Source organism: Gordonia sp. UBA7860, assembly GCF_002500165.1.
Lineage (GTDB): Bacteria > Actinomycetota > Actinomycetes > Mycobacteriales > Mycobacteriaceae > Gordonia > Gordonia sputi.
In genome coordinates this window covers 1-57,671 of the sequence record NZ_DLSO01000121.1, presented here as the reverse complement: position 1 = coordinate 57,671, position 57,671 = coordinate 1, and the positions used below count along the sequence as shown (strand labels likewise).

Genomic DNA, 57,671 nt, shown 5'->3' with positions numbered 1-57,671 from the left:
CGAGATCGACCTCGCGGCGTCGCGTGCCCTGTTGGTCAAGGCGTGCTACGAACTCGATCAGGGGCGTCACGCATCGTCGGAAACCTCGATCGCCAAGACCTTTGCCGCAGAGGCATATTCGCGAATCGTCGACCGATCGATCCAGATGTGCGGTGGACTCGGCGTCTCCGACGATCTGCCGCTCGCACGCCTTCAGCGTGAACTGCGTCCCTTCCGCATCTACGACGGTCCGTCCGAGGTGCACCGCTGGGCCCTTGCGCGCAGGGCCGTCGGGCGTGCACGCAAGAATCGCGCATCGACCCAGCAGGGAGAGAACGCATGAGCACCGCAGAGCTGGTACTCGAACCGCAAGCGCTGCAACGATTTCTGGTTGACAACGCGGTCGACGTCGCGGGACCGCTCGACGTCGAGTTGATCAGCGGCGGAAAGTCGAATCTCACGTTCATGGTCTCCGACGGCGTGCACCGCTGGGTTGCGCGCAGGCCTCCGACAGGTGGCCTCACGCCCTCGGCGCACGACATGGGTCGGGAATGGGCTGTCACGTCGGCGCTTTCGCGCACCGACGTCCCGGTTGCCACGCCGGTCGCCTTCGATACCGACGGCTCGGTGCTCGGCGCGCCGTGCACCGTCGTCGAATTCGTCGACGGGACGGTGATTCGAACCGGCGACGACCTCTCGGCACTCTCCGACGACGAGGTGACACGCAATGCCGAGGGGTTGATCTCGACCCTTGCCGCGCTGCACGCCGTCGACTTCGAGGCGGTCGGGCTCGGGGAGTTCGGTAGGCCAACGGGTTTCGCGGGTCGGCAGGTGAAGCTGTGGGCCAGGCAATGGTCGCACGTCCGGGGCACGGATCTACCCGACGTCGATCGGCTCGTCGACGCGCTCGGTGAACGGGTGCCGGAGCAGGCGCGTGCGACCGTCGTCCATGGCGACTACCGTGTCGACAACACGATTCTCGCGTCGGATGACCCGGGAACTGTTGCCGCAGTGGTCGATTGGGAGATGTCGACGCTCGGCGATCCGATCACCGACGTCGCCCTCATGTGCGTCTACCGCGCACCCGTCTTCGATCGGGTTCTGGGCTTCGACGGCGCGTGGACCAGTGACCGCTACCCGTCGGCCGACGAGATGGCCCAGCGGTACGCCACGTTGACCGGCAACGACCTCGGCGACTGGCCGTTCTACCTCGGGCTGGCCAACCTCAAGTTGGGTGTGATCGCGGAGGGCATCAGCCATCGCGCACGTGCAGGCGCGGCGTCAGAAGGCGCCGAGCACGCCGCCGCGGCGACGGGCGAATTCATCGCCGCTGGGCTGGCCGCGCTCGCCTCGTAGCGGGTGTTGCTCGGTCAGAACGGTGGTGGTGCGGCTGCGTCGTCGACGAGGCGCTTGTTCCCGTCGCGGGTGAGGCGGCGTTGGCGGTTGCGTCGGCGTTCGGCGCGGCGTCGGGTGTGTTTGTTTGCCACGCGTGTTGGTGAGCGCGGTAGATCGGGTGGTGTCCGGTGTCGGGGGCGCGGCGGGTCTGTGGTGTGTGGTGAGGTGAAGCGGATGCGGCGGAGTCCGAGGAAGGTGTCTTCAAAGGTTTCGGCGTCACCTGGGATGACGAAACCTTCGGGGGTGAGGTATTCGGTGACCAGCCGTCCGGTGGTGGGGTCGCGGTATTGGTCGTCGACCCAGTTGCCGAACGTTTTGGTGATGTGCCCGTACCGGCATTTGGTGTTCAGATTCTCGTAGCTCGTCTGTCCACCCGCGCGCGGGTCGTGGTGGTCGAATTCGGTGACGTGGTCGTTGTCGGCGGTCCAGGCCGAATGGCCGCAGCCGGGGTCGACGCAGTAGCCGTCACGGCAGCGGATTGCTTCATCCAATGCGGTGGATGGCCGGTAGGGGTCGGCGCCGTGTGCGGACAGCGTGTAGGTGCCGTCGGCGTAGTTGGGGGGGTGCCCTTCGGAATGACTCGGTGGATCACCGCATCGGGGCGCGCCGCGATGTCGCGGACATGCTCGGCGGAGATGATGCCGTAGCCGTCCATGAACCCCACCGGGACATTGTCGCCGGACACCTCGGCGCGGCGACGCTCGATCCGCGCAGTTCGGGTGGTACCTGGTCCGGTGTCGCTGTCTGGCTCACGACCACCGGCATCGTCGGCGAAGTCGCCGGACTCAACTCGATCTGCAGCGGGTACGTCGGGATCGGTGAAGCCGTCGGTGTTTTCGGCGGGCTCGGGCGCGGTGAGGGCGGCTTCGTTGCACACGACGTGGATGACGAATCGCGGATCGGCTGGTGGGACGGTGCCGGGCTCCGGGATCTGCGCGGTGCAATCGGTGCTGGCGCAGGTGCATTCGAATCGTGAATTGCTCAACAGCGCGAACATTGCATCGGAGGCGCGTTGCTGACGGGTCCGACCGTCACCGTTGCAGACCGCGTCGGCAAGGCGTCGTACCGCAGCGACCGCGATCTGCACGTTTTCTGCCGACATGACCGCGGTGATCTCGCCGACCCCGTCGCCACAGTTATCGACGAACACGCCCCGCTTGTCCAGAGCGCGCTCGCGGCGTTCACGTACCGCGTCGGGGTCTCGGCGGAACACGATCCGATCGACCATGTCGCGCAGGCGGGGCTGTTTCCACGACCCGCGCCGCGTCCGCAAAGTTGACGCGATCTGTTCATCGACGGCGGCCACCACCTCGGGCGGGGTGCCCGGCCCGCGCGGACCAGATCGGTGCGTGAGATGACCAGTCGGGCTTGCTCGACTGACACGATCCCGTCGCGTAGACAGCCGAATACCTGTGGCAGGTCATCGCGTAACACGATCGCGTCGTCGAGCATGCGTTCGGCCTGGGGGCGTGATACCGCGAAGATTCCGGAGATGCGTGCCGCCGCATCGGCGAAGCCATCCACGATCAGGCCATCCGATTTGGCGCGCTCGACGACCAAGCGGTCATAGAGCACCCCGATCGACTGATACCGAGCCCACCCCAAAAATGCTTCGCCGCAACGTAGTTGGGTCAGGCCTTCCATCACCGCGACCGTGTCGGCATCACCCGGCGATTCGGGATCAATCCCGCCTAATACCCCGAGCGGCAGGGCCGTCGACCAGTCCAGGGGATCGGTATGGGGTCTCGACTCATCGGTTTCCGACCCTTGGGTTTCCGACCCATCAGATGTGCTGTCGGCTTGTGACGCCCGGCCTGCTCGACGAAGAGTGCTGAGGGCGTCGTTGTCTGACTCCTCATCTCCCGCATCAGGGTTGGTCCACGGATTCACTGACTCGATCGACACTTCGCACCTCCCTCCTGCGACCTGATCGAACGTGTGATCCCATACTACGACTGACCACCGACAAGAATTCTGCTCGAGATCGCAGGTCGGGGAAACGTCGGATGCGTTGTGCGGTGAATACGAGTCGTTGCCGATGGACGACTTCCAGATGTGTGTCGAATTTGAGGATGTGTGTGCTGCAGCAACCACATTCATCGATTGGACCCACATTTACGGTTTCGCCGTCAGGCGCGGAGGACTCGCGGCGGCATGGCGTTCAGCGGAACGTCGCGATGCCGCCTTCGCGGTCGACGAGGTGGGCGTGCTCGTTGAGCGACATCACCGACGTCCCGCTGCGGCCGACGAGGAGTTTGGTCACCGAAGCGTTGACCATCGTGCGCGCCATCGCAGGCCAACGGTGCGGCGGCACCCCCCACAGTTCGGCGATCAGCTGTGTGATGGTGCCCGCCGAAGACACCACGAGAACGGTCTGTCCGCTGCCCGCCAACTCGGCAGCGCGCTCGCCCGCGCCGGTGACCCGTGAGCGGAATTCGGGATAGGTTTCGCCGGAACCGGGAGGGGTGGTCGCGCCCTCGGCCTCCGCCATGCTCGTCTGGTCGATCCAGTGCGCGAGGCCCGCGTCGAGGCGCTGCTGATACGACTTCTGATCGGCGAACTCGTCTGGGGTCGCTGCGCCGACGAGCGCGGGCAGTTCGTACTCGTTCCATGACGGGTCGACGATCGGTTCCGGCGCGGAGTCGAGGCGGGCGAGGACGCCTGCGAGTGTCTCGGTCTGCCGGGCGAGGTCGCCGCTGATCGCGGCGGTGACACCGCTGATCTGCGCGGACAGCAGGGTTCCGGTGAGGCCGGCCTGGACCCGACCCGTATCGGTGAGGCCGGGGCCGGGGTCGCTCCCGGCCGCGGCTGAGTCGTCGGCGGGCGCGTTTTCGGTGGGCGCACTGTCGGCGACCCCGTACGCGGACGGGTTGGCCTGGCCATGTCGTACGAGGTAGATGACTCCCATGCTCGTAGAGCCTATGCGGTCCACCAACGATGACTTCCGGGCGGCGTACGGGTCGGTCTGTGTATGGCGTCAACGTTGTTCATCACGCTGCCCGTCGACGACACCGCGCGCTCACGCCGGTTCTTCGAGAGCATCGGTTTCCGCACCGACGAATGGTTCTGTGACACCGGGACGGTGTGTCTCCCGATCAATGAGCGCACGATGCTGGTGCTGCTCGCTGCCCGGCGGTTCGCGGGGTACTCCGCGGCGGGTCGGGGTGGGCGGTGCTCTGCGGGGACGTCGCGCGAGGTGGTTTTCGCGTTCTCGGCGTCGTCTCGGCACGAAGTCGACGACGTGGCCGACGCCGCGCTGGCCAACGGTGCGAGTGCGTTGCGCGAACCCGACGACCACAGCTTCACCTACAGCCGCAGCTTCTGCGATCCCGACGGCCACGCCTGGGAGATCGTGTGGATGAACCCGGGCGCGATTCCCGAGGCGGGGTGATTTCGACTCGGCAGCTCGCTCCGCTCGCGGCCGGCTCAATCAGCGGGAAGGGTGCCCACCCGCCGATCAGCGGGGCGGGGGGGCGGGCAGGCCGAAGCGGGCGAAGTCGGTGGCCACGTCGTCGCCGAAGAACGCGACGACGTGCGTGACCGCGGGCGATGCGTCGGGGCCAGTCGTGCCGAGTTCGAGAACCTGGAGGTGAAACGGGCGGTGCACGCCGTCGGGTTCGCGCATGTAGAGCCCGAAGGCGGGTTGTCCGTTGGCGACAGTGGGCAGGAGGATCTGGTCGCCCTCCTTCTCCGCTGGGCAGTTGTGCCGGATGAGCGTGGCGATCGCTGCCGGACCCTGGTACCAACCGGTGAAGGGTGGCATCTCCCAGATCGCCTTGTCGGTGAACATGTCGGCGATGGCGTCGACGTCGTACCGCTCGAACGCCGAGACATACCGTGCAAGCAGTTCACGCTTGGCGTCGTCGGTGATCTCTTCCGTCGAATCATGCTGTGGCGCAGCATTCTTGAGTTGCTCGCGGGCGCGCTGCAGCAGGCTGTTGACCGTTGCGGTGGTGACACCGATGGTGTCGGCCACCTCGGCGGCCCGCCATTGCAGCACATCGCGCAGGATCAGTACGGCTCGCTGCCGCTCGGGTAGATGCTGTAGCGCCGCGATGAACGCGAGGCGGATCGACTCGCGTGCACCGACGACATAGGCGGGGTCGGCGTCGTCGCCGGGGGAGATCTCGTCGACGGCGCCCGCGTACGGCTCGAGCCAGGGGACCTCGCCGTCGGTCTCGAGTGTGTCGGTGGGGTCGAAGGCATCGCCGCCGAGTCCTGAGGGGAGCGGCCTGCGCTGTTTACTCTGCAGTGCGGTCAGGCAGGTGTTGGTCGCGATCTTGTGCAGCCAGGTCCGTACCGACGCACGACCGTCGAACTTGTCGTACGCGCGCCAGGCACGGAGGTAGGTGTCCTGGGTGAGGTCTTCGGCGTCGTGATGTGAACCCATCATTCGGTAGCAATGGGCCAGGATCTCACGGCGCAACGGCTCGGTCGCGGCGCGAAATTCGGTGTCGCTTGAAGTCGACGGCTCGGCGGAAAGATGCGCAGTGGAGGCGGTCTGCGGAGGCATGTGATCCAGGTTACGACAGGGTCCCGACAAGCTCTACGGTTGCGCACGCTCGATGGATGCGCAGGTCGGGTACTCGTGTAGGGCGACGGAGGACGGCAACTTTTGCGCGCGGTGCGTCTAACCCGCGACGCCGCGCCGTAGGCAGCCTATTCTCGCCGGTGGACGCCTCTGCCGGGTGCGCGAAGTGGTCTGTGACCTGCGGCAAGGGATGCGCAAGGGAGTTGCGGGCCGCTGCGATCAGTTGCTAGCTTCGTGCTCATGACGAGCGAGCACGACCGCGCCCTGGCGCAGATCTCAGAGGTGACCTACGTGATCACCGCTCTGGGTTGTCGTCTGCCGTTCGCCCGTGTGCTGTGTTGTCGCCGAATGCGTTGATCCGAGTTCTTCACTCTTCACCTTCCGCATTCCACGCGAATCCCCCGCGATCATCGTCGACCGCCCGCCATGAACTCCGGTTCTGGCCGCTGACGCCATCGCTCGCGGCGCCCACGATGCTGTGCGCCCCGGATTCGCTGCACCGACACCGCCGCTGCACCGACACCTAGGACACCCACTCATGACCGCCACCGTTGATCAGCCCATCCGCACAGCTACGCTTTCCTCACCGGTCCGACGGCCGGCCGCACGTCCGAACCCACGCAGGTCGACGCCGCGACCGACGCCTGTTCCCGGGCTCGAACCACGCAGTGCCAGGAGAGGGGGGCGGCCGATTCAGATCGCGACACCGCGCCTCGAGCTCTCCGACAAACCCGCAGCGCTCGTGTTGCGCACCGCTCGACTATCCGGCCCGATTTTCCGCGACGACGCCGCGGAGGCAACCGGACTGTCCATCTCGACGGTGAACCGCCAGGTCGGCGCGCTGTTGAAGGCGGGGCTCCTGCGTGAACGCGCCGACCTCGCGCCGGCCGGTGCCATCGGACGTCCGCGTCTGCCGTTCGAAATCAACGTGACCGACTTCCTGACCCTCGGTATCCATATCGGGTACAAGGTCACCTCGATCACCACCCACGATCTGTTGCATCGCGTCGTCGGCGCCATCCAGATCCCGACGCCGATCGCCGAGACCCCCGAGCAGACGCTGACCGCCATCGGCGACAGCGCACGACGCTTCATCGGACGCTGGTCGAATCGTCGAGTGCTGTGGGCAGGTGTCGCGATCGGTGGACGCGTCGCCGAAGGGGGCTTCGTCGACCATCCGCGTCTCGGCTGGACGGATGCCCCGGTGGGCAACATCATCGCCGAAGCCGTCGGGCTGCCCGTGTCGGTGGCGTCGCACGTCGAGGCGATGGCCGCCGCCGAGCTCGTGGTGAACCCCAGCGACAAGCGCTCGAGCTTCCTCTACTTCTACGCACGTGAGATGGTCGGCATCGCGTTCAGCGTCGACGGCGCCGTGCACACACCGACCGCGGGCCCGCCGGTGATCGGGCACTTCCCGACCGGGGCGACAACCCTGCTCGACCCGCAGCACACCGGTCGCCTCGAGCCGACCGCGAGCGACACCGGCGTTGTCGAGGCGGCGCTCGCACTAGGACTCGACGTCGTCGACATCGAGGGAGTGCACGCGCTCGCCCGTGGCGGTGACGCGACCGCTCGCGCACTCCTCGAAGAGCGCGCGACGGTCCTCGGGCGTGCGGTGGCGCTGATGGCCGACATCTTCAACCCCGACCACATCATCCTCGGCGGGCAGGCGTTCACCGACAACCCGTCGACGCTGCCGCTGGTTGCCGCAGCGATCCGCGAGACCTCGGTATCGCCCAAACGCGATGTCCGCGTGTCCCATTCGGGTGTGACGGTGCAGCAGCAGGCGGCCGGCGCGGTGTCGTTGGACGCGGTCTACACCGACCCACTCGAGGCGCTCGCTGCGACGGCGTGAGAACAACCGGACGCTGACCCGAAGAAACACGTGTTTCTGACCGATGCGCGCGAAGCTTCGCGCGCGGGTGTCAGAAACACGTGTATCTGCTCCGAATCCGGCGTCAGTCCGTGGTGCGGCGCGCGTAGTTGCGCAGCGCGAACGGCATGAACAACAGCGTGAGTACGACGGCCCAGATGAGCGTCGACAACTCCGGGTAGCGCAGTGGGAGTGCGGCGTCGGCTCCCGCTGCGGGTCCGTTGCCCCAGAGCACACGCATCGCCTGGATGAGTGACGAGATGGGGTTCCACTCGGCGATGGTCCGCAGCCACGGCTGCATCGCCTGGGTGGGTACGAACGCGTTGGAGACGAATGTCAGTGGGAACAGCACGGAGAACATGAACCCGTTGACCGCTTCGACCGACCGCAGCCACGAACCGATCATCACGCCGAACCAGATCATCGCGAATCCGAACACCAGCACCAGGATGAAGCCGAGCGTTCCTTCCCACACCGACGTGGTGATCCGCCAGCCGATGATGACGCCCGTCAGTGCCATCACGACGATGCCGATCGACGAGTGCAGCAGACTCGCGATGCTGCGTCCGATCAGCACTGCCGACCGTCGGATGGGGAGCGACCGGAAACGGTCGATGATGCCCTTCTCGATGTCGGCGGTGATACCGGTGGCGACGATGAACGCGGTGAACACGATCGTCTGACCCATGATGCCGGGCAGTAGGTACTGCTTGTAGTTGATCGCCGGGTTGCCCGCGCTGATCGCCGGTCCGAAGACGTAGGCGAACAGCACGACGAACATGATCGGCTGGATCGTCACGTCGGAGAGCATCTCCGGCATGCGTCGAGTGTGGATCATGTTGCGCTTCACCATGATCCACGCCTGTTGCCAGACGTTCGTCGGGTGGATCGGTGGGCGTTCGACCAGTTGCGATGTCATCGATGTGGTGCTCATCGGGTGTCTCCGCTCGAGGTGGGGGCGTTGTCGGTGCCGGCGTCGGCATCGTCGTCTGTGGTGGTCTCGGCGCGGTGGCCGGTGAGGGAGAGGAAGACGTCGTCGAGGCTCGGTCGGGCGAGTCCGATGTCGTCGACGGTGATCCCCGATTCGTCGAACCAGGCCGCGATGCGGGTGAGGTCGGCGAGGCCGGAAGCCGACGAGGTCAGTGTGCGGGCGGTCTCGTCGACGAACACATCTCCGCCGTTGCGGCGCAACAGTTCTTGCGCCGCGGGCAGTGACGCGGCGTCGGACACGGTGATGACCACGCTTGCCGCGCCCGCACGTTCTTTGAGTTGCAGCGGGGTGCCCTCGGCGATGACCCGACCCTTGTCGATGACGACGATGTTGTCGGCCAGTTGGTCGGCTTCCTCGAGATACTGCGTGGTCAGCACCAACGTGGTGCCGCCCGCGACCAGGCGTCGCAGGACATCCCACAGTTCGGCGCGGCTGCGCGGGTCGAGGCCGGTCGTCGGCTCGTCGAGGAACAGCACCGGGGGTGCGGCAAGCAGGCTGACGGCGAGGTCGAGACGTCGGCGCATGCCGCCGGAGTAGGCGCGGACCTGTTTGTCGGCGGCGTCGGTCAGCGAGAACTGTTCGAGGAGTTCGTCGGTGCGTGCGGCCAACGCCTTTCGGGTGATGCCGTACAGGCCGCCGACCATCCGCAGATTCTCGCGGCCGGTGAGGATCTCGTCGACCGTGGCGGCCTGACCGGTGAGCCCCATGTTGCGGCGCACCATTTCGGGGTCGGTCCGGACGTCGAATCCGGCGATGCGGGCGGTTCCGCTCGTCGGAAGCGAGAGTGTGGTCATCATCCGCACGATCGTCGTCTTGCCTGCCCCGTTGGGACCGAGCAGACCGAGAACCGAGCCCGTGGGCACGTTGAAGCTGACGTCGTCGACGGCGGTGAAGTCGTCGAAGCGTTTGACGAGGTTGGTGGCCTCGACGGCGAGGTCGAGGACGGTGTCGGGTGGGCCGGGTGTGTGGCCTGCGGTGGTGGGTGGCGCTGGCTGGCTCATGGTTCCTCACGGTATCGGGCGAGTCGGACATCGGCGACTGAGTTTCGGGGGCCGGGTGGTGTGAACGGGGTACAGGTGTCGACTCGTGACCGGCCGAGAATTCATCGGTGGACCCGCACATGCGTCGATCAACAGCCCACTTCTCCGCGACTGCGGTTAAACTCGCTCGGGTGACGGCGATCAAAGTACGCGATGCCGCGACGCTTCTCGGGGTCAGCGACGACACCGTTCGACGCTGGCTGGCCTCCGGCGAGCTCGAGCCGGGTGGCGGCGAAGCAGTCGCGACCGTCGACGGCGTCGGTCTCGCAGCGCTTGCGCGTCGCCGGTCGCGCGTCCCCGACGACGACGGCACCGGGGTGCTGCGATCGGCGCGTAACAGGTTCACCGGACTGGTGACGGACCTGGTCGTCGACACCGTGATGGCTCAGGTGACTCTGCAGTGCGGGCCGTTCGAGGTCACATCGCTGATGAGTGCCGAAGCCGCGCGAGAACTCCGACTCGAACCCGGCGTCGTCGCGACCGCGGTGGTCAAGGCGACGACGGTGATCGTCGAACGTCCTGATCCGAACAAGTGACCCGCGTGCGCGGGAGAGAAGTGAGAACTGCTGTGTCATCGCGTGCTGGGTCGTCTCGTCCTGTACCGGTTCGTCGTCTGCTGGCCGTCTGCGCGGCGCTCATCGCCGTGATCGCCGCCGTCGCCGGATGTTCGTCGGACAGTGATTCGTCGAGCGGTGCTTCTTCGAGTACCGACGGGCAGAAGGTAACTCTCAACGTGTACGCGGCAGCGTCATTGAAGAACACCTTCACCGAGCTGGCCGACGCTTTCGAGAAGGCACACTCCGACGTCGACGTGAAGCTCAGCTTCGCGGGGTCGTCGGCGTTGGTCACCCAGATCAACCAGGGTGCTGACGCCGACGTGATCGCCACCGCGGATGAGCGGACGATGCAGAAGCTCGGTGACAAGGCGGTCGACCCGGCCATCTTCGCCACCAACACACTGGTGATCGCGACGGCGCCGGGAAATCCCAAGCAGATCAACGGATTCGCGAGTTTGAAGAATGCCGACGTGAAGACGGTCGTCTGTGCGCCGGAGGTTCCGTGCGGGGCGGCGACGGTGGCGGTCGAGAAGAACACGGGTGTCGAGTTGTCGCCGGTGAGCCAGGAAACGTCGGTGACCTCCGTGCTGACCAAGGTCACCTCCGGTGAGGCCGACGCCGGTCTGGTCTATGTGACAGACGCGAAGTCGGCGGGCAACAAGGTCTCCACCGTCGAAGATCCGGCGTTCGCCAAGGTGGTCAACAAGTATCCGATCGCAACGGTCAAGGGCACCAGGCATTCTGAGCAGGCAACTCAGTTCAAGGACATGGTGACGGGCCAGACCGGGCAGGAGATCCTGTCTGCCGCAGGGTTCAAGCCCGCGAGCTCCTGAGCTGGTCATGCGTCGGATTCCGCTGTGGGTGTATGTCCCCGCCGTCATCGGGATCTGTTTCATCCTGGTCGGTCCGCTCGCGATCATCGTCCGAATGCCGTGGGGAGACTTCTGGGCTTCCATCACCTCGCAGGCATCTCTCGACGCTCTGCGGCTCGGTGTGCTGACCGCGGTGGTGAGCACACTGCTATGCGTCATCCTCGGCGTGCCCATCGCCTTTGTCTTCGCTCGGTTCCAGGGAATCGCTGTCCGCGTGCTGCGCGCAGTGGTGTTGTTGCCCTTGGTGTTACCGCCGGTGGTCGGTGGCATCGCGCTACTGTACGCACTGGGCCGCTACGGACTGGTCGGTCAGTATCTGGACCGCGCGGGCATCCAGTTGGCGTTCACGACGGCCGGTGTGGTTGTCGCGCAGACGTTTGTCGCCATGCCGTTCCTGGTCCTGAGCGTCGAGGGCGCGTTGCGGTCGGCCGGAGCGGACTACGAGCAGATCGCCGCGACGCTGGGCGCGAGCCCGACGAGGACTCTGTGGAAAGTCACACTGCCGCTGGTCTTTCCGGCGCTCACAGCGGGTGCGGTACTGGCCTTTGCGCGGGCTCTCGGCGAGTTCGGCGCGACCATCACGTTCGCGGGTAACCTGCCGGGAACCACGCAGACGGCACCTCTGAAGATCTACCTCGACTCGATCAACGATCCGATCGAGGCTCTTCCGCTGTCTTTGGTGCTGATGGGTGTTGCGCTGATCGTCGTCGTCGCCGTGCATCTACGCCGAACCCCGGCGGTGGGTGCGTGAGCGGCCTGCGAGCGTCAATCCGTTGTGCGACGCCATTTCTCGAGATCGACCTCGACGTCGCGGATGGCAAGACCTGCGCGATACTCGGACCCAACGGGTCGGGTAAGAGCACCACCCTCGCCGTGCTGGCCGGACTGCGCCGCACCGACGACTCGACGGTTGACTACGACGGCCGCAGTCTGCAGGACGGGAAAACCTTTGTGCCGCCGCATCGCCGGTCGGTGGTGCTGCTCGCTCAGCAACCACGCTTGTTCCCCCACATGAGCGTCGCGAGCAACGTCGCATTCGGGCCGGAGTCCGCGGGTTTGTCGCGGAAAGAGGTTGCGGCCCGTACCGAACGATGGCTCGCCGCGGTCGGTGTCGCCGAGTTCGCAGACCGTTCCCCGAAACAACTGTCGGGTGGACAGGCACAGCGCGTCGCGATCGCACGCGCTCTCGCGACCGAGCCGGACGTACTACTGCTCGACGAGCCGTTCGCTGCGCTCGATGTGGATGTGGCACAACAGATGCGCACACTGTTGCGGTCGCTGATCACCGAGCGGAAGGGCTGCACGGTGCTCGTCACACACGACCTTGTCGACGCCGTTGCACTCGCCGACGACGTCGTGATCATCGAGCATGGCCGGGTCGTGGGGCGTGGTCCGACACGAGAGGTGTTGCGGCGTCCGGAAACAGCATTCGCCGCCGCACTCACGGGTCTCAACATGTTCGTCGGAACCTTCAAGGCGCCCGCGACAGTAGTAGGGGTTGGGGGCGGCAGCGTCACGGGCGTGTCGGCAGATGCGAGCAGGCCGGGTGTCGGGGCGGTGGCGACCTTCTCACCGCGCGCGGTGGCGCTATACCTCGATGCGCCGCAGGGAAGTCCGCGCACGGTCTTGAGCGGAACGGTCTCGGAGGTCATGCCCCAGGGCGATCACGCGATTGTGCGCTGCGACGTTGCCGGGCAGGTGGTCTCGGCGGAGGTGACGTGGGGCGCCGTCGGAGATCTTGCACTCGATGCCGGCCGCGAGGTCTACCTGGTCATCAAGGCGAATGAGGTGCGCGTCTACGAGGCGACGTCTTCGGTCGAGCCGTCGGATGTCGACCCGGCCCCGGACTCGGCCTCGTCTCCTGACTTGGCCTCGTCTCCTGACTTGGCGCCCGATTCGTAATACTTGTTGGCTTCCAACACCTTTGCGCGTAGCCGCCGGTAGCCGCGGACCGACAGCGGGGAGATCGACCGTAGGTAGAAGCGGTCGTCGTCGGCGATATCGTCGGCCACCGGTTCGCTGACCAGCGTGCTGCCCGGTCGCGCTGAACCGCACAGGCGCGCAGCGATGTTCACGGGCTCGCCGAAGACGTCGCCGAGTCGGGAGAGAATCTGTCCGCGCGCAAGTCCTACGCGCAGTGCCGGGATGGGCTTGTCGTCGCTGAGTTCGTGTATCGCAAGTGCTGCCTGCGCGGCGGCATTCGACGAGCTGAACGTGAACATGACGCCGTCGCCGAGGGTCTTGACCACGTGGCCGCGGTACCTGGCCACGACGTCGAAGGTGCGGTCCTCGAACGTCTCGAGTAGATGCTCGAGCTCGTCGAGAGGGGTGCGTCGAGACAGACTGGTGTATCCGACGATGTCGGCGAAGCCGACGACGAGCTCCATCCGCTCGTCGGATTCGCGGGATTCGTCGCGGGTCATGGCCATGTCGAGGTGTCTGCGCCAGATCAGCTGTTGGATCACGCCCAACGCGTTCGCCATCTGGTCGCGAGTCCACGGCACATCCGGATTGCGTTCGAGTTCGGTCAACTGGTCGGCCTGCCAGTCGGCGAGGCGTGACATCGTCTGTCCGATTGCTCGTGCGGTTGCGACCTGCGCGGTCTCGGGCATGGTGTGTTCAGAGTCGGCAAAGAGTCCGAGCGCCTTCACCTCGTCGGCGGTGAAGATCTTGTCGGGTGTCGACTGTCGCGCGAAACCGAACGCGTTCCAGACCTTTTCGGCATAGTCGGGAGAGAGTCCGAGCTCCTCCACGAGGTCGTCGCGCGTGTATCGCGGTTCGGGAGCGCTCAGTCCCGAACGTTCCTGATCACTCACCGGCACTCCGGTACGCGCCGTGCTCGATGTGCATGAGTCAAAGGTAGCGGTTCGACGACCTCAAAGCCCCAGTACGCCCTTCATCAGGTACGCCATCTCGGCTGCGAAGTCGGGGCGGGTGGTGCCGCGGCGCATTCGCACGGCGTCGTTGACGATCGACAGGGCGGCGTGCACCGCGACCGCGCGCTGATCGGGCCGGACGTCGGGTTGGATCTGGCCGAGGAGGTCGATCCAGCGTCGGACGTAGCGGCGCTGGACGTCGAGTAGCTCCGCCGCTGTCTCCTGGCCGGCGAAGACCGCCGAGCTGTTGAACGCCACGGAGAGGTCGGGCGTCGAGGTGATCACGGTGACGTAGGAGTCGACGAGGAGTCCGAGGAGCTTGGCAGGGTCGGCGGTGGTGGACTGCGCGGCCATGACTCCCGTCTCCAGCCGCATGGCGCTGCGCTGGCCGATGCCGAGCAGGATGGCGAGCTTCGACGAAAAGTGTTTGTAGACACTGGGTCCGGTGATTCCGACGGCGGCGCCGATGTCGTCGACCCCCACGTCGGCGTAGCCGTGATCGGCGAACAGCGCGGCCGCGGCGTCGAGGATCTCGTCACGACGCGACGACGAGAGGCCCGCGATGGTGGGCTCGGGAGGTAGGTCGGGTGCGGTTGCGGGGCGCAGGTCGAGCAGTCGCTCGGTGAGTACGACGAGTTCGGCGCGCGCCCGGGCCGCCGACATCCGCGAGTTGTGTACCGCGAGGCTGCCCGCGACGCTCAGTGCCGCCCACCCCAGTGAGCGGGCCTCGCGGTCGGACAGGCCGGGACGCTCACTGACGATCGCGGTCGCCCAGCGCGCCAGTACCTGCTGGGTGCGCAGGACCATCTGCTTGTTCTGGTCCTCGGACAGATAGTTGCTCGTCCACCGCCACAGCGACACCGATTCGGGGTGGTGCACGCCGAGGTCGCAGAGTGCGTTGATCAGTTCGCCCAGTGGGCGTTGACCGTCGCCGAGGGTCCGGTCGGTGCACGCCTCGAGGTCGTCGACGCCCGCGAGTACGGCCGCGGACAACAACGCCTGCTTGTCGTCGAAGTGTCGGTACACCGAGGGCGCGGTCACGCCCGAGGCGCGGGCGATGTCGGCAACCGAGACATGCGGGTAGCCACGATCGAGGAACAGTGCCGCGGCATGGTCGACCAGCTGCCGTTTGCGGTCGGCAGGCCGTGTGCGGCGTGGCTTCTGAGTAGACATTGTTAATCGACCTTAGCTCAGATCTGCGCGCTTCCGCGACTATTTGACCACCTGCTATAGCCAAAGAAGTGATCCCGCGTTAGCCTCGTATGGTAACCATCGCTGGTTCATGTGAAAGGAACATTCGTGCCTGATCAAGCATTCATCTACGAGGCGATCCGTACGCCGCGTGGCAAGCAGCGCGGTGGGTCGCTGCACAGCATCAAGCCCGTCGACCTCGCGTCCGGCCTCATCAACGAGGTTCTCGCACGTCACGGCAGCCTCGACCCTGCCGACATCAACGACGTCATCCTCGGTGTCGTCTCGCCGGTTGGCGAGCAGGGCGGTGTCATCTCGCGTACCGCAGCGCTCAACAGCGGCCTGCCCGAGACCGTCCCCGGCACCCAGATCGACCGCTTCTGCGCGTCGGGCCTCGAGGCCACCAACCTCGCTGCCGCCAAGGTCGCGTCCGGCTTCGACGACCTCGTGCTCGCCGGCGGCGTCGAGTCGATGTCGCGTGTCCCGATGGGCAGCGACGGCGGCGCACTCTTCATGGACCCGACCACCGCGTACGACAACTACATCGTGCCGCAGGGCATCGGTGCCGACCTCATCGCGACGATCGAGGGATTCAGCCGCGAAGACGTCGACGCCTTCGCTGCAGAGTCACAGGAGCGCGCCGAAAATGCTTGGAACGGTGGATACTTCGCCAAGTCTGTGGTCCCGGTTCGTGACATCAACGGCGTGATCGTGCTCGATCACGACGAGCATCGTCGTCCGGGTTCGACCGTCGAGTCGCTCGGCAAGCTCAAGCCCGCGTTCGCCGCGCTCGCCGAGATGGCAGGCTTCGACGACGTCGCGCTGCAGAAGTACCACAGCGTCGAGAAGATCGACCACGTTCACACCGGCGGTAACAGCTCGGGCATCGTCGACGGTGCGTCGCTGGTCCTCATCGGTAGCGAAGAGGCAGGCAAGCGCAACGGGCTGACCCCGCGCGGCCGCGTCGTCTCCTTTGCCGAGATCGGTTCCGAGCCCACCATCATGCTCACCGGTCCCACCCCGGCCACCGAGCTGGCGCTGAAGAAGGCCGGACTGACCGTCGACGACATCGACGTCTTCGAGCTGAACGAGGCGTTCGCCGCGGTCGTCTTGAAGTGGATGAAGGACCTGAACATCCCGCACGAGAAGGTCAACCGCAACGGTGGCGCCATCGCGATGGGTCACCCGCTGGGTGCAACCGGCGCGATGATCTTCGGCACCTGCCTCGACGAGCTCGAGCGCACCGGCGGCCGTTACGGCCTGATCACCCTGTGTATCGGCGGCGGCATGGGCGTCGCGACCGTCATCGAGCGTCTCTGACCTACAGAAGGACTTTCAAAAGCAATGAGTGACAACATGATTGGCTGGGAGAAGGACGCCGACGGCGTTGTCGTCCTCACCATGGACGACAAGGCGCAGGGCGCTAACACGATGAACGACACGTTCATCGCCTCGATCGCCGCGACCGTCGACCGTCTCGAGGCCGAGAAGGACGACATCACCGGTGTCGTCATCACCTCGGCGAAGAAGACCTTCTTCGCGGGCGGCGACCTCAAGGACATGACCGCAGAGCGGACGCAGTCCAAGGAAGAGATCGCCGCGTCGATCACCGAGCGCACCAACGGCATGAAGACCGTGCTGCGTCGCCTGGAGAAGCTGGGCAAGCCCGTTGTGGCGGCCATCAATGGCGCTGCCCTCGGCGGTGGCCTCGAACTCGCGCTGCACACCCACTACCGCGTCATCGCCGACGTGAAGGGTGCCGTCGTCGGCCTGCCCGAGGTCACGCTCGGCCTGCTGCCCGGTGGCGGTGGCGTCGTGCGTACCGTCCGCCTGCTCGGCATGCAGAACGCGCTGATGGGCGTGCTGCTGCAGGGTCCGCGCTTCAACGCGACCAAGGCCAAGGAGACCGGTCTGGTCGACGAGGTGGTCGGATCTGTCGAAGAGCTCCTGCCCGCCGCGAAGGCGTGGATCAAGGAGAACCCCGAGGCACAGCAGCCGTGGGACAAGAAGGGCTACAAGATCCCGGGTGGTGCACCGACCAACCCGTCGGTCGCAGCCAACCTGCCCGCGTTCCCCGCTCTGCTGCGTAAGCAGATCAAGGGCGCGAACATGCCTGCGCCGCGCGCCATCCTGGCCGCTGCCATCGAAGGTGCATACGTCGACGTCGACACCGCCGACCTCGTCGAGACCCGCTACTTCGTCTCGCTGGTCACCGGCCAGGTCGCGCAGAACATGATCAAGGCGTTCTTCTTCGACCTGCAGACCATCAACAACGGTGGCTCGCGTCCCGAGGGCTACCCGAAGTGGCAGGCCAAGAAGGTCGGCGTGATCGGTGCCGGAATGATGGGCGCCGCAATCGCTTACGTGTCGGCCAAGGCCGGCATCGACGTTGTTCTCAAGGATGTGTCGCTGGAGAACGCGGAGAAGGGCAAGGGCTACGCGGTCAAGCTCGAGGAGAAGGCACTCTCCCGCGGCAAGACCACCCAGGAGAAGAGCGACGCGCTGCTCGGTCGGATTCACCCGACCGGCGATGCCGCCGACTTCAAGGGCGTCGACCTCGTCATCGAGGCCGCTTTCGAGTCGGTCGAGGTGAAGAACCAGGTGTTCCAGGAAATCGAGGACGTCGTCGAACCCGACGCAGTGCTCGGCTCGAACACCTCGACGCTGCCGATCACCATCCTCGCCGAGGGCGTGAAGCGCTCCGAGGACTTCATCGGAATCCACTTCTTCTCGCCGGTCGACAAGATGCCGCTGGTCGAGATCATCCGCGGTGAGAAGACCTCGGATGCGGTGCTGGCCAAGGTGATCGACTACACGCTGCAGATCCGCAAGACCCCGATCGTCGTTCACGACAGCCGTGGGTTCTTCACCAGCCGCGTCATCGGTACGTTCATCAACGAGGCCATCGCCGCCGTCGGTGAGGGCATCGAGCCTGCGTTCATCGAGCATGCGGGCACCCAGGCCGGCTACCCGGCAGCACCGCTGCAGTTGTCCGACGAGCTCAACCTCGTCCTGATGCAGAAGATCCGCAAGTCCAGCGAGGACGGCGCGAAGGCCGAGGGCAAGGAACTGCCGCAGCACGGCTCCTTCGAGGTCATCGACTACCTCGTCGACGAAGGCCGTCCGGGTAAGAAGGAAGGCGCGGGCTTCTACGAGTACGACGAGAACGGCAAGCGTGTCCGGCTGTGGCCGGGACTGCGCGACCACTTCAAGTCGGGCAGCACCGAGATCCCGTTCGAGGACATGCAGGAGCGCATGCTCTTCGCCGAGGCTCTCGAGACCGTGAAGTGCTTCGACGAGGGTGTCCTCGACTCCGTCGCCGACGCCAACATCGGCTCGATCTTCGGCATCGGCTTCCCCGCGTGGACCGGTGGCGTGATCCAGTACATCAACCAGTACGAGGGTGGACTGCAGGGCTTCGTCGACCGCTCGCGCGACCTGGCCAAGAAGTACGGCTCGCACTTCGAGCCGCCGGCCTCGCTCGTCGAGAAGGCCGCCAAGGGCGAGAAGTACTGAGTTCGCTGATCTGGCCGGGTCTCTGATCTGGCTGAGTCTGAAGTGACCCACACGAGGTGGGGGAGGAACTTTCCTCCCCCACCTTTTGTGTTCTCTGCTCAGTCGGCGGGATGGAGCGCACAGTCGGCGGGATGAGAGATCAGTCGGCGACGAAGTAGGTCCCGGATGCTGCGAAACCGTAGAGTCCGCTGCCCTCGCGCTGACGTCGAATCACGTAGCGGCCCGGGGCGATTCCCGTGGCGCCGTGTTCCGGGTGTATCAGGAAAGCGGCTTGCGAGGTGTCGATGATGCCCAGGGCGAGTCCCTCGGCATCCTGCACCGGCGACGACCAGGTGCAAGTGCCGTCGTCGGCAACAAGCGAGTGTGGGTTACCGCCTGCGGCGCTACGGAGAAGCTCGACGCCCTCGCGGCGTACGTGCGTCGTGTGCGTCCATGGCCGCGTCACGATCGCGTTGCGCACCATCGACAACGGAACGATCATGAGGTCGCCCTGGGCTTGTGGTCCGGAGATGACGGGGATTCTGATGCTGCGGTCGAGATGGTCAAGGACATCAAGTCCGCTGAAGGTGGTGAGGTCGTCGAGAGTGATGATCGAATTCATATGTGCACCTTGGGTTGTGGGAGTGTCGGACTGATTGGGAAATGCGAGAACAGCGTGGCCGTCAGGTCCTTCGCTGCAGGTTCGCGTACTGCGTGGTGGTGAGCCCGTAGGTCCACGCCGCAGCGTCGAGTGCCTTGTGTGTCCAGCCCGGAACCTGAAGCCCGTAGCGTCGTCGGGTGCCGTCGCGTTCGCGAGAACCGTTGACCACCAAAAGAATCTTTGCGTTCGTGCGCCAGCCGCTCGGTGTCGAGTACAGCTCGAGCGGGTGGCCGGGATTTCCGGGATCGTCGGATCGGTCGACGAGTCGGAGACCCGCCGCGCCGATGTAGGCGTCCCACCCGATCCGTTCGATCGCTGTGCGTCGAATCTCGATATTGCGCTCGTTGCCGATGCGTTCGGGTGTCGGGTCGGTCATCACCCAGTCCGGGACGAGGGTGCCGTGCACGGCGTAAATGGCTGCGCCGTCGCGGAATTCGACGGCCGCAAGGCTGTCATGGTGGAGCCTGCGTTGACTGTGTGTGCCTTCCGGGGTGGGCTCGGTGTGAATGGCGACGGGACGCTCGGCGAGGATGCAGACGTCGTCGAAGGGCCACCACCAACCTGTCGATGCACACAGGGCGTTCTGCAATTGCAATAGGTCGGAGTCGCAGTCGGTGACGTGAAGGAGCCCGAGCCGTCGAGCGGCGTCGACGTGGGCGAGCCGGTGTGCTTCCTGCTGCCCATACCACGTGATGACGCCTGGGAACGATGGCACAAGGCGTCGGATGGCGACGACCACCGATCCGAACAGGCTGGTGTGCAACGAGTCTCGGATGCCTGCCCCGATCACGGATCGTAGACCGATGCCCTCGGTCAAGCACTCGTCGAGCGTCAGCGTCAATGCGCGCACAACGTCGGGTGGAGCGATCCCATACTGCGAGCGCAGCGAACCGGAGAGTGTGGATTCGACGCGACGCCGCGAGTTCGACAGTAACCCTGCGATACGACGATTGGCTCGGGATTCAGAGTTGCGGGTGACGACGGACGTCGCGGCGAGGATGAGTGGTACCGCGGCCTGCGGCGAGTTGGTCCACACAAACTCGGGTGGAGACTTGTCGACGCGCGAATAGAGTTCCGCGACAGCGGCTTCCGTGGTAGTCCGGTCGGCTGGAGCGGTGTTGAGGCCGTGTGCGAGCCACCTGTCGCGAAGCGCCGAGAGGTCGGAGGCTTCGAAGCGAGGGTGGTGCTGGGCGCGAGGGTGCCCATGAGTGTCGGCGCCGGAGAAGGCCGGGCCGAGTGGTGCGGCGTTCACGCGAGAGTGGCGGAATCCGCCTTTCCGTTGATCATGGTGGTCAAGAGTGGCACGCGATCACATCTCGCGCAACCCCGGATGTCTGGTCGGTACTTTCGCGCAAGGGATGTGTCCCCGAGATACGACAACGTATCTCGGGAACACATCCGCTACGCGGCAACAGGTTTGCCCGCGATCACCCGGGCTCAGTCGGTGCCGGAATCGGCGTCGCTGATCGCCAGCACGAACTTGGTGCCGTACGGCGCATCCTGCACCAGACGCAAGCGTGCCAGTGCGGGGTGGGCGTCGAGCACGCGACCGGCGTTGGCCAACGAACGCAGTGCAGCAGTTTCTGCGCGTGCGGTCTCCAGCTTGGCCAGTCCACGTGCCTTCGCAGTGACCAATTCGGTTGCTGCCGAGCGGATCTCGGCGGGCAGGATCACGTCCTTGACCACAACGTCGAGCACCTCGATTCCCGTTGCCTGGCCGGCACGTGCGGTCGCGGCGATGATCGGCCCGGTGTCGACCGTGTCGGCTCGGGTGATCACCTCATCGACGGTCACGGCCGCGCAGACCTCACGCAACGCCACCTGCGCGGCGAGGTAGACCGACGCCCACGGATCGCTGGCCCGCTCGGTGAATGCGACCGCGTCGACAACCGTCGCGCGGACGGCCATCGTGACGCGCAGCGACACGGAGTCGGACGTCAGAATGTCCTGCGGAGCGAGGGTCATGACGCGCTCGCGCACGTCGACGAACGTGTATCCGGCGCCCCTGCGCGTGCGGTACTCGCCGGGCGAAAGGTGCCGGGAGAGTTCGCCATTGCGGTACTCGAGACCCTTGTACCCGATGGGTACGGAGATCTTGGGGAACCACCGCTTGGCGGGCTTGGTCGCCAGGCGGAGTTCGGTGAAAGCAGACATGATGCGAACCTCCCTTCGCTTGTCGCGCATGTCGTGTGTGCAAGTAGTTGCTGGCTGTGTATTCGGTTGTGGCGCAGATTGTTCGGCGGGCGACACCGCCCGCGGGAGATCGCGTCGATGGGGTCGCCCGTCGACCGACCGAAGTCGGACGTCGGACGACCGCAGGACCGGCGTCGACCTTGGGTTCCCGGGGGCGGCGTCTGGTGAGGAGTTGAACCTCGGGCTGTAAGAGCCCTGCCATTTCCGTGAATGGTGCTCGAGAGTCCAACGCGCAGAACATGATCGCCGGTACCCCGGGATCGGCTGCTCTCTCGTGCAAGAGGTAACGATGCCAGAGCGGATTGGGCGGGGCAACGGGTTTTACGGGCCGGGGTGGGGTGGTTTCGACTTCGGTGCTCGCAAGCTCGCGCCGGCTCAACCAGCGGATAGGGCGCGCTCGACCAGCGGTGCGGATCAGCGCGCCAGGAACGCGGCGACCGTCGACTCGAAGGCCTCTTTGGCCTCGATCATCACCCAGTGTCCGCAGCGGGGGAAGATGTGCAGCTCGGCGTCGGGGATGAGACGCATGGGGGCGAGGGCCATGTCGGGTGGACTCACGCGGTCGTCGCGGCCCCAGGTGAGCAGTGTGGGGCAGGAGATCTTGTGCATCATCGCCCAGTAGGGCGGGATGTCGGAGGTTGCGAGGAATTGCTGTTGCATCTCGAACGATGCCGAGCCGTACATCGCGCGGCCGGTGGCGAGCGCTTCGGGATTCATCGCAGCCTCCCACCGCTCGGAGATGAGTTGCTCGGTGACGAGGTCCTTGTCGTAGACCATCGCGCGGAGCCAGCGGATCAGCTTGTCGCGGTCCGGATTGTCGGCGAACTCTTGGAGTAGCCGCAATCCTTCACTTGGGCTCGGGCTGAACAGGTTTGGCCCCACACCGCCGATGGTGACGAGCTTTTCGACGCGGTCGGGTTTGCGGATCGCGAGATTGACCCCGACGACGCCACCCATCGAGTTGCCGATCATCGGTGCGGCGGCGATCCCGAGTGCGTCCATGAACGCGAGCACAGACTTGCCTGCGGTGAGAACGGGCATGCCCTCCCAGGGATCGCTGACGCCGAAGCCGGGGAACTCCAGGACGAAGCAGTGGTGCGTTTCTGCGAAGACCCCCAGGTTGCCGCGATAGTTGCGCCAACCCGTCACGCCGGGGCCGGAGCCGTGAAGCAGGATCAGCGGCGGTGCGCCGGGGTCGCCCGCTTCGTGATAGCGCAGCACGCCGTTGGCGGTGCTCAGTTCGCGTTTGGTCTCGTCGTAGGTGACATCCACACGATCAGACTAGAACGTGTTCTAGTTTCTTGTCACGAGTTGGGCCGCTCAGGCGCCGAGGGCCGCGTTCATGCGCCGAGGGATTCCGCGTCCTCTTCGCCGAAGCGCTCTTCGAGCAGTTCGGGCGAGACGTCGAGGTCGATTTCCTCGACGGGCCGGCCCCGCGCCGATTCGATGGCGCTGAGCCGACGCTGCGCGCGGTCGGCGGCGTAGGAGAGGAACTCGGAGTTGTCGATTCCGAACGGCGGCTCGTCGAATTGGGCGTTGACCCACTCGATCATCCCGAGCGCGAGCGGCATCAGTTCGCCCATCCGAACGCCGACCGCCTCCCACAGGCTGTCGTCCGCGGCGACATGGCGGCGACACGTGAAGGTGCCCCACGCCATGTGGCGACGCTCGTCGTCGCCGATGAACTTGATGATTCGTTGCATGCCGGGCAAGATTCCGCGCCTGGTGCAGATCCGCTGCCATGCGTAGTAACCGGTCAGGGCGAGTGAGCCCTCGATGACGTGGTTGTAGGTGACGCTGGCGCGGATCTGGTTGAGCGGCGACGGATCGTTGTCGAGGCGGTGAAGCGATTCGGGGAGTTCTTCGTAGAAGAGCTGCCGGTAGTAGGGGTTGTCGGCGACGTAGGGGTTGAGGTCGTCGGTGAGGCCGATGGAGTCCATCCAGAGCCGGAAGACCTCGGTGTGCTTGGCCTCTTCGAAGCAGAACTGCGACAGGTACATCTCGTCGCCGAACCGTCCTTCGGCGGCCATCGCCTTCATGAACGGCTGGATGTCCTGGGTCACCGCCTCCTCGCCCGCGACGAACTGCGCGACGAGAAACGTTGCGCTGCGCTGTTGTTCGGCGTCGAGCTCGTACCAGTCGGCGGCGTCGCGCGACATGTCGATGGCCGTGGGGTCCCAGAACCGTGCATTGCCCTTGACGAACAGGCGCAGCGGCAGGGATTGCCAGTTGAGGCCGCCGCGTCGCAGCGACGCGAAATCCTGACGAGTGATGGGCTGACGATCGGCGAGAGTCATGGCGCGCCGATCAACGATCGTTCGGGACTCATACGCTGACGTTAGCGCGGTGATCGAACAAGGCCGATTGAATTCGGCGAACTCTCAGGTTACTCACGCGTCACTTGCGTCGCCGTTCGCGAGTGCCTTCTGGCTGGGGGTCGTCTCGCTCTCGGTGGTCTCACTCTCACTGGTTCGGCGCGACAGCTTGCTGGGCCACCAGATCCGTCGTCCGATGTCGATCGACAGCGCGGGTACGAGCAAGGTCCGCACGATGAGCGTGTCGATCAGGACTCCGAACGCCACGAGGAACGCCACCTGGGCGAGGAACAGCAGCGGGATCACGGCAAGCGACGCGAACGTCGCGGCGAGCACGACACCCGCCGAGGTGATCACACCGCCGGTCGCGGTCAGCCCGCGGATCACACCCTGGCGTGTGCCGTGGGTCTTCGACTCCTCACGGACCCGGGTCATCAGGAAGATGTTGTAGTCGATGCCCAGCGCGACAAGGAACACGAACGCGAACAGGGGAACTACGGGGTCTGCACCGGGGAAACCGAAGGGTCCGTTGAACAGCAACGCCCCGACGCCGAGCGTCGTCGCGAACGACAGCACAGTGGTGCCGAGCAGAATCACCGGCGCGACGATGCTGCGTAGCAGCAGGATCAACACCGCGAGCACCACGAGCAAGACGATCGGGATGATCAGATTGCGGTCGTGCTCGGCTGTGGTGCGGGTATCGAGGTCGGTTGCGGTCGTACCGCCGACGACTGCGTTCGCGTCGTTGATCGGATGGACCCGCTCGCGGATGCGCACGACGGTGTCCTGTGCGGCGAGTGAGTCGGCGTTGTCGGTCAGCGTCGCCTCGATGGCCACGCGATTGTCGCGGACCACAGGCGTCTGGCCCGCGGTGTAGACCTCTGCCCGCGCGACGCCGTCGACGCTCTTCACAGCGTCGAGAACGGCCGAGCCCTGCGGGGCGTCGGCGATGAGCCACGTCGGGGAGCCGCTGCCGGCGTCGAAGTGGCGGGCCTGGACGTCGGCGCCTTCGACGGACTCGACGCTGCCGAGGAAGAAGTCGGTCTGGGCGATGCCGTCGGAGCGGAACATCGGGGCGAATGCGGCTCCGATGAGCAGCACGACCAGGGTGGATGCCCAGATGACTCGCGGTGTGGACGCGACCCTCTCGGCGATCCGGTGCCAGAAGCGGTGCGTCGAGGTGTTGGTGCCCGACTCGGCGAGGTGGGGTCGGACGGGCCAGAATGCGGAACGGCCGAGGAGTGCGAGAACCGCGGGCAGGAACGTCATCGACGCGAGGAACGACGCCACGATGCCGATCGCTGCGACCGGGCCGAGGCTGCGGTTGGAGTTGAGGTCGGAGAACAGCAGACAGAGCACGCCGAGGATCACCGTTCCGGCCGACGCCGCGACCGACTCGATCGTCGCACGCCACGCAACCTTGATCGCCTGGTACTTGTCGACGGTCTGTGTCAGCTCCTCACGGAAGCGCGACACCAGGAGAAGTGCGTAGTCGGTCGCTGCACCGAACACGAGGATGAACAGGATGCCCTGGCTCTGGCCGTTGAGGTCGAACACGCCCTGCTTTGTCAGGAAGTAGACGGCACCGGACGCGAGTCCGAGCGCGAAGATCGCCGAGATGATCACGACGAACGGGAGGATGGGGCTGCGGTAGACGATGACGAGAATGACGATCACCACTGCGCCCGCGACGAGCAGCAGTAGGCCGTCGATACCCGCAAAGGCCTCGCCGAGGTCGGCGACCTGCCCGGCCGGGCCGGTGACGTAGACGCTCAGTCCGTTGGGTGGATTGGCCAGGAGATCGCGGAGCTTCTCGACGGTGTCGGCAGGCTCGCCCGCAGTCGAGATCGGCACGATGAGTTCGGCTGCCTTGCCGTCGGTGGAGCGGATCGCCGGTGAGAAGGCTTTGCCGAATCCTTCGATGCCCGCGAGCGGCGCGATGGTGTCGGTCAGGTATGCCGCGTCGGCGTCGGTGAATCCCGACGAACGTTCGGCGACGACGATCGCGGGGATGTAGCTGGTGTCCTGGAACTTCGCGAGTTCGTCGTTGACGCGGGTCGACTCGGCCGAGGCCGGCAGGAACGCGGTGTTGTCGTTGGTGGAGACCGACGCGAGCTTGCCCGCGAACGGTCCGGTGAACGAGCCGACAACAATCCAGGCGAGGATGCCGAGTGCCGGGATGAGCCAGCGGAGACGAGAGGTCGACGACGCGGTCCGCTGTGGGGTGGCCATGCCGTCTATCTTGGCATGCTGCCCGAAATGCCCGGTCGAGTCAGGGGTCCCGAACGGCTCAGTCGGAGGAGCGCCTCGACGAGACGAGCAGCGTGACGAGGCGGATGCCGAGGCCGATCAGGGCAAAACTGCTCGCCATCTGGATCGACACGACGATGCGCGCTGGTTGCGACACCGCGGCGATGTCGCCGAAGCCGGTGGTCGTGAACACCGTCAGGCTGAAGTAGAGCGCGTCGACCCGCGTGAGTCGGAGATTGAAGCTGTCGGTGCCGTACTCGGAAAGCAGGAAGTACGTGGTGGCGAAGGCGACGATGTAGAACGTTGCGAGTGCTGCGATCATCTCGACGGCTGTCGCGACCGGATACGGAGACCGGATGAAATGTCGAATCTCCCAGCCGCAGAACGCGATCAGCAGCAGTGCCCCCACGACAAGGCCGAGGAACTTGGCGTCGTTGCCCTGATTGATCGGCAGCAGGAAATAGCCGACGAGCAGCACCAACCCCGCGAGCGCAGGACGCAGCAGTGCGCTCGCGAGGCGTGGGGCACTGATCGCCGAATTGCCGCCGGAACTCGGGGGCTTACCAGATGCGGACACGGTCGACATCAGGCAGGAACAACTCGTCGCCCTCGGCGACGTCGAACGCGTCGTAGAAGGCGTCGATGTTGCGAACGACACCGTTGCAACGGAATTCGGGCGGGGAGTGGGGATCGATGGAGAGTCGACGAATCGCCTCGGCGTCGCGCGTCTTGGTGCGCCAGATCTGCGCCCAGCTGTAGAACACACGCTGGATGCCGGTCAACCCGTCGATGACCGGGGGCTCGGTGCCCTCGGTGGCGAGGCGGTAGGCGACAAGTGCGATCGACAGCCCGCCGAGGTCGCCGATGTTCTCACCGATGGTGAACTCGCCGTTGACCTTGTACTTGTCGTCGAGTCCTTCGGGGGTGAATTCGCCATACTGTTCGATCAATGCCTTTGTGCGCTTGGAGAATTCGGTGCGATCGGCATCGCTCCACCAGTCGACGAGGTTGCCGTCGCCATCGTACTTGGCGCCCTGGTCGTCGAATCCGTGTCCGATCTCGTGGCCGATCACCGCGCCGATCCCGCCGTAGTTGGCGGCGTCGTCGGCGTCGGGATCGAAGAACGGCGGCTGCAGAATCGCTGCGGGAAAGACGATCTCGTTCATGCCGGGGTTGTAGTAGGCGTTGACCGTCTGCGGCGTCATGAACCACTCGTCGCGGTCGACGGGGGAGCCGATCTTGGAGAACTCTCGCTCGTTCTCGAATGATGCTGCGCGCGCGTAGTTTCCGATGAGATCACCACGGTCGACGGACAGAGCGCTGTAGTCACGCCACTGCGCCGGGTATCCGATCTTGGGGGTGAATTTCTCGAGCTTGACCAGCGCGCGCTCGCGGGTCGACGGTGTCATCCACGGGAGGTCGGAGATGTTCTGGCGGTACGCCGCAACGAGGTTGGCGATCAGCTCGTCCATCCGGGCCTTTGCCTCGGGCGGAAAATGCTCCTCGACGTAGAGTTTGCCGACGGCGAATCCCATTGCGCCCTCGACGAATCCGACGCCGCGCTTCCAGCGGTCGCGGATGGCCTCGGCGCCCGTGAGGGTGCGGCCGTAGAAAGCGAAGTTCTCGTCGACGAACTCCGACGACAGATACGACGCGGCCGAATGCAGCAGCCGCCAGGTCAGCCACGTCTTCCAGTGCTCGAGCGGCGACTCGGCGAACAGGGTGGTGACGTCGTCGACGAACGAAGGCTGACCGACCACGACCTCCGCGAAGGTGACGTCTCCGACGGTCCCGAGGCCGCCGAACCACTCGTGGATGTTGAAACCCGAAGTGAGCGAATCGAACTCGCCGAGAGAGAAGAGGTTGTAGGTGAGGTCGGCGTCGCGTCGTCGAACCACGTCCCAGTGATGGCCCGCGATGGCGGTCTCGAGGTTGAGCACCGTGGTCGCGCGCTCATCTGCGTCGTCGTAGCCTGCGAGCGCGAACATGCGTGAGACGTGATCGCGATATGCCCCACGGGTTTCCGCGTGGTTGTCGTCGCGGTAGTACGACTCATCGGGCAGTCCGAGACCCGACTGCACCACGTGCACGAGGTAGCGATCGGATCGCTTGGCGTCGGTGTCGACGTAGAAACCGAAGAGTCCGCCGACGCCGTGGCGCTGCAGACGGCCGATGCGTCCGGAGAGTTCGTCGGTCGACGTGACCGCTTCGATGGCTTCGATCTCACCGCGGATCGGACCGATCCCGAGTGCCTCGATGTGATCGGTGTCCATGAACGACCCGAAGAGATCGCCGATCTTCTGGGCGTTGGAGCCGCTTGGCGGATCGGCCTCGGCACATGCGGTGATGATGTCGCGGACGTTCTCCTCCGCACGATCACGCAACACGTGGAATGCTCCGTCGACCGAACGGTCGTCGGGGATCTCGTGGGTATCGAGCCACTTGCCGTTGACGTGGGAGAACAGGTCGTCCTGGACGCGGACGGCATCGTCGACCCACTCGAGGTCGATGCCGGAAGGAAGGGAATCGGTCTTCGAAGCAGTCACGACGTCTATCCTGTCACGCCACCGCGCGACCTTCAGTTGAGTCAGGGCTCTCCGAGTGCTTTGTTCATCGCCCAGATCAAAACCTCGGCCGGCCCGTCTCCCGCATCCGATCGCAGCGTCGCTCCAGAGGTTTCGACGCCGCGCGCAGCGTCGCCTGCTGCGAGGGTGATCTCGGCGACCTGATCTGTTGTGGACAGCACGGCCCGGCCGTCGACGACGAGGACATGGGTGAACCGAGCGTCGGGGATGGCGACCGAGGTGCCCGGCGCGATACGGGCGGCGAACAGCGTCGCGGCACGGTTGCTGATCGTGATCGCGGCTTCCGCAGCGGGGTCGCCCGACGCCACGGCGACGAGATCGCCTCCGGCGAGTGCTGCGGAGATGTCGCGCTGCTCGTACGACGGTGTGATGCCGTACTCGTCGGGTACCAGCCACATCTGTATGTAGTGGACCGGTTCGGAACCGGATTCGTGCAGGTCAGGCCACGGGTCGTTACGTTCGGTGTGGTCGATGCCGGAGCCGGCGCTCATTCGTTGGGCGAGACCGGGATAGACGACGCCGGTGTGACCTGCAGAGTCCGTGTGCACAAACGTGCCGGAGACCACCCATGTGACGATTTCGGAATCCGAATGATGGTGGGCATCGAATCCATGTCCGGGTAGTAAAACTTCTTCATTGCATGCAATGAGAAGTCCATGATGGGTGTTTGATGGATCGTAATGATCGCCGAATGAGAACGAGTGACGGGAGGTCAACCAATCGGTCGACGTCACCTCCCGGACTCCGGCTCGGAACACCGTGAAGACCATGACCCATTATGGGCATCGGCTCTGACGCGGAGTTCAGGCCGCCACCGCGCTGCAGCTGAGGTCGACTCCGGCGTGGCAGAGGGTTCAGACCTCCTCGTCGACTCCGCTCCTCGTGGCGACGAATCCGACGGCGAGAAGCTCATCGACCCGGCCACCGCGAAGTCCCTGGCCGCCGCCCCCGATCGGGCGGCCGACCGTGAGACTGATGGGGACCGAGACGAGATCGTGACTAGTCCGAGTTCTGACCGCAAGCAGGTCAGTGATGTGACTCGTGTGACTAGAGTGAACAATGGGACTATGAAGTATTGCTTGCGGTGGGTAGCTCTTGTTGCCTGCGTAGTCCTCGTCGGTGCTGGCGGTTTTGTCACCTGGCGCATGCTCTCCAGTGGTCCCGACACCGGTGCCGCGGCGGCGGTCAGCGAGTTCGCCAGCGCACTGAGCAGGAAAGACGCCACCGCAGCAGCGTCGTACACCACTGCCCCCGGTCAGGCCGCAGACGCTCTGACGCAGACCGTCACAGCGATGAATCCCCAGTCGATCGACGTCGACGTCGACAAGCCGGAGGAGTACAGCGACGGCACCGCGTCGTTCAACCTGAAGACCACCTGGCGGTGGGACAAGGACCGCTCGTTCGAGTCGGCGACGTCGGGCACTGCCCGCCACCTGAGTTCTGGTTGGAAGATCACCTGGGATCCCGCACTCCTGGCCCAGGGAATGCCCGTCGGCGGCAACCTCCGTGAGGTCCGGACCGACGCGCGGCCCGCTCCAACGGTCAACAGCGTGTCCGGCAAGCCCTTCATGGTGTTGGCGCCGGTCAACGAGATCGTCCTCGACCCGGCCAAGACCAAGGACCAGGGGGCGTCGGTGCGCGCACTGTCGCGGACATTGGCACCGATCGCGCCGTTGATCACGCCGGACGTCATCAACGCGAAGCTCGCGGCAGCACCGGGCAAGCCGATCATCGCGGTGACCCTGCGCGATCCCGACATGGGTGTGATGACCAGCGATCCGGCGGCGATTCCAGGAGTGTCGGTCAACAAGACCGGCATGCTCGTGATGGCCGACCGTCGACTCTCGTCGCCGCTCGAGCCCGCACTGACCAATTACTGGCAGGCGATCGTTGATGCGACCGCCGGTTGGCAGGTCCAGATGGTGGGTCCGGGCCTCGCGCCGCGCAAGCTCGCGGGGGAGCAGGGGCCTCCCGGTCCCGACGTCGCGACGTCGATCAACCAGCAGGTGCAGTTGACCCTCGGTGACGCGGCCGTCGAGGTCGGACAACCGGCGACCATCATGGCGCTCGACGCCGGGTCGGGTCGGATTCTCGGTCTGGCGCAGAACGATTACGCCGCCGAGCGTGGAAACAGCGTCGACCAGCAGTATCCGGTCGGGGCGACGCTCGATCCCGTGTTCTCGGCCGTCGACAAGGCCACGTCTTCGCGGGAGTCGAACAACGAGTCGTCGGACACGGCGCTCGACCGACTGGGGCTCGGCGTCACGTTCACGGTTCCGGGCGCGTCGACTCCGACCTCCCCGAAGCCGGGTGTCGCGACGATTGACTACCGGCCCCAGTCGGCAACGGCGACCATGCTGAACATGGCTGCGCTCGGTGTGTCGATGGCGCGGGCCAACGCGGGCACTCAGAGTTCTGTTGCTCCCGCGGTCATCTCGGGTGCCACGACCAAGGTCGACGGCGGTTCACTCGGAGCGATCGACAAGTCGGTGAGCGCGCCGATCCTCGCGGCGATGACGACAACAGCCAAGACCGGCGACGCCAGTGACCTCACTCGCGCGCCCGGCCTGAAAGCGCTGGTCGGAACCAACGGACCGCAGGGTCCCGGCTGGTTCATCGGCATTCAGGGCGGCAAGGTCATCGTGATCTACACAGAGGGTGAGAAGTCGGGGACCGCTGCACTACAGGTCGCTCAGAAGTACTTCCGCATCGCGTAGGCGACGACCGCGCGCCAGCCCAGCATGAACAGGCCGAGCGCGATGGTCGCGACGATGATGAAGCTCAGCGCGATGCCCTGGTGCAGCAGGTAGCGCAGCACCATGCCGATCGCGACGGTGCAGATCCAGATCGTCAGACCGGTCGGAACGATGCGTGCGGGCCGGAAGTCGCTGCCGAACCACTCACTCGACCCGACATGTGAATAGACGTAGGCGATCGACCAGCCGGCGGCGGCACCGACAAGGAACGGCCAGAGGGTCTGCAGCACTCCGACCAGCGCGAAGCCGTCGTGGTGGTTCGCCCTGCCGATCATCACGAACACGACGACGGCCACGAGGTCGCACAGCGCTGCCGCGGCCAGCGGGAACGTCGTGGTGTGCCGACTGCTGGTCGGATCCCTCACGTCAGACTTCGACATGGGTATCAACGGTAGCGTCACCCATCGTTGATGACGTGCTGCGGGTGGCGGGCGACAGACATGAAATGTCAGTCCGGGGGCGGTTCAGGTCCGTATTGTCTCCGCTCCGGAGCCGCGTCCGGGTCGAAATCGCCCGACTCGACGTCGCGATCGATCTCTTCTCCGATGGAGTCGTCGGTACGGATTCGCGACCGGAAGAGGAAGAACACGACGATCCACCCGATCACTGCGACCAACACATAACTGATGATCCGGTAGACGAGTACCGCGGTCAGTGCGTCGGCGGCTGGCATCCCCGCGCTGGTCAGCGCTGGGACAAGCACGGCGTCGACCACTCCGATCCCGCCGGGAAGCAGTGGAATCGCGGTACCGACGGCCTTGCCCGCCGCGTAGGCGACCATCAGTCCGGAGACGCTCGGATGGGCTCCGACCGCCCAGCACGCGAACATCAGGCACGCGACGTCGGCGATCCAGTTGAACAGGCTCCACGCGAAGGCGACACTCGTGTCACGACGGGTGAGTTGGACCGCGCGCAACTGTTCGAGTGTCTCCAATAACCGCGACACCCCGTGATCCGACGGCTTGCTGCGCACCTGGTTGATCCAGCCGAGGATGCGTTCGCCAGTGGACTGCAGCGACTCCGGATGGCTGGCGAGATACTGCAGGACGACGGCCACCGCGATGAACCCGACCGCAGAGAAGACCACCGAGAACGGGCTGGTCTTGGCGCCCGCGAGCAGTGCGCCACCGAATCCGAGCACTGCGAGTCCGACACCGGCGAGCAGCCCGGACATGACCACCTGCCACGACGCGACAACGGGCGAGGCACCCCACTTGCGTGTCTCGCGGTAGGTGAAAGCGGGTGCGAGTACCTGACCACCCGGCAGCGTCTGGCTGACCGAGTTCGCGGCGAGGACCACCGATAGTGACTTCCACTCGGAGACACGAACACCCGCCGACCGCAGCAGCGCTCGCTGTACCTGCGCGAAACTGTCCATCGAAAGCAGGGCCGCGACGACGCAGGCGACGAGCCACACCCAGTCGAGATCGCCGATCCGGTGAGCTGCTTCCTCGAGTTTCGGCCAGATCAGCACGACCTCGACCGCCAGGATGGCCACCACGACGGCCGTCAGGATCCACCGAACCCACCAGAAGCGAGAGCGAGGGACGGTACCGTGGACCGCCGGTGTATCCGACGTCATACGGCTAAGGGTAACGACAGCTAGTGTGACTCCCGTGGACCATGCCGCCCGACCCGACGAGTATCCCGAAGATTCCGAGGCGGGGGTGTCTGTGAGATCGCTGGCCGAGCTCGACCGCTCCAAGGTGCACCCGTTTGTTCGGGCCACAGCCGAGTGGGTGTGGCGACTCCTGCTGATCGTCTTCGCCGTCTATGTGCTCGGGCGCCTGTTTCTCGAGTTCGACGAGGTGTTCGTTCCGGTTGCGCTGGCGATCCTGGTGTCGGCCTTCCTGGTTCCCGGTGTCGACTGGCTCGACCGGAAGGGGCTCCCGAGGTCGCTGGCTGTTGTCATCATGCTGCTGGTCGCGCTGGGAGTTGTCGCGACGGTGCTGACCTTCGTCGGTCGGGCATTCGTCCATGGGTTCCCCGCGCTGACCGCAGAGATCACGGTCACCATCGATCGCACGCGAGAATGGCTGGTCGACGGCCCGCTCGACGTCGACGAAGCACAGGTGCGCAACCTCGGGTCGAACATCATCAACCTGATGGAGCACAACCAGGCCAAGCTGGCAGGCGGTGCCGTTGCGACCGCGACGACGGCGACCGAACTGGTCACCGGTGCGTTACTGACGTTGTTCCTCACGATCTTCTTCCTCTACGGCGGCGGTCAGATCTGGGAGTTCTGCTGCCGTCTGATCCCGCGGAAGACCCGAGGTCGGGTCGCAGCCGCGGGTGTCGCGGGCTTCGGCACCCTGGTGGGGTACGTACGTGCGACCGTGATCGTCGCGTTCGTCGATGCCGTGTGTATCGGCGTCGGGTTGGCGATCCTGCGGGTTCCGTTGGCACTTCCGTTGGCGACGGTGGTCTTCCTCTTCTCGTTCATCCCGATCGTGGGCGCGCTCATCAGTGGCTCGCTCGCCGTCGTGATCGCGTTGGTGACGCAGGGCTGGTTGACCGCGGTCATCGTGTTGGCGCTCCTCATCGGCGTGATGCAACTCGAAGGTCATGTGCTGCAACCCTTCCTGCTCGGCAGGTCGGTGCGTCTGCATCCGGTCGCGGTGATCCTCGCGATCGCCGCGGGCATCGTGGGGGCCGGGATCATCGGCGGGCTCTTCGCCGTGCCGATCATCGCCTTCGCGAACACCGCCGTGCGATATCTCGCCGGCCACCGCAACCTACCGATCTCGAGTGGGGAAGGTTCGTATCATTACGCCGAGGCCGACGAACCTCATTGGGACAACCGAGATCTCGACGCCGCGGCCGCGTCGGCGGGCGTGGCGGTCGAGGAGGGTGTCGGGGTCTCGAAAGCCGACGCCGAGGCCGACGTCGAGCGGGGTCTCGACGGCGATGGTGCCGACGTGGACGTGGCCGACGACGTCGAGGCCGATGACAGCAAGGCCGATGACAGCACGACTGATGACACCACGGCCGGCGACACCGCGCCCAAGAAGGGCCCCGACGAGTCGTCATGAGAAGTGATCCGGTCACGCCGCTCTGGCGCGGCGCGCAGGTGTTGCGACTGTTGTCGTACCTCTACGCGCTCGGGTTCCGGATCGCGATCGACGGCGACCTGCTGCACCCGGGCGTGACGTGGGTGCTGTTCGGATTCCTCACCGTGTGGACCGTCGCCTGCGGTATCGCGTATTACGTTGGCTTCGGCCGTAATTGGTACTGGGTCGGCACTGAGCTGGTGATCGCCTGCGCGTTGATGTTGTCGACGTCGTATGTCGCCAGCGAGTCGTGGGCACTGAACAACCAGACATGGCCGACGACGCTGTGGGCCACCAACTCGGTGATCTCGGCGGCACTGCTCGCGGGGCCGATCGTCGGCCTCATCGCGGGTCTGGTCGTCGGCGGCACAAGCGCTTTCGTCAAGGGCTGGCTCGATCTGAACTTCGGCCGCAACGCGACGATCATCGTGATGATGGCGGCCGGTGTCGCGGTGGGACTCGCGGCGGTCAATGCCCGTCGGGCGCAGGCGGAGTTGGCAGCTGCCGCACGCGTGGCGGCGGCCGCAAGTGAACGCGAGCGACTGTCCCGTGAGGTGCACGACGGTGTGCTCCAGGTGCTGTCGTTCATCTCCAAGCGCGGCCGTGAGATCGGCGGCGCCACAGCGCAACTCGCCGACCTAGCGGCAACGCAGGAGGTCGCGCTGCGCCGTCTGATCGCAGATGTCGACGTCGGGGCCGAATCTGACTGTGGGACCGCGGATCTGACCGCACTGCTGCGTGCGGCCGGGGGAGAGGCTGTGGCGGTGAGTGCGCCCGCAGACCCGGTGGAGATCGACGCGACGACGGCACGCGAGATCAGTGCGGCGGTGATCAACGCCCTCGACAACGTCGCGCATCACGCGGGACCGGGTGCGCGTGCCTACGTGCTCCTCGAGGACCTCGGCGACGCCGTTGTCGTGAGTGTCCGCGACGACGGTGTCGGTATCGCCGCGGGACGGCTCGACGAGGCGCGTCGTCAGGGCAGGCTCGGCGTCGCACAGTCGATTGTCGGGAGAATCGAATCCCTCGGTGGCAGAGCACTACTCGACTCCGACCAGGGTATCGGCACGGAGTGGGAACTGACGGTACCGGTGACAAGGGAGAAGAGATGAGCGAGATACAGGACGGCAACCAACTGCGGGTGATGGTCGTCGACGACCATCCGATGTGGCGGGATGGCGTCGCGCGCGACCTCTCCGACGAGGGGTTCGAGGTCGTGGCAACTGCCGGCTCTGTCGGGGCCGCGGGGCGTCGTGCCGGTGCGGTGCAACCCGACGTCGTCCTCATGGACATGCAGCTGCCCGACGGTAACGGGGCGGAGGCGACCGCGTCCGTGCTCGAGGTCTCGCCGAGGACGCGAGTGTTGGTCCTGTCCGCATCAGACGAGCGCGACGACGTACTCGACGCCGTAAAGGCCGGTGCGAGTGGCTATCTGGTGAAGAGCGCGTCGAAGGAGGAATTGATCGACGCGGTGCGGGCGACCGCGGCGGGCCAGGCGGTCTTCACGCCGGGACTCGCGGGTCTCGTACTCGGCGAATTCCGACGTATGTCCTCCGAACCCGACCGCGCGCCGCAGACTCCCGTGCTCACCGAGCGCGAAACCGAGGTCCTACGCTACGTCGCAAAGGGTATGAGCGCCAAGCAGATTGCGCGCAAACTGACGCTGAGCCACCGGACCGTCGAGAATCATGTGCAGTCGACGTTGCGCAAACTGCAACTCGGCAACCGCGTCGAACTCACGCGATACGCGATAGAGCACGGCATCGACGAGTGAGCGGTAGGGCCACCGGGGCGCTGACCGCTACTCGCCGGAACGGCTGCGGCGCAACAGTTCCTGCACGCTGATCTGGCGGTTCTCGCCAGGATTCTCGTCTGCGCGCGCGTGCCGATCCGACGACCGACTCGGTCCGTCGTCGGTGCGCTGACGCCGCGGCGGTGGGGTGCGGGTCTCGTGATCTTCGCTCGGCGCGACGGGTTGCTGCGCTCGGCGCGCCGCGTCGGGCGAGAGTCCACGCTCCATCGGCGACTGCGAACCCTCGGGTGCGCGTCGTTGCGACGCCCTCGCCTGCTCCGGCGACAGCGACGCGACGAGCGGACGCTTGCCGGTCTTGTCGAGGTCGGGGCGTCGACCCAGCGGCGACGGGCTCGCGGCGCCGGTCTGTGGCTGGTTCAGGCGGATGCCGCCCTCGCCGAGCATCCATCCGCCCGTGTCGGGACGGTCGGACTTCTGACGACGCGGTGCCGACGGGCGAGTCGAGCGCGCAGTACGTACCGGCTCGATCTCGTCGAGCGTCTGGGCGGGACGTTGATCGCGCAGCGCGGGGCGTCGATCCGACGGCGGCTGCGACGGCCGGGTGCGCGCGGCCGGGGGTTGGGCAGCAGGGGGTTGGGCAGCGGGGGGCTGGGCAGTGGGGGGTTGGGCAGCACGACGCTGTGTCGGCTGGGGTGTGGGGCCAGGCCGGGGTGCAGTGGTCGGCCGGGGTGACGACCCCGCGCGCGTGGAGCGTGTGGCCGCACCCGCCGAGACCGTCGCGGCGGCACGCGGAGTCGCTCGCATGGCGGTCGTCGGTACCTCGGCGATCAACGTGCCCGCACGCATACCCTGCGTGCCTGCACCTGCACCTGCACCTGCACCAACGAGTTTCGCGCCGGGCTCGTCGTCGAGGATCGTTTCGCCGAGGCCGATCTTGCGTTGGACGGTCTTCATCCACCGCGGTGCCCACCAGCAGTCGTCACCGAGCAGCTTCATCGTCGACGGGACGAGCAGCATACGGATGATGGTGGCGTCGAGGATGAGCGCCGCGATCATGCCGTAGGCGATGTACTTCATCATCACGATCTCGGACAGTCCGAACGCGCCGGTCACGACGATGAGAATCGCCGCGGCGGCCGTGATGATCCGACCGGTGTGCGCGGTACCGACGCGAATCGCTTCCGTGGTGCTCGCGCCCTTCTGTCTCGCTTCGACCATGCGGGACAACAGGAATATCTCGTAGTCGGTCGACAGGCCGAACACAATCGCGATGATCAGCACGAGGACGGCGGCGAACAACGGTCCCGGCGTGAAGTTGGCGATCGACGCGCCGTGGCCGTCGACGAAGATCCACGTCAGGATGCCCAGCGTCGCACCGAGGCCCAACGCCGACATCAGAGCAGCCTTGATCGGCAGGACCACGGAGCCGAAGGCGAGGAACATCAACAGCCCGGTGACCAGGACGAGCAGGATCGCCATGAGCGGCAGTCGGGTGAGCAGGGCATCGATGGAGTCCTGCACCAGTGCGGGAGTTCCCGCCACCCACATCTTGATGCCCGCGGGTTTGTCGATGGCACGCAGATCCTTCACGGCCTCGCCCGCGGTATCGCGGTTGACCAGACCCGCCGACATCTGGATGACCTGCGGACCGTTGAAGCCGTAGGTTCCGGTGAGCGCGCCGTCGTCGGCCGAGGGGCTGAACTGCTTGGTGAAGCCGGGGATCTTGTTGGCCTCGTCGGCGATCTGCTGGATCTTGGCGCCGCTGTCGGGGTCGTTGACGTCGTAGGAGATGACGAGCTTGATCTCTTCGGTGCGTTCCTTCGGGAACGCCTTGTCGAAGTCCTCCTGGGCGACACGGCTCGGATTGTTCGGCGGCAGATAAGCCTCACTGATGCCGCCGAACTTGATGCCCCCGATCGGGATGGTGAGGATCAGCAGGATCAGGACGGTCGGCACCGCGGTGGCGATGGGATGGCGCATGACCCACCCCGACAGACGGCCCCAGAAACCGTTCTCGATCTCGGCCTTGGTCTTGGTGCGTCGGAGGAATGGCAACCCGAAGGCGTCGATTTTCGGTCCGAGGATGCTCAGGATGGCCGGCAGCACGGTGATCGAGAGGATCGCGGCCAACGACACCGAGAAGATCGCTCCGTAGGCGACGGACTTCAAGAAGCCCTGCGGCATCATCAGCAGACAGGCGATGGCGGCGACGATGATCGTCGCCGAAAAGACCACGGTTTGTCCCGCGGTCATCACTGTTCTTCGTACCGCTGCCTTGGTGGTGTAGCCCTCGGCGAGTTCTTCTCTGAATCTGCTGACGATGAACAGCCCGTAGTCGATCGCGATGCCGAGGCCGATCAGTGTGACCACCGATTGCGCAAAGATATTCAGCTCGGTGAGCTGGGCGATGATGTTCATGATGCCCAGCGAGCCCGCGATCGTCAGACCACCGATGAACACCGGGAGACAGGCGGCGATGACACCGCCGAAGATGAAGAACAGCATCACCGCGACGAGCGGGAGCGCGATCACCTCGGCGCGTCGGATGTCGTCGTCCATGCCGCTGGCCATCGCACCGGCAACGGGTTGCAGGCCTGCGAGTTGGAATCGGGTGCCTTCGAGTCCGTACTTACCGGGATCGTCGACGACGCCCTGCAGGAACGGTTCGATCTTCTTGTAGTTCGCGAGTACCGAGGTGTCGTCGTTGCCCGCGACGCCGATACTGATGAAGGCCTGCTTCTTGTCGGCGGTGAACGTCCGCGACCTGATGGTGTCCTGCGCGGCCTTCTGCGCGACCGTGTCGTCCTTCAGATAGAAGGGGTCGATGATCTCCTGGTTGTTGCGTAGCGCGTTCTCGTAGGCCTGCTGATCGGTCGAATCGGGAGCGGCCGCGGCGCGCTGCACCACATCGGGATGTTGCCTCAGAAGATCGTCGACGACCTGCTCGACCTTGTTTCCGAACTGCTTGTCGTCGACCAGCGTGCCTGCCGGCGGGGTGATGAGGAGGATGACGTCGGAGCGGTGGTCGCGGCCGAAGGCGGTGTCGGCGACGACCGAACCCTTCGACGACTGGGCTGTCGGATCGAACCAGCCGCTCTGCGACAGGTGATTGCCGAGCCCGAGTCCGTAGAGGCCGAGGCCGCCCATGATGGCGACCAACACCGCAATGACGGCAAAGCGCATCCGGAAGACGAATGTGCCGATGGCTCCGAACACGCCGACTCCTTTCGAGAAAGTCTCGCCGAGATAGTTGCCGAGATTGTTTCAGTGGTGCCTGAGTGCTTGCTGAGGTTTGGTAATGGGGCTGGAGGCTAGGGGCTGGGGTTTCCGCTCCGAGCTGACGGGCGCTCTCTCAGCGGAGAAGCGCGCGCAGCGGGCGGAACGGGGTGAGCCACGCGCCGTCGTCTGGCAGTGAGTCGAGCCCGATGCGGGGCAGTGGCTCCCGGAAGACGCCGGGAATCTCCTCGAGATCGACGAACTCGAGCCCATCCGTGGAGAGCGCCCAGCTCACGTGTTCGCGGAAACCGATGACCGTGACCGGAACGCCTTCGGCGGCGATCTCGACCAGCGGATCCCGGAACGCCTGACCATCCGCGGAGGCGACGATCAGCCCGGCTAACCCAACAGTGTGCCTGCGAAGTTCGATGTGGTCGAGCATGTCGGGGTCCACATCGCTGTCCTCGGACAGTTTCGGCTTGGCGAACACCGCGTACCCGACGTTGCGCAACGCGTCGACCCACGGCCGCACGACGTCGGCGCTACCAGGCACGATGTTGGTGAAGACCGTCGCCTCGGGTTCGATTTGGACCGCGGCGTCCGACGTCGTCGAAATGTCGTCGACATCACTGTGGACATCGCTACTGTCGTCGACATAGCTACTGCCGTAGTCATCGGTGGCGTCATCGCCGACGGAGTGATCGTAGGCCGCGACCGCTGCCTGTGCAGAGATGTCGGCGGTGCGCTGGAGCAGCCAGCGGCCGAGTGCGTCGAATCGGGGTCGGTGCGCCGCCGTCGGGCGTCCGCCGAGAATGGACCCGAGGCCCATGTCCATGTTGGGGGCGTCCCAGACCAGGAGGACGCGCTGCGCGCCGCTCTGTCCGGAGATCGTGTCGGCGAAGCGTGCGGCCGATCCACGGGTGTCGGTCATCAGCCTTCGCCGCCTGTCGGGGTGTCTGGAGCTTCGGGGTTGTCCGGGGCGTCCGCCGCCCCCTTCTCGCGGGGTCGGACGTACACGAACTCGTTGACCTCGCGGCCCTCACGCTCTGCGCGACCCTCGAACTTGGTGGTCGGACGTTCGAGGGAGATCGGTACCCCCGTCGTCGCGGGGACGACGTGGACGCGCTCGGGATTCTGGGTCGCGAGGATCTCGGCGATCCACTCCGCGTAGTCCGCATGGTCGGTGGCGATGTGCAGCACCCCGCCGGGCCGGAGTCGGTCAGCCATGAGTTCGATGGTGCCCCGTTGGACGAATCGACGCTTGTGATGGCGCGATTTGGGCCAGGGGTCGGGAAAGAAGAGTCGAATCGCGGTGAGCGATTCGGAGGGGATGAGCTCACGCAACACGACGACGCCGTCGCCGCGGATCATGCGTACATTGGTCAGGCCTGCGCGGTCGACGAGACCGACGAGCTGTGCAAGGCCCGGCTTGTAGACCTCGACGGCGATGACGTCGACGTCGGGTTCGTCCGCGGCCATCGCGGCCGTCGAGATGCCGGTTCCGCTGCCGATCTCGAGCACCCGGGGTGCCTCGCGCCCGAAGAGAGTGTCGAAGTCGATGGGTGGTTCCGGGGTCTGGGCCGGGTCGGTGGCCAGGTCGCGGCCGAGTACCGGCCACAGCGTCTCCCAGTTGCGCTGCTGGCCCGGCGTCAGCGAGCCGCGGCGGAACCGGAAGCTGGTCACGCGTGGGTAGAGGCGTGACGCGTCGCCTTGGCCGTTGGCCGGTCCGGGGGAGGAGTTCACCGGTCCATCGTGGCCCATCGGGTCGGTCATGCACACCTCGACACCCGCTTGTGCAATCTGCTGCGCCACCTCGCCCAACTGCGACTACCCTTCCACCAGGGAAGATGGGCCGGTCTTGAGTGGGGGTGAGTGCGTGATCGATCCAACGGGTCCGCTCGCGCTCGCACTGTCGTCGGGATCGGTCGAGCGGCTCGTCGCGCCTGATTCGCCCGCTTTTGCCACGCTCGACGCCGCCGCGCGACGCTACGTGCAGCCGCTGTCGGTTGCGGTGGTCGGTCGTCGTGGGGTGGGTCGCGACACGATGGCGCGTGCGTTGTCTGAGCGCTTCGGTGTTGCGGCATTCGTGGCCGAGCGTGCGTCGGGCGTGCTCGCCGGCGCCGATCTGCGAGTGCATGTGCTCGCCGGAGCGCCACGACGTGCCGACCACGAGATGCTCGCCGCCTCGCCGCGCGAACGGACCGTCGTCGTCCTCGGAAAGGCCGACACGCTGCCATCCGATGCCGTATCCGGCGCATCCGATTCCGTGGCCAGGCTCGTCCGCGCCGCGAGTGAGTCGCTCGGGAGGCCCGTCGTCGCGATCTCGCAGTTGTCGGCGTGCGCCACGGTGTCCGACGACGAGTTCGCATTCCTTCGCCGACTTGTCGCCGACGGTGAGGTGATGCCGTCGATGTCCGGCCACTTTCTCGCGCCCGCACGGCCTGCGCAGTTGCAGATGCGCGCCGACCTGCTTCGACGCCTCGACGCCGCCGGTGTCGCGCGTGCGCTGAGCCTGGTGGCCGCCGATGATCCCGCGGCTGCCGGAGCGTCGACGCTCACCGGATCTCTGCGGGCGACGAGCGGATTCGACGCTCTGCGGGAGGCGTTCGCGGCGTGCATGCCCGCGGTCGTCGCGCATCGGGGTGCGCAGGTACGCGCATCGCTCGAGCTGGCCGCTGCGGCCGGCGCCGACCGTGACAGCGTCGAACGGCTCCTGTGCACGGGAGGGGTGTGACATGGGTTCCGAGTTGTCGACGCTCGACGCCGCCGATTCGGCGGCGGGTGTGAATCCGCGGTATCGGGTGGCCGTTGCTGCCGCCGAGGGTGTCGACGTCGAGCCTCTGGTGGAGGCGTGCCGGGCGGTCGCGGCGTCGAAAGAGGGTCCGACCATCGACGTCATCGTGTTCGATCCGGACCGCGACCATGCGCGCACGCACGTTGCGGTGCTGGTCATCGACCCGGCATCGGCGGTCGTCGACGACGAGGACGTCGCCGCGCTGCGGGAGTTGACCTCGGTGGTGGGGCACGTTGCGCTGGTCTGCGGCCGCATCGAGTCGTTCTGGGATTGGCCGCGGATCGTGCGCGGGTATCGGTCAGAACTCGATCCCGCCGGAGCGTTACCGGTCTTCGCGGTGTCGGCGGCCGCGGCGCTCGCGGGTGCCGTCGACGAGTCGGGGATCGGCGATCTGCTCGACTGGTTCGCGACACCGAACAGCGAACCCACTGCGCGCGCCCCACAACCGAAGAGTCCGCAAGCACCGACCCCTGTGGATTCCGACGACCGCGTCGACCCCGACGCCCTGGCGATCCGTCGCGCACGATTGCTGGCGCTCAGAGACAGGGGGCGGGCCGACCGGCTGGCGTCGCTTCGCGCGGGAATCGTCCGCGTGCGTGCACAGAGCAGCGCCGACATCGCGGCGCGGATCCGTGCGCTCGTCGCGCGCGCCGAACACCGCCGCACCTCGACGACCGACTCCGACCTCGATGCCGACGCCGCCTGGCTCGACCGCGAGATTGGACGTCTCGTCACCGACCTGGACGCCATCACCCACACCCGACTCGACGCCGTCGCATCGTCGACGCTCGTCGGACTCGACGTCGACGATCCGCCCGCGCACCGCGACGACGAGCCGATCGGCGCCCGCCGCGATCTGCCGTCGGGCCGGCGAACCGGCGAGGACGCGATGGTGTTGTTGATCGGCGCGTCGACGGGTATCGGTATCGGCAGGCTCGCGGTCGCGCCGCTGGCATCGGTGCACACGCTGCAATGGATCAGCATGCCCGCGGCGCTCCTCCTCGGCCTCGCGGTGGCGGTGTGGGTGATCCGGATGCGACGCGCGGCAACCATGCGCGCGCAGGTGCGTACCTGGGTCAACGACGTGCTCGCCGACGTTCGCGCCCGGGTCGAGCGTCGAGTCGCCATGCAGCTCACCGAGGCGGAATCACGCATCGGCGGCCAGGTGCTGCGCGCATACGATCGCCAGGCTCGTCGAATCGCCGATGAGATCGCCGAGATCGATCAACGTCTCAAAGAGCTCCGCGCAGCAGGCGGGGCAGTCAGTGGGGGTAGGCAGTGAATATCGACTCGTTCGACGTCGGAGACGTATCCGGTGAGGAGCACCGGGACTGGGGCGACCCCACCGAGCCGGGCGCGCAGCCCGGTTCGCCCGCCGACAACCTGCTGATGCACGACGACGGCCGCATCTGGGATCTCGGCCCCGCCGACGTCGACACCGACGCCGACGGAGTCGCCGATTCGTTGACTCGCAGTGGTCCAGGAGGCCTGACGGTGTACACCGACAGTGACCACGACGGTCAGGTCGATCGCATCACACAGGTCGGCTCCGACGGCTCGTTTGCCTCCCAGACACTCGACCGCGAGACCGGCATCTGGGTTGCCACGGACTCCGGCCGACTCGAGTGAGTGGGTTCGCATAGAGCAGAAAGTCCTGGTGGTAGTGGGTTGCACGTCCTCGGAAATCCGACATGGGTCACCTTGCAACCCTCCTCTGACGTGTGCGAATGTGGCCTATACCGCATCTCGTAGCCCCAGGCCCTAGCGCACGCTCGGTCACAGTATCCTGGGGATAAGCAACCCACACGGGGCGGCCAATGCGGGTCGCCACCTCGGAGGAGGAAATATGACCGCCGCCACGATTCCGGGCCTGGAACCCGGCACCGCTCCGACAAAACACGAAGCGCTGTTGGCATGGGTGGCCGAGGTCGCCGAGCTCACTCAGCCCGACCGCGTGGTGTGGTCCGACGGCAGTGACGAGGAGTGGGATCGTCTCACCGCAGAACTCGTCGAGTCGGGCACGCTGCTCAAGCTGAACGAAGAGCACAAGCCCAATTCCTACCTGGCCAAGTCCGATCCCGCCGACGTCGCGCGCGTCGAGTCGCGCACCTTCATCTGCTCCGAGCGTGAAGAGGATGCGGGCCCCACGAACAACTGGGTCGCACCCGACGAGATGCGCGCCACCCTCACGCCCCTCTTCCGCGGCAGCATGCGCGGCCGCACGATGTACGTCATCCCGTTCTGCATGGGCCCGCTCGGCTCCGACGACCCGAAGCTCGGCGTCGAACTGACCGACTCCGCCTACGTCGTGCTGTCGATGAAGATCATGACGCGCGTGGGTCCCGAGGTGCTGCGCCTGCTCGGCGACGACGGCTTCTTCGTCAAGGGTCTGCACTCGGTCGGCGCTCCCCTGGAGCCCGATCAGGCAGATGTCGCATGGCCGTGCAACCCGAACAAGTACATCACCCACTTCCCCGAGACCCGCGAGATCCTGTCGTACGGATCGGGTTACGGCGGCAACGCGCTGCTGGGCAAGAAGTGCTACGCGCTGCGGATCGCATCGGTGATCGCGCGCGACGAGGGCTGGATGGCCGAGCACATGCTGATCCTCAAGCTGACCAGCCCGGAGAACAAGGTCTACTTCGTCGCCGCTGCGTTCCCGAGTGCGTGTGGCAAGACCAACCTGGCCATGATCCAGCCGACCATCCCGGGCTGGAAGGCCGAGACCGTCGGCGACGACATCGCCTGGATGCGCTTCGGCGACGACGGTCGTCTCTACGCGATCAACCCCGAGTTCGGCTTCTTCGGTGTGGCACCGGGCACCAGCATGGACTCCAACCCGAACGCGATGAAGACCATCGACGCCGGAAACACCCTGTACACCAACGTCGCCGAGACCGACGACGGTGACATCTGGTGGGAGGGAATCGGCGGCGAGAAGCCTGCGCACCTGACCGATTGGCTGGGACGTAGCTGGACGCCGGACTCGGATGAGCCTGCCGCACACCCGAATTCGCGCTACTGCACACCGATCTCGCAGTGCCCCTCGCTGGCCGAGGAGTGGGACGACCCGCAGGGTGTGCCGATCTCGGCGATCCTGTTCGGCGGTCGCCGCAAGACCACGGTCCCCCTGGTGACCGAGGCCCGCGACTGGCAGAACGGCGTCTTCATGGGTGCCACTGTCGGCTCCGAACAGACCGCCGCCGCCGAGGGCAAGGTGGGCACCGTCCGCCGCGACCCGATGGCCATGCTGCCGTTCATGGGCTATCACGTCGGCGACTACTTCCAGCACTGGATCAACCTGGGCAAGAACGCGGATGCGTCGAAGCTCCCGAAGGTCTTCTACGTCAACTGGTTCCGTCGTGGCGACGACGGCCGCTTCCTATGGCCGGGATTCGGTGAGAACAGCCGCGTCCTGAAGTGGATCATCGGCCGCATCGAGGGCGAGAACGAAGGCGTGCAGACTCCTGTCGGCATCGTCGCCAAGCCCGAGGAGATCGACGTCACCGGGCTCGACGTGCCCGCAGAGGATCTCGAGGCTGCCCTCGCAGTCGATCCCGACGAGTGGCGGCGCGAGCTGCCGCTGATCGAGGAACTGTTCGCGTTCGTCGGCGAGAAGCTCCCGACGAGCCTGCAGGACGAGCTCGACGCCCTCAAGCAGCGCTTGGGCTGATCTCACCTTCTGCCCCATCCGTAACTGAGGTATCGTTGCCCCCTATGAGTCTTCGCTCGTGGGGGGCAACGATTGTCTCTGCGCTTTTGGGTACGTCCGTTCTACTCGGTATCTCCGGTATGTCTGCCGGGACGGCGCAATCGGCGACGCCGTTCATCGCCCGATACACCGACACGGCCTACATCAACGGCGTCCCGACATTCGGAGCGATCTCGGGCATCGATCGGATCGGTGCCAACCGCTTCGCAATGATCTCGACCGACGTCGGTCGAGGCGGTCCCGCACGCTTCTTCACGAGCCAGTTCAGCTACACGTCGGGCGTCGCAGGCTTCACGTCGAATCCTGGAATCGACGGCGGAGGCGTACTGCTGGGTCCGGGCAACATCCCGCCGCTGCCGGGTTCGGCGCAGTACGAGGGAATCCGCTCCACCAGCGGCGGCTACGTCGTCGTCAGTGGTGGCGACCATCAGTTCGTGCGGCTGCAGAGCGCAGGACCGGTCGGCACGTACATTCGTGACCTCGGTCTGCCCGCGGCCTGGCGGCCGTCGACGAAGTCGGGGCTTGCAGGCCAGCGTGGACTCACCGGCGTGGCTGTGGGGCCGCGCGGACAGATCAGTGTGATCACCGCCGGCGGTCTGCGCCAGGATCCCGCGACGTCGGCGCGGTTGTTGACGTTTGGGAAGACCAACTCCGAGTTCGTGTATCGCACCGATCCGGGCAAGAGCGCGGCCGACGTCATCGCGGTCAACAACACCGACTTCCTCGTTCTCGAGCGTGGCAAGGGGCGCAGCACGGCGATCTACTGGACCACCACGCGTGGCGCCGATCAGGTCGGTGGACGGGCCAACCTCTCGGGCGCCGAGAAGGCGATGCCGAAGCAGTCGATCTTCAACACCGATGGCACGCCCCGACTCGCGACGGGCAACATGTCGGCGATGGCATGGGGTAACTGGCAGCCCGATCTGCCCTGGCAGAACTTCCGCACGCGCACACTGTTCGTCGTGACGAACAACGCCTTCGCCGGGCCGACCAGGGTGCACTCGTTCGAGGTCCAACTGCCCCGCTGACGCGTCGCAGGGGCAACCCTGAGATCTCAGGAGCGCTGGGGTGGTCCCAGTGGGGGAATCACCCGATGGCAATGCGATGAATCTATGGCACCGTTGAGCCATGACATCAGAGCAGGGCGCAAGCGCGAGCGCCGAGGACCTCGTCAAAACCTACGGATCAGGTGACACGGAGGTCCACGCACTGCGTGGCGTCACGTTGTCATTTCGGTCCGGCGAGTTCACCGCCATCATGGGGCCGTCCGGGTCGGGCAAGTCGACCCTGATGCATTGCCTCGCAGGACTCGACGTCGCGACCAGCGGTCGTGTCCACATCGGCGACACCGATCTGACTGGTCTGTCCGACAAGAAGATGACCATTCTGCGACGCGACCGGATCGGCTTCGTCTTCCAGTCGTTCAATCTCGTGCCGACCTTGACCGCCGCGGAGAACATCACGCTGCCGTCGGACATCGCGGGGCGCAAGGTCGACCAGGACTGGTACGACACGGTGATCAGCCGACTCGGTATCCGTGACAGGCTCGACCACCTGCCCAGCGAGCTCTCCGGCGGACAGCAACAGCGCGTCGCGTGTGCGCGTGCACTCGTCGGCAGGCCTGCGATCATCTTCGGTGACGAACCGACCGGAAACCTCGACTCCCGATCGTCGGGCGAGGTGTTGTCGATCCTGCGAGCGGCCACCGACGAGTTCGGTCAGACCGTCGTCATCGTGACGCACGACCCGCGGGCGGCGTCGTACGCCGACCGCGTCGTCTTTCTCGCCGACGGCAAGATCGTTCGCGAACTTCCTCGACCTTCGGCCGACGACGTGTTCGAGATGATGAAGAACCTCGACGACCTTCCCGCAGACGATTCCGGCTCGGATGCCGGTGTGACTGCTGACACCACCGCTGGCGCAGAACTCGGCAAGCATGAATCCGGCTCTGTCGCAACCGAATCCGGCTCTGTCGCACCAAAATCCGGCGTCGGCCGACACGCTGCGGACGCCGGGTCCGGCGCGGATTCGACGCAGGCGGGCTGACACATGGCCTCCTCCTCGGTGATGCGGAAGGTATCGCTGCGCAATCTGGGTGCGCACAAACTGCGACTTGCGCTGACGGTCTTCTCGATCGTGTTGGGTACCGCGTTCGTCGCGGGGTCGATCGTGTTCACGTCGACCATCTCGCAGGCGTTCAATTCGATCTTCGACAACGCGGCGCCAGGTGTGTCCGTCGAGGTGACCCCGGAGGATTCGAACTCCGCCGGCGTGCCGAATTCGGTTGTCGAACAATTGACCTCACAGAAGAAAGAGCTCGGCGTCGACAAGCTGTCGACGAACTACACGGGCCTGGTGACCATTGCCGATTCGCGCGGCAAGGCGCTGCAAACCGGTGGTGCGCCGAGCTTGGGTTCCGCGTACATTCCGCCGAACGAGTCGCTGTCTCCCGACGACGGAAAACTGCTGCCGGGCGGACGTGCACCCACCGGCTACCAGGAGGTGGTGCTCAACCAATCGGCGGCGGAGAAGGGCGACCTCAAAGTCGGGTCGACCACGAAAGTGGTTGTCGGACAGGGTTCGAGTCAACCGATGGACGTCACGGTCGTCGGTATCAGTCAGCTCAAGGGCGACACCGGCGGGTACGTGAACGTGCAGTTCGAACGTAGCGCGGCAAGCCAACTGCTCTCCGACGGTGAGCACGTCGCGACGGTCGACATGTCCGCGGTCAGCGGCGTCAGCGACACCGAACTACGCGATCGGGTCAAGAACCTCCTCGCGTCGGATTCGTTCAAGGTTCGTACCGGAGATCAGGTGCGCCAGGACGAGAAGGACCGCGTCAACCAGTTCCTCACGATCTTCACCGGCATCCTGCTCGCCTTCGCCGCCATCGGCCTGGTGGTCGGCACCTTCATCATCTACAACACGTTCTCGATGATTGTGGCGCAACGTAATCGGGAGCTCGCACTGCTCCGGGCGGTGGGTGCCACCGAGCGTCAGGTGTCGCGGTCGGTGCTGTTCGAGGCGTTCATCGTCGGGGTGATCGGTGGACTCGTCGGTCTCGGCGTCGGCATCGGGCTCGCGGCTGCACTCAAGGCGATCACGTCGTCGACGTCGGGGCTGCCGCAGGCGTCGCTCAACGTGAGTGTGTGGGCGGTGCTCGCCGCACTGTTCGTCGGCGTTGTGGTGACGATGGTCAGCGCGTGGGTTCCCGCCGTGCGTGCTGCTCGGGTGCCACCCGTCGAAGCCATGCGAGCGAGCGACGCCGAGCGTGCGTCGTCGTTGCGCAACCGCACGATCGCAGGAGTGGTGTTCGGTGTGATCGCCGTTGTCGCGATCGTGTGGGGCGCCATGGGGGAGGGCATGCTGCGTGCGATCATCGTCGGTGTGGGCGCGGGTGCCGCGATTCTGGCGGCCGTGCTCGCGGGCCCAGCCCTACTGCAGCCGGTGGTCGGTGTGCTCGGACGAGTCATCGGCGCACCCTTCGGGTCGATCGGCTACCTGGCCCGGACCAACGCGATGCGCAATCCACGACGCAGCTCCGCGACGGCCTTCGCGCTGACGCTCGGTCTGATCCTGGTGGCCGTGATCGGCACGCTCGGAACATCATTCAAGGGCACCGTCGACACCGCGGTCGATACGGGAATCACCGCTGACTACATCGTGACCGGCACCAACAATCTGCCGATCTCGCCTGCGGTCGCCGAGGCCGTGAAAGGTGTGAAGGGCGTTGAGGATTCGGTGAGCCTCGGTGTGGTGCAGGCGAGGATCGGCGACACCAAGTCCAGTGGTTACGCACCACTCGGCGGCCAGATCAGCACCGTCGCCAACATCGACATGCTCGACGGCGCGTCGGATCAACTCCCGGACAACGGGATGTTCGTCAGTCAGCGAACGAGCAACGACAAGGGCTGGAAGCGTGGTGACACAGTCACTTTCACCTCGTCGCTCGGCGACAAGGTTCCCGCTCGGGTCGACGGGGTGTACGCCGACAACGAATCGTTGCAGCCGTGGCTGGTCGGCAGCAAGGTCTACGAGTCATTGATGCCGGAGCCCGCGCGGATGAGCTTCGGAGTATTCGTCAAGGCCAAGCCCGGCGTCGACTCATCAACGCTCCGAACAGATCTCGAGAACGCGACCAATTCGTTCCTCACCGTGCAGGTGCAAGATCGTGAACAGTTCAAGAGCAGTCTGTCGCAGCAGATCGACCAGATGCTCGGCGTCCTGTACGCGATGCTCGGGTTGGCGTTGGTCATCGCGATCCTCGGCATCGTCAACACGCTGGCGCTGTCGGTGGTGGAGCGGCGCCGCGAGATCGGGATGCTCCGCGCGGTCGGCATGGTGCGCGGTCAGGTTCGACGCAGCATCTACCTCGAGTCGGTGTTCATCGCCATCTACGGTGCGCTCGTCGGTGTGGTGATCGGCGTGGTCGTCGGATGGGCGCTGGTGCGCACGCTGGCGCGCTGGGGCCTCGGCGATCCGGTCCTGCCGTGGACGCTCATCGTCGTGACGCTCATCGGCGCGGGCGTCGTCGGAGTGCTCGCCGCGCTGTGGCCCGCCAACCGCGCCGCCCGCACCCGACCACTCGAGGCGATCGCCGAGGCGTGAGCGTCGAGCCGATAGTGGCGAGCGGGTAGTGCCACCGGGCAACAGGGGAGCGCTCGAATACGTGAGTGCTCGAGTGTCCAGCGATCCGTATGACAGTTGCGCCCGAAATCGGTGCCGATTGTCATACGGATCGACCTGTCGTGCGGACCGGCCCACCCTTGGCCCGATGACCACTGGGCGACGAACGGCTACGCCACCGCCGGAGATGCGCACCGCGGTCTTGTCCACACCGAGAGGTCTTGGACCAGTCCCACGTGTGGCGACGGCCCGTTTGGCACAATCGGCGCCATGACGCGACCACCCGAGGACCCGAACGACCCGGCCGAGCACCCGGAGACCCGGGCATTTGATCCCAGCGAGGACCCCTCGGGTGGCGGCGACCCGACGGCGCGCACCGAGGCGTACTCACAGCACGATCCCTACGCCAACCAGCCGTACGGAGACCAGCAGCCGTACGGGGACCAGCAGCCGTACGGGGACCAGCAGCAGTACGGGTACGGGGAGCAGGGCTACCCAGACCAGGGTTATCCAGATCAGGGCTACGGGCAGCAGGGGTACGGCAACCAGGAGTACGGCCAGCAGGGCTACGACAACCAGGGCTACGACCAGCAGGGCTACGGGAACGAGCAGCAGCCGGGACAGGACCCCGACTCGTCAGGCGGGGGCAAGCGCACCGCGATCCTGGTGGTGGCGATCATCGCGGTCATCGCGCTGATCGCCGTCGTCGCCTACGCGATCATCCGCAGTTCGGGAGGCGACGGCGACACGGTCGCGACCACAGCGCCCGCGACCACCACGGTGACCACGACGCCCACCACGACGACCGAGGAAACCACCACCGAGGAGACCACCACCACGACGACGCCCGCGCCCGCAGCAGGGGCCGTGACCTACCAGATCACCGGCAACGGCGACGTCGTCGCACTGCGGTTCCGCAAGGGCAACGACTACGAGATCGTCGCGGCGACCGGCACTCCCTGGTCGCGGCAGGCCACCGTCACCGGGGACAATGCCGAACTCACCGCAGTCGTCGTGCGTGGCCCGGTGACCTGCAACATCCTTCGCGGTGAGGAACTGCTCGCCTCGGCGACCAGCAACCGCGGCACACTGCGCTGCGCAGCGGGGCTCTGAGCCCCGGCACGCATCGGCCTCAGCGCGGCTCGAGCACCAGCACCAGATTCGTGGCGGCCACCTCGCGCACCAGCGGCACGCGCAGCACCCACCACGCCCAGCTCGGCAGGTAGCGCGGGAAGGCGGCGACGAGCCGTGCGCGGCCACGTCGGGAGCGGGCCCACCGCAGACCGTCGTCTGCGGTCACGGCGAACAGCGATGTGCCGAACAGGTTCTTCGGCGGATGGCCGTGGCGCCGCGTGTACCAGCGCGCGGCCCTCGCGCCGCCGAAGTAGTGCCGCAGACCCATCTCGTGTCCACCGAACGGACCCCACCAGAGCGTGTAGCTGATGATCACGATGCCGCCGGGACGTGTCACCCGCAGCATCTCATCGGCCATCTCCCATGGCGCAGGCGTGTGCTCGACGACGTTCGACGAGATGCAGATGTCGACGGAGCCGTCGGCGAAGGGCATCTGCTGGCCCGACGCCCGCACCGATCCGCGATGTTCGAGACCGCCCGCATGCATTTCGGACGGGTCGGGCTCCACCGACAGATACGACGCCCCGCGCTGGCGAAACGCATCGGCGAAGTAGCCGGGACCGCCGCCGACGTCGAGCACCACAGCGCCGTCGAGCTCGGCGAACGCGCCCACGAGGTCGGCGGTGTCGTCGGCGAGGGCACGGTAGAAGCGGGCGGGATCGGACTGCTCGTAGCGGAAGTCGTTGAGCAGCCCCGCCGCGCGTGGGAGCGTGGCGAGTCGGGCCATCGCGGCGTCGGCACGTGTCGTGGTCGTGCCCGTCGTTGAGGAGGCTGTGGTCGTTCTCGGTCGCGGCACGTCGGAGATGCTACCGGGGTGGTTGCGTAGCATTGTCGGCGATGAATACCCCGTCCGACGTCGTGCTGCTGTGCTGGCGCGATACCCGCCACCCCCAGGGTGGGGGCAGCGAAACCTACCTCGAGCGGGTCGGTGCGGAACTCTCTCGACGCGGAATGCGGGTCACCTACCTGACCTCGTCGTACCCGGGTGCGTTGCGCACCGAGGATCGCGACGGCATGCGCTTCGTGCGGGCAGGGGGTCGGATCACCGTGTACCCGGCCATCCTGACCATGCTCGTCGCCGGTCGGCTGGGCTTGGGCCCGCTCGCGGGAGTCTCGCCCGTCGCCACGGTAGACACGCAGAACGGCATCCCGTTCTTCGCGACACTGGTCTCGTCGTCGCCGACCATCGTGCTCGTGCATCACTGTCACCGTGAGCAGTGGCCGGTGGCCGGCCGACTGCTCGGCAGGCTGGGGTGGTTCCTCGAGTCGCGGGTGTCGCCGCGGGTCCACCGTCGCAACCGGTACGTGACCGTGTCGGCGCCGTCGGCGCGTGAGCTCGTCGAACTCGGCGTCGACGACGATCGGATCACCGTGGTGCACAACGGAATCGATCCGACGCCTGACTCGGCGGTTCCGCGGGCCGGCGATCACGACGTCGCTCGGCTGTGCGTGCTCTCCCGCCTCGTCCCGCACAAGCAGGTCGAGGACGCGCTGCGGGTTCTTGCCGACCTGCACCGCGCGGGCGAGCGTGAGGTGCACCTCGACGTCATCGGCGACGGTTGGTGGTCGTCCCGATTACATTCGGCAGCAAGAGAACTCGGCGTCGAGCGGCTGGTCACCTTTCACGGTCACGTGTCGAACGATCGCAAGTATCAGATCCTCGCCGAGGCCGACGTGCACCTGATGCCGTCGCGCAAGGAGGGCTGGGGGCTCGCGGTCATCGAAGCCGCACAGATGGGTGTGCCGACCATCGGCTACCGCCACGCCACCGGTCTCGCCGAATCGATCGACGACGCCGAGACGGGACTTCTCGTCGATGGTGTCGACGAGATGCTCTCCGCGACACGAAAACTCCTCGACAACCCTGCCGAACGCAACCGCCTCGGTGCGGCCGCACGCACACGGGCGCAACGCTATTCGTGGTCTGCGACCGCCGACGGGTTCATGTCGGTCTTCGATCAGTCCTCGCGCGGCTGAGCTTTATTGCTGACCCGAATGGGGAGGCCCCGAGCCCGACGGCGCCGCAGCGGCCACAGCGCAGCCACGCCGCCGCAGATGATCAGTGCGGCCCAGACAAGGTGTGCCGCGTAGGCCGACGCCCGCGCCGCACTGGAGGCTCCGCCGACGTCGGCCGGGTGATCGATGCGGAACAGGACGAGATCGTGGCCGCGGAAGACGACGTCCGCGCGGCCGGCCAGTGCGGTTGGTATGTCGGGTTGAGCTGTGCCCGAGACGTTTTCGACGAGTACCCAACCGACGCCGAGCCGAGCGAGAGTTGCCGGATCGCCACCGGCGCGCAGCGCTTCGGTCACCTGCTGTGCACGCGGCGTCGCCTCGTCGACAGTCGCGCCGTCGACGACGAGTTCGCCCGATTCGACGACAGGCGCGCGCAGCATGCGTGCGGCCGGGTCGAGCGATGGCGAGTCGATGAAGGGGTACTGTCGCACGGTGCCGGGCGGCCAGAGTGCGACGTCGCCCGCGTCGGACGGCACGAGTTGTGCGACGCGCGCCCAGTCGTCTGAATACTGCACCGTCGAGAGTCGTCCGCCGATTCCCCACGCGAGGTCGGGCAGCGGCGCCACCACGAGAAGAATCACTGCCGCGAGCGCGAAACCCGAAGGGACGAGGTCACGTAACCTCCACACCGCCGCGGCACTCGCCACCGCGACGATCGGCATCACCAACGCCACGAACTTCGACGAATCGCGCAGCAGGCCACCGCCCGGGATCGTGCTGACGATCTCGGCGAGTGCACTGCGGCCCGGTCCGAAGGCGGTGATCGTGAGTGCAACAACCACCACCACACCGAGTACGGCGAGGGCTCGCACGAGTGGAGCGTCGACAAGCAGTTCGCGCCTGCGCCACAACGTGATCGACCCGACCCCGACGACTGCGATCAGGCAGACCGTCGCGACCGCAGCCCACCAGAACGTGCGGCTCGCGGGCACGGCGTCGGCGTTCCAGATACCGCCGAGGCCAAGCACCGTGCCGAGCGGTCCGAGGGCAGGCTCCGAACGTAACCCGAAGGCGCGCACGCCCGCCGAGCCGTCCGTCGAGGTCGACGCAGAGGTCAGCAGCGCGGCCACGAGCCACGGCAACGCCGACAACGCCCACGCCACCAGCACACCGGCCACCCGCCGCGCGCGCACCTGCCACGATGACGGCGCCACCTGCGACCCGCCGCCCGCAAGCGCACAGGTAACCGCGACGACGAGACCGAAAAGTGAACCGCTCGGCGTGAATCCGGCGACGCCGAGGAGTGCCGCCAACACCAACCAGTGACGCAACGCGGCAGTGGAACCGTTGCGCGCAGCAGCCAGCGCGATCCACCCCAGTGCGCCGTACCCGACGAGAAGCCCCCAGTGGCCCTGGAGAAGTCGTTCTGCGACAAAGGGATTCCACAGCGAGACGATCGTCGCAGCGACGGCCCCGGTCCGGCCCGCACCGGGAACAAGATGCGCTGCGAGTCTGCCGTATCCGACACCGCCTACGGTCAGTGCCGCGAACAGGATTGCCGTGACGAGGAATCCACCGTCGATGACCGAACTGCCCAGTGCCACAGCCCAATCCTGTGGAACGGCACGCGGTGGTAGGTCGCCGATCCCCAACGCCGTGTCGGTGACATACGACCGAGGCGTCGACACCGCGTCGCGGTAGAGCAGATATCCCCGGCGCAGCAGCGGACCGAGGATCAGCGCGGTCAACGCCGCGCTGATCACCCAGAGCGTCGGCAGCAACCGGGACATGGCGTGCCGTGTGTTCTGAGTCCGGTGTTCTGAGTCCGTCGAACTCAGTAGTGGTAGGTGTCCGACGGCGCGGAGGCGTGACCGGGATCGACTTCGTACTCCGTGCCGGTCACCCCGTACGCGCGGGCGAGGTCGAGGATCTTGGTCGCGCGGGCGATGCGGGGCAGGTCGGAGCCGTTGCGGATCTCGCCTCCCTCGGCCTCGAACTCCGCGAAGAACTCTTTCGCCCAGGTGATCTCGTCGATCGACGGCGTGAGGCCCTCGTTGACCGGCGCGCACTGATCGGGGGTCAGACAGATCTTGCCGGTCATACCGAATTCGACGCTGACGGCGGTTGCCTCACTGAGCTTGAGTGCACTCGAGCCGACCGTCGGGCCGTCGATGGCGCTCGGTAGGTGGGCCGCCTTCGCGGCGATGGTGAACCGCGAGCGCGCGTACGCCAGGGTCATCGGGTTGTCGCCGAAGCCGGTGTCGCGGCGGAAGTCGCCGATACCGAACGCCAGTCGGAAGGTGCCCTTCGCCGACGCGATCTCGCTGATGCGCTCGAGTCCGCGTGCCGTCTCGACCAGCGCGACGATCGGCACGTCTGGGAGCCGCTTGGCGGTCTCGGTGACGTGGTCGACGGATTCGACCATCGCGAGCATCACGCCGCCGATCGGGGTCTTCGAGAGCGCCTCGAGGTCGTCGGCCCACCACGGGGTGCCGAAGCCGTTGACACGCACCCAGTCTCCCGCGCCGCCCGGAAGCGGGTTGCCGTCGGGGCCGGTGCCGGGATCGCCGGTCAACCACTGGACGACGTTGTCGCGCGCGGTGAGCTTGTCCTTGGGAGCGACAGCATCCTCGATGTCGAGCACGACGATGTCGGCGCGCGACCGCGCGGCGTGTGCGAATCGATTGTGCTGAGCGCCGTTGACCAACAGCCAGCTACGCGCGAGAACCGGGTCGATGCGAAAGCCGACGTCGGTGCTCTCGACGTCGGTCTGCGTGTTCTGGTCATACATCGCTGTCCATCGTTTCACACCGGAGAGGCACACTTGACCATATGGTGCGTTCCCCCGTCGTCGGCCGCGTACCCGGGGGCATCTTCGATGCGGTCGGGTGGGTTGCCGTCGGTTCGATGCTCGCCAACGTCTGCGCCTACGCCGTTCATTTCGGTGCGGGTCGCTGGTGGCTGACGCCCGCGGAGTACGGCGAGCTGGCCGTCGCGCTCTCGGCACAGTTGGTGCTGACCGTTCCCGCGCTCGCGCTGCAGGCGGTGGTTGCTCGCGAAGTGGTTCACGGCCGCGATGACCTGCGGATACGTGCTCTCACACTGCGGTGTTCACTTGCCGTGGCGGTGCTGGCGGTCATCGCCGTCCCGGTGGTCTCCGCGGTCGCGTCGACGTCGTGGACGCTCACCGCGGCAGGACTGGCGGCCGCGCCGCTGCTGACCGTCGTCGGCGGTGGTCAGGGTGTGCTGCAGGGACGTCGACGGTTCCGAACGCTCGGAGTCGTCCTCGCGGCGGTTGGGGTGGTTCGCTCTGCTCCGACGATCGCGGCACTCGCCGCGGGCGCCGGACCGACCGGAGCACTGCTGGCCGGCGCGGTGGGGACCGCGGTGGCCGCCGCTGTCGTGTGGGGTCTCGCCGGCGCACGCATGCCCGCCGGGAGCGGCGCGTCTGGTGCCGGCCTGCCGGGTGCCGGACTGTCCACCGTCGTTCGGGCGTCGCAGGTGCAACTGGTGCTCGTGGTCGCGGTCTCGCTCGACGTCCTGCTCTCGCGCACCGTTCTAGACCCGCGTGATGCGGGCGTCTACGCCTTCGGTGCCATCGCGACGAAAGTCGCTTTCTGGCTGCCGCAAGCCGTCGGAGTCGTGTTCTATCCGCAACTGGCTGACCCGGCGTCGTCTGGTCGGTCACTGCGGCAGGCTGTCGGGGTGGTCGCCGGAATCGGGTTGGTGATCACGGCGCTCGGCGCGCTCGCCGGACCACTGCTTCCGGTGCTGATCGGCGACGACTACCGACAGCTCACCGACCTGCTCGGACTGTTTGCCTTCACCGGCGCGGCGTTCGCGGTGTTACAGGTGGCGCTGCTCGCGGCC

Annotated in this window: 49 protein-coding genes and 2 pseudogenes (1 of these 51 running past the window's edge); 25 read left to right on the top strand and 26 right to left on the bottom strand. The window is 66.2% G+C overall.

The features are described from left to right. Together B3T59_RS15155 and B3T59_RS15150 are read left to right on the top strand one after the other, a co-directional pair. Positions 1–322 carry the 3' portion of an acyl-CoA dehydrogenase family protein gene (locus tag B3T59_RS15155; RefSeq protein ID WP_287004079.1) on the top strand. The gene continues 902 nt to the left of window position 1, outside the view, so only the last 322 of its 1,224 coding nucleotides appear in the window; its start codon lies off the left edge, out of view; its stop codon occupies positions 320–322. Then, positions 319–1,335 (top strand): phosphotransferase family protein, encoded by a 1,017-nt coding sequence (locus B3T59_RS15150; protein WP_287004077.1) that lies wholly within the window; start codon positions 319–321, stop codon positions 1,333–1,335. The genes B3T59_RS15155 and B3T59_RS15150 overlap by 4 nt, the downstream gene beginning before the upstream one ends. A gap of 14 nt (positions 1,336–1,349) precedes the next feature. Here B3T59_RS15150 and B3T59_RS15145 read toward each other — a convergent pair whose 3' ends face one another. Further along, positions 1,350–1,865 carry a hypothetical protein gene (locus tag B3T59_RS15145; RefSeq protein ID WP_287004108.1) on the bottom strand — a complete coding sequence of 172 codons (516 nt, stop codon included), beginning with the start codon at positions 1,863–1,865 and terminating at the stop codon, positions 1,350–1,352. A gap of 92 nt (positions 1,866–1,957) precedes the next feature. On the opposite strand from B3T59_RS15145, the gene B3T59_RS15140 reads away from it, so the two are divergent. Next, positions 1,958–2,350: a hypothetical protein gene (locus tag B3T59_RS15140; protein WP_287004106.1), complete on the top strand. Its 393-nt coding sequence runs from the start codon at positions 1,958–1,960 to the stop codon at positions 2,348–2,350. Here the strand turns inward: B3T59_RS15140 and B3T59_RS15135 are convergent. The 3 genes and pseudogenes from B3T59_RS15135 to B3T59_RS15125 form a co-directional block, all read right to left on the bottom strand. Beyond that, positions 2,273–2,680 (bottom strand): annotated as a pseudogene (locus B3T59_RS15135) (DUF222 domain-containing protein); the annotation flags it as partial. The gene B3T59_RS15140 and the pseudogene B3T59_RS15135 sit on opposite strands and share 78 nt — an antisense overlap. An 86-nt stretch (positions 2,681–2,766) precedes the next feature. Beyond that, positions 2,767–3,018: pseudogene (locus B3T59_RS15130) on the bottom strand (HNH endonuclease); the annotation flags it as partial. Positions 3,019–3,535: 517 nt separating this feature from the next. Then, positions 3,536–4,282 (bottom strand): histidine phosphatase family protein, encoded by a 747-nt coding sequence (locus tag B3T59_RS15125; protein ID WP_064861655.1) that lies wholly within the window; start codon positions 4,280–4,282, stop codon positions 3,536–3,538. A gap of 63 nt (positions 4,283–4,345) precedes the next feature. Here B3T59_RS15125 and B3T59_RS15120 point away from each other — a divergent pair, with 63 nt between their 5' ends. Further along, positions 4,346–4,765 carry a VOC family protein gene (locus B3T59_RS15120; protein ID WP_287004076.1) on the top strand — a complete coding sequence of 140 codons (420 nt, stop codon included), beginning with the start codon at positions 4,346–4,348 and terminating at the stop codon, positions 4,763–4,765. A 66-nt stretch (positions 4,766–4,831) separates the two neighbouring features. On the opposite strand, the gene B3T59_RS15115 is transcribed toward B3T59_RS15120, so the two are convergent. Continuing rightward, positions 4,832–5,887, bottom strand: a complete 1,056-nt coding sequence (locus B3T59_RS15115; protein ID WP_287004075.1) for a sigma-70 family RNA polymerase sigma factor — start codon at positions 5,885–5,887, stop codon at positions 4,832–4,834. Positions 5,888–6,443: 556 nt separating this feature from the next. Between B3T59_RS15115 and B3T59_RS15110 the strand changes: the two genes are divergently transcribed. After that, positions 6,444–7,760: an ROK family protein gene (locus B3T59_RS15110; protein ID WP_287004074.1), complete on the top strand. Its 1,317-nt coding sequence runs from the start codon at positions 6,444–6,446 to the stop codon at positions 7,758–7,760. A 103-nt stretch (positions 7,761–7,863) separates the two neighbouring features. On the opposite strand, the gene B3T59_RS15105 is transcribed toward B3T59_RS15110, so the two are convergent. Together B3T59_RS15105 and B3T59_RS15100 are read right to left on the bottom strand one after the other, a co-directional pair. Then, the gene (locus B3T59_RS15105) at positions 7,864–8,712 is read right to left on the bottom strand and encodes an ABC transporter permease (RefSeq protein WP_039856075.1); all 849 of its coding nucleotides are present in this window, start codon (positions 8,710–8,712) and stop codon (positions 7,864–7,866) included. Beyond that, positions 8,709–9,770 carry an ATP-binding cassette domain-containing protein gene (locus tag B3T59_RS15100; RefSeq protein ID WP_064861291.1) on the bottom strand — a complete coding sequence of 354 codons (1,062 nt, stop codon included), beginning with the start codon at positions 9,768–9,770 and terminating at the stop codon, positions 8,709–8,711. The genes B3T59_RS15105 and B3T59_RS15100 overlap by 4 nt, the downstream gene beginning before the upstream one ends. Before the next feature lie 170 nt (positions 9,771–9,940). Here B3T59_RS15100 and B3T59_RS15095 point away from each other — a divergent pair, with 170 nt between their 5' ends. Genes B3T59_RS15095 through B3T59_RS15080 form a run of 4 tightly spaced genes read left to right on the top strand, consistent with a single transcriptional unit; the run spans position 9,941 to position 13,140 of the window. After that, positions 9,941–10,345: a TOBE domain-containing protein gene (locus B3T59_RS15095; protein WP_005207009.1), complete on the top strand. Its 405-nt coding sequence runs from the start codon at positions 9,941–9,943 to the stop codon at positions 10,343–10,345. 32 nt (positions 10,346–10,377) lie between these two features. After that, positions 10,378–11,199, top strand: a complete 822-nt coding sequence (gene modA, locus B3T59_RS15090) for a molybdate ABC transporter substrate-binding protein (protein WP_064861292.1) — start codon at positions 10,378–10,380, stop codon at positions 11,197–11,199. Between the two features lie 7 nt (positions 11,200–11,206). Further along, positions 11,207–11,989 (top strand): ABC transporter permease, encoded by a 783-nt coding sequence (locus B3T59_RS15085; RefSeq protein WP_064861293.1) that lies wholly within the window; start codon positions 11,207–11,209, stop codon positions 11,987–11,989. Beyond that, entirely contained in the window at positions 11,986–13,140 is a 1,155-nt protein-coding gene (locus B3T59_RS15080) for a sulfate/molybdate ABC transporter ATP-binding protein (RefSeq protein ID WP_082933490.1), read from the top strand. Before B3T59_RS15085 ends, B3T59_RS15080 begins: the two co-directional genes overlap by 4 nt. Here the strand turns inward: B3T59_RS15080 and B3T59_RS15075 are convergent. Further along, the gene (locus tag B3T59_RS15075) at positions 13,035–14,054 is read right to left on the bottom strand and encodes an adenylate/guanylate cyclase domain-containing protein (RefSeq protein ID WP_064861297.1); all 1,020 of its coding nucleotides are present in this window, start codon (positions 14,052–14,054) and stop codon (positions 13,035–13,037) included. The two genes, B3T59_RS15080 and B3T59_RS15075, sit on opposite strands and share 106 nt — an antisense overlap. 60 nt (positions 14,055–14,114) lie before the next feature. Then, positions 14,115–15,287 (bottom strand): TetR/AcrR family transcriptional regulator, encoded by a 1,173-nt coding sequence (locus B3T59_RS15070; RefSeq protein WP_064861294.1) that lies wholly within the window; start codon positions 15,285–15,287, stop codon positions 14,115–14,117. A 126-nt stretch (positions 15,288–15,413) separates the two neighbouring features. Between B3T59_RS15070 and B3T59_RS15065 the strand changes: the two genes are divergently transcribed. Continuing rightward, a complete protein-coding gene (locus B3T59_RS15065) occupies positions 15,414–16,625 on the top strand; it encodes an acetyl-CoA C-acetyltransferase (RefSeq protein ID WP_039856095.1) in 1,212 nt (403 codons plus the stop codon). A gap of 24 nt (positions 16,626–16,649) precedes the next feature. Continuing rightward, positions 16,650–18,821, top strand: a complete 2,172-nt coding sequence (locus B3T59_RS15060) for a 3-hydroxyacyl-CoA dehydrogenase NAD-binding domain-containing protein (RefSeq protein ID WP_287004069.1) — start codon at positions 16,650–16,652, stop codon at positions 18,819–18,821. A 139-nt stretch (positions 18,822–18,960) separates the two neighbouring features. On the opposite strand, the gene B3T59_RS15055 is transcribed toward B3T59_RS15060, so the two are convergent. From B3T59_RS15055 to B3T59_RS15015, 9 genes are all read right to left on the bottom strand, one after another. Next, positions 18,961–19,422 carry a hypothetical protein gene (locus tag B3T59_RS15055; RefSeq protein ID WP_287004067.1) on the bottom strand — a complete coding sequence of 154 codons (462 nt, stop codon included), beginning with the start codon at positions 19,420–19,422 and terminating at the stop codon, positions 18,961–18,963. A gap of 61 nt (positions 19,423–19,483) precedes the next feature. Beyond that, positions 19,484–20,713: a DUF6745 domain-containing protein gene (locus tag B3T59_RS15050; protein WP_287004065.1), complete on the bottom strand. Its 1,230-nt coding sequence runs from the start codon at positions 20,711–20,713 to the stop codon at positions 19,484–19,486. Positions 20,714–20,898: 185 nt separating this feature from the next. Beyond that, the gene (locus tag B3T59_RS15045) at positions 20,899–21,615 is read right to left on the bottom strand and encodes a slipin family protein (RefSeq protein WP_287004063.1); all 717 of its coding nucleotides are present in this window, start codon (positions 21,613–21,615) and stop codon (positions 20,899–20,901) included. A 453-nt stretch (positions 21,616–22,068) separates the two neighbouring features. After that, the gene (locus B3T59_RS15040; protein ID WP_287004061.1) at positions 22,069–22,926 is read right to left on the bottom strand and encodes an alpha/beta fold hydrolase; all 858 of its coding nucleotides are present in this window, start codon (positions 22,924–22,926) and stop codon (positions 22,069–22,071) included. A 68-nt stretch (positions 22,927–22,994) separates the two neighbouring features. Next, positions 22,995–23,951, bottom strand: coding sequence for a R2-like ligand-binding oxidase (locus tag B3T59_RS15035; protein ID WP_287004059.1), 957 nt, complete (start codon positions 23,949–23,951; stop codon positions 22,995–22,997). Between the two features lie 93 nt (positions 23,952–24,044). After that, entirely contained in the window at positions 24,045–26,201 is a 2,157-nt protein-coding gene (locus B3T59_RS15030) for an MMPL family transporter (RefSeq protein WP_287004057.1), read from the bottom strand. A gap of 58 nt (positions 26,202–26,259) precedes the next feature. Beyond that, positions 26,260–26,805 carry a potassium channel family protein gene (locus tag B3T59_RS15025; RefSeq protein WP_156529243.1) on the bottom strand — a complete coding sequence of 182 codons (546 nt, stop codon included), beginning with the start codon at positions 26,803–26,805 and terminating at the stop codon, positions 26,260–26,262. Next, positions 26,780–28,774 (bottom strand): M13 family metallopeptidase, encoded by a 1,995-nt coding sequence (locus B3T59_RS15020; protein WP_376782595.1) that lies wholly within the window; start codon positions 28,772–28,774, stop codon positions 26,780–26,782. Before B3T59_RS15020 ends, B3T59_RS15025 begins: the two co-directional genes overlap by 26 nt. Positions 28,775–28,806: 32 nt before the next feature. Further along, positions 28,807–29,574 (bottom strand): pirin family protein, encoded by a 768-nt coding sequence (locus B3T59_RS15015; protein ID WP_287004052.1) that lies wholly within the window; start codon positions 29,572–29,574, stop codon positions 28,807–28,809. A 375-nt stretch (positions 29,575–29,949) separates the two neighbouring features. Here B3T59_RS15015 and B3T59_RS15010 point away from each other — a divergent pair, with 375 nt between their 5' ends. Beyond that, on the top strand, positions 29,950–31,521 hold the full coding sequence (locus B3T59_RS15010) for an NTF2-like N-terminal transpeptidase domain-containing protein (protein WP_231894938.1): 1,572 nt from the start codon (positions 29,950–29,952) through the stop codon (positions 31,519–31,521). On the opposite strand, the gene B3T59_RS15005 is transcribed toward B3T59_RS15010, so the two are convergent. Both B3T59_RS15005 and B3T59_RS15000 read right to left on the bottom strand, forming a co-directional pair. Then, positions 31,497–31,940: a DUF3054 domain-containing protein gene (locus tag B3T59_RS15005; protein ID WP_064861768.1), complete on the bottom strand. Its 444-nt coding sequence runs from the start codon at positions 31,938–31,940 to the stop codon at positions 31,497–31,499. The two genes, B3T59_RS15010 and B3T59_RS15005, sit on opposite strands and share 25 nt — an antisense overlap. Before the next feature lie 68 nt (positions 31,941–32,008). Then, positions 32,009–33,142, bottom strand: a complete 1,134-nt coding sequence (locus B3T59_RS15000) for a TIGR00374 family protein (protein WP_064861769.1) — start codon at positions 33,140–33,142, stop codon at positions 32,009–32,011. 34 nt (positions 33,143–33,176) lie between these two features. Here B3T59_RS15000 and B3T59_RS14995 point away from each other — a divergent pair, with 34 nt between their 5' ends. The 3 genes from B3T59_RS14995 to B3T59_RS14985 are packed head-to-tail and all read left to right on the top strand — an operon-like array spanning position 33,177 to position 36,384. Continuing rightward, positions 33,177–34,592 carry an AI-2E family transporter gene (locus B3T59_RS14995; protein ID WP_376782594.1) on the top strand — a complete coding sequence of 472 codons (1,416 nt, stop codon included), beginning with the start codon at positions 33,177–33,179 and terminating at the stop codon, positions 34,590–34,592. Continuing rightward, positions 34,589–35,722: a MacS family sensor histidine kinase gene (gene macS / locus B3T59_RS14990; RefSeq protein WP_287004049.1), complete on the top strand. Its 1,134-nt coding sequence runs from the start codon at positions 34,589–34,591 to the stop codon at positions 35,720–35,722. The genes B3T59_RS14995 and macS overlap by 4 nt, the downstream gene beginning before the upstream one ends. Further along, positions 35,719–36,384 carry a response regulator gene (locus tag B3T59_RS14985; protein WP_064861771.1) on the top strand — a complete coding sequence of 222 codons (666 nt, stop codon included), beginning with the start codon at positions 35,719–35,721 and terminating at the stop codon, positions 36,382–36,384. Before macS ends, B3T59_RS14985 begins: the two co-directional genes overlap by 4 nt. A gap of 27 nt (positions 36,385–36,411) precedes the next feature. Here B3T59_RS14985 and B3T59_RS14980 read toward each other — a convergent pair whose 3' ends face one another. The 3 genes from B3T59_RS14980 to trmB form a co-directional block, all read right to left on the bottom strand. Further along, positions 36,412–39,579: an MMPL family transporter gene (locus tag B3T59_RS14980; RefSeq protein WP_287004047.1), complete on the bottom strand. Its 3,168-nt coding sequence runs from the start codon at positions 39,577–39,579 to the stop codon at positions 36,412–36,414. A 136-nt stretch (positions 39,580–39,715) separates the two neighbouring features. Next, the gene (locus B3T59_RS14975) at positions 39,716–40,510 is read right to left on the bottom strand and encodes an NYN domain-containing protein (protein ID WP_287004045.1); all 795 of its coding nucleotides are present in this window, start codon (positions 40,508–40,510) and stop codon (positions 39,716–39,718) included. After that, entirely contained in the window at positions 40,510–41,340 is an 831-nt protein-coding gene (gene trmB / locus B3T59_RS14970) for a tRNA (guanosine(46)-N7)-methyltransferase TrmB (protein ID WP_287004102.1), read from the bottom strand. The genes B3T59_RS14975 and trmB overlap by 1 nt, the downstream gene beginning before the upstream one ends. Before the next feature lie 115 nt (positions 41,341–41,455). On the opposite strand from trmB, the gene B3T59_RS14965 reads away from it, so the two are divergent. The 8 genes from B3T59_RS14965 to B3T59_RS14930 all read left to right on the top strand — a co-directional run bounded on the left by B3T59_RS14965 (position 41,456) and on the right by B3T59_RS14930 (position 51,824). Next, complete coding sequence (locus B3T59_RS14965; protein WP_287004043.1) at positions 41,456–42,313, top strand: hypothetical protein; 858 nt, start codon at positions 41,456–41,458, stop codon at positions 42,311–42,313. 1 nt (position 42,314) lies between these two features. After that, a complete protein-coding gene (locus B3T59_RS14960) occupies positions 42,315–43,655 on the top strand; it encodes a hypothetical protein (protein ID WP_287004041.1) in 1,341 nt (446 codons plus the stop codon). After that, a complete protein-coding gene (locus B3T59_RS14955; RefSeq protein WP_064861777.1) occupies positions 43,652–44,002 on the top strand; it encodes a DUF6802 family protein in 351 nt (116 codons plus the stop codon). The genes B3T59_RS14960 and B3T59_RS14955 overlap by 4 nt, the downstream gene beginning before the upstream one ends. Before the next feature lie 217 nt (positions 44,003–44,219). After that, positions 44,220–46,046, top strand: coding sequence for a phosphoenolpyruvate carboxykinase (GTP) (locus B3T59_RS14950; RefSeq protein ID WP_287004038.1), 1,827 nt, complete (start codon positions 44,220–44,222; stop codon positions 46,044–46,046). A 44-nt stretch (positions 46,047–46,090) separates the two neighbouring features. Then, positions 46,091–47,113, top strand: a complete 1,023-nt coding sequence (locus tag B3T59_RS14945; protein WP_287004036.1) for an esterase-like activity of phytase family protein — start codon at positions 46,091–46,093, stop codon at positions 47,111–47,113. Positions 47,114–47,213: 100 nt separating this feature from the next. Next, a complete protein-coding gene (locus tag B3T59_RS14940) occupies positions 47,214–48,131 on the top strand; it encodes an ABC transporter ATP-binding protein (RefSeq protein WP_287004034.1) in 918 nt (305 codons plus the stop codon). Between the two features lie 3 nt (positions 48,132–48,134). After that, the gene (locus B3T59_RS14935) at positions 48,135–50,693 is read left to right on the top strand and encodes an ABC transporter permease (RefSeq protein WP_005207062.1); all 2,559 of its coding nucleotides are present in this window, start codon (positions 48,135–48,137) and stop codon (positions 50,691–50,693) included. Positions 50,694–50,981: 288 nt separating this feature from the next. Further along, entirely contained in the window at positions 50,982–51,824 is an 843-nt protein-coding gene (locus B3T59_RS14930; protein WP_287004030.1) for a hypothetical protein, read from the top strand. A 19-nt stretch (positions 51,825–51,843) separates the two neighbouring features. Here the strand turns inward: B3T59_RS14930 and B3T59_RS14925 are convergent, their stop codons facing one another. Beyond that, positions 51,844–52,572 (bottom strand): class I SAM-dependent methyltransferase, encoded by a 729-nt coding sequence (locus tag B3T59_RS14925; RefSeq protein ID WP_005207066.1) that lies wholly within the window; start codon positions 52,570–52,572, stop codon positions 51,844–51,846. 110 nt (positions 52,573–52,682) lie between these two features. On the opposite strand from B3T59_RS14925, the gene B3T59_RS14920 reads away from it, so the two are divergent. After that, positions 52,683–53,822 carry a glycosyltransferase family 4 protein gene (locus tag B3T59_RS14920; protein WP_064861783.1) on the top strand — a complete coding sequence of 380 codons (1,140 nt, stop codon included), beginning with the start codon at positions 52,683–52,685 and terminating at the stop codon, positions 53,820–53,822. Here the strand turns inward: B3T59_RS14920 and B3T59_RS14915 are convergent. After that, entirely contained in the window at positions 53,804–55,591 is a 1,788-nt protein-coding gene (locus B3T59_RS14915) for a hypothetical protein (protein WP_287004027.1), read from the bottom strand. The two genes, B3T59_RS14920 and B3T59_RS14915, sit on opposite strands and share 19 nt — an antisense overlap. Positions 55,592–55,635: 44 nt before the next feature. Continuing rightward, positions 55,636–56,592: an HpcH/HpaI aldolase/citrate lyase family protein gene (locus tag B3T59_RS14910; RefSeq protein ID WP_287004025.1), complete on the bottom strand. Its 957-nt coding sequence runs from the start codon at positions 56,590–56,592 to the stop codon at positions 55,636–55,638. A gap of 41 nt (positions 56,593–56,633) precedes the next feature. On the opposite strand from B3T59_RS14910, the gene B3T59_RS14905 reads away from it, so the two are divergent. After that, a partial coding sequence (locus B3T59_RS14905; protein WP_287004023.1) for a polysaccharide biosynthesis protein occupies positions 56,634–57,671 on the top strand: 1,038 nt, incomplete at its 3' end.

Coding starts and splice junctions, on each gene's coding strand:
- B3T59_RS15150 (WP_287004077.1), top strand. CDS start 319: ATGAGCACCGCAGAGCTGGTACTCGAACCGCAAGCGCTGCAACGATTT.
- B3T59_RS15125 (WP_064861655.1), bottom strand. CDS start 4,282: ATGGGAGTCATCTACCTCGTACGACATGGCCAGGCCAACCCGTCCGCG.
- B3T59_RS15120 (WP_287004076.1), top strand. CDS start 4,346: ATGGCGTCAACGTTGTTCATCACGCTGCCCGTCGACGACACCGCGCGC.
- B3T59_RS15115 (WP_287004075.1), bottom strand. CDS start 5,887: ATGCCTCCGCAGACCGCCTCCACTGCGCATCTTTCCGCCGAGCCGTCG.
- B3T59_RS15110 (WP_287004074.1), top strand. CDS start 6,444: ATGACCGCCACCGTTGATCAGCCCATCCGCACAGCTACGCTTTCCTCA.
- B3T59_RS15105 (WP_039856075.1), bottom strand. CDS start 8,712: ATGAGCACCACATCGATGACATCGCAACTGGTCGAACGCCCACCGATC.
- B3T59_RS15100 (WP_064861291.1), bottom strand. CDS start 9,770: ATGAGCCAGCCAGCGCCACCCACCACCGCAGGCCACACACCCGGCCCA.
- B3T59_RS15085 (WP_064861293.1), top strand. CDS start 11,207: ATGCGTCGGATTCCGCTGTGGGTGTATGTCCCCGCCGTCATCGGGATC.
- B3T59_RS15070 (WP_064861294.1), bottom strand. CDS start 15,287: ATGTCTACTCAGAAGCCACGCCGCACACGGCCTGCCGACCGCAAACGG.
- B3T59_RS15060 (WP_287004069.1), top strand. CDS start 16,650: ATGAGTGACAACATGATTGGCTGGGAGAAGGACGCCGACGGCGTTGTC.
- B3T59_RS15055 (WP_287004067.1), bottom strand. CDS start 19,422: ATGAATTCGATCATCACTCTCGACGACCTCACCACCTTCAGCGGACTT.
- B3T59_RS15045 (WP_287004063.1), bottom strand. CDS start 21,615: ATGTCTGCTTTCACCGAACTCCGCCTGGCGACCAAGCCCGCCAAGCGG.
- B3T59_RS15035 (WP_287004059.1), bottom strand. CDS start 23,951: ATGACTCTCGCCGATCGTCAGCCCATCACTCGTCAGGATTTCGCGTCG.
- B3T59_RS15030 (WP_287004057.1), bottom strand. CDS start 26,201: ATGGCCACCCCACAGCGGACCGCGTCGTCGACCTCTCGTCTCCGCTGG.
- B3T59_RS15025 (WP_156529243.1), bottom strand. CDS start 26,805: ATGTCGACCGTGTCCGCATCTGGTAAGCCCCCGAGTTCCGGCGGCAAT.
- B3T59_RS15015 (WP_287004052.1), bottom strand. CDS start 29,574: ATGGTCTTCACGGTGTTCCGAGCCGGAGTCCGGGAGGTGACGTCGACC.
- B3T59_RS15010 (WP_231894938.1), top strand. CDS start 29,950: ATGCTCTCCAGTGGTCCCGACACCGGTGCCGCGGCGGCGGTCAGCGAG.
- B3T59_RS15005 (WP_064861768.1), bottom strand. CDS start 31,940: ATGTCGAAGTCTGACGTGAGGGATCCGACCAGCAGTCGGCACACCACG.
- B3T59_RS15000 (WP_064861769.1), bottom strand. CDS start 33,142: ATGACGTCGGATACACCGGCGGTCCACGGTACCGTCCCTCGCTCTCGC.
- macS (WP_287004049.1), top strand. CDS start 34,589: ATGAGAAGTGATCCGGTCACGCCGCTCTGGCGCGGCGCGCAGGTGTTG.
- B3T59_RS14985 (WP_064861771.1), top strand. CDS start 35,719: ATGAGCGAGATACAGGACGGCAACCAACTGCGGGTGATGGTCGTCGAC.
- B3T59_RS14975 (WP_287004045.1), bottom strand. CDS start 40,510: ATGACCGACACCCGTGGATCGGCCGCACGCTTCGCCGACACGATCTCC.
- trmB (WP_287004102.1), bottom strand. CDS start 41,340: ATGGGCCACGATGGACCGGTGAACTCCTCCCCCGGACCGGCCAACGGC.
- B3T59_RS14960 (WP_287004041.1), top strand. CDS start 42,315: ATGGGTTCCGAGTTGTCGACGCTCGACGCCGCCGATTCGGCGGCGGGT.
- B3T59_RS14950 (WP_287004038.1), top strand. CDS start 44,220: ATGACCGCCGCCACGATTCCGGGCCTGGAACCCGGCACCGCTCCGACA.
- B3T59_RS14945 (WP_287004036.1), top strand. CDS start 46,091: ATGAGTCTTCGCTCGTGGGGGGCAACGATTGTCTCTGCGCTTTTGGGT.
- B3T59_RS14940 (WP_287004034.1), top strand. CDS start 47,214: ATGACATCAGAGCAGGGCGCAAGCGCGAGCGCCGAGGACCTCGTCAAA.
- B3T59_RS14935 (WP_005207062.1), top strand. CDS start 48,135: ATGGCCTCCTCCTCGGTGATGCGGAAGGTATCGCTGCGCAATCTGGGT.
- B3T59_RS14930 (WP_287004030.1), top strand. CDS start 50,982: ATGACGCGACCACCCGAGGACCCGAACGACCCGGCCGAGCACCCGGAG.
- B3T59_RS14925 (WP_005207066.1), bottom strand. CDS start 52,572: ATGGCCCGACTCGCCACGCTCCCACGCGCGGCGGGGCTGCTCAACGAC.
- B3T59_RS14920 (WP_064861783.1), top strand. CDS start 52,683: ATGAATACCCCGTCCGACGTCGTGCTGCTGTGCTGGCGCGATACCCGC.
- B3T59_RS14915 (WP_287004027.1), bottom strand. CDS start 55,591: ATGTCCCGGTTGCTGCCGACGCTCTGGGTGATCAGCGCGGCGTTGACC.
- B3T59_RS14910 (WP_287004025.1), bottom strand. CDS start 56,592: ATGTATGACCAGAACACGCAGACCGACGTCGAGAGCACCGACGTCGGC.